This is a genomic window from Bacillus sp. FSL L8-0528, assembly GCF_038593085.1.
In the GTDB taxonomy this organism is placed as follows: domain Bacteria; phylum Bacillota; class Bacilli; order Bacillales; family Bacillaceae; genus Bacillus; species Bacillus paralicheniformis.
This window is the reverse complement of sequence record NZ_CP151961.1, coordinates 3,094,239-3,151,484: the sequence shown is the minus strand read 5'-3', so window position 1 is coordinate 3,151,484 and position 57,246 is coordinate 3,094,239. Positions and strand designations below refer to the sequence as shown.

Below are 57,246 nucleotides of genomic sequence, written 5' to 3'. Positions count from 1 at the left end.
TAACCGTAACATACTTTTCAAAAAAGGCACAAGTCTCAGCACTGCGCTGAAACTCTGCCATTCCACGTTTGTCAAGGGTTTGGAGTAATTTTATTTTTTTCTTCGGCAAAGCGAAAATTCGCCTGCATTCATGCCTGCAAGTCTGCCTGTGACAAGCGCGGATGTGATATTATACCCGCCCGTATAGCCGTGGATATCGAGGATTTCTCCGCAGAAATAAAGTCCTTCCTTTTTTTTAGACGCCATTTTTTTAGGATCGATTTCTTTTACGGAAACCCCTCCGCCGGTCACAAAGGCTTTGTCAAGGGAAAGGGTGCCGTTCACGTTGACGGTAAACTCTTTACAGTCTTTGACGAAAGCTCTGAAACGGTCTTTGGAAAGGGATGAAAAGGTTTCAGAAGGGTCAATCTTGTTGCGCTCGAGAAGAAACAGCAGATACCTTTCCTGCATCCAAGGCTTCAGCATGTTTTTGAGTGATTTTTTCGGAGCGTCCTTTAATTCTTTATGCATGTTTTGAAAAAGCTGTTCTTCATGAATGTCAGGGAACAAGTCGATTTTCAGCCTGACTTTTTCCTGCTTTTTCAACTCTTTGACGACAAATTGGCTGCACCTGAGGACAGCGGGCCCAGAAAGTCCAAAATGGGTAAAAATCATATCCATTTGGTGGGTGATGACCGGTTTCCCTTTTTTGTTCAATACGCTGAGGGCGACGTTTCTCAGTGATAGGCCCTGCAATGTTTTCTGCTTGATAAAAGGCTCGTCAGACGTAACCGGAACTTCTGTCGGGAACAGTTCCGTAATCGTATGGCCGGCTTTTTCCGCCCATTCATAGCCGTCTCCGGTCGATCCTGTATGCGGGACGCTTTTCCCGCCGACGGCGATAACGACAGAGCCCGCTCCAATTTCTTCGCCGCTGCCTGTCACGATCCCGCACGCTTTTTCTTCATTGTATAGGACAGTTTTCACTTTTTCGTTTGTCCGCACGCTTACATGAAGCTGTTCAAGCCTTGATAAAAGTGCGTTCACTACGCTCTGCGCCTTGTCGGAGACAGGAAACATTCTTCCGTGATCTTCCTCTTTCAGCTTGACGCCCAGGCGCTCAAAAAATTTGATGATGTCCTCGTTGTTAAATTCAGAAAAAGCGCTGTACAAAAAGCGTCCGTTTCCGGGAATATGCCGGATGATCTCATCAACCGGCAAGCGGTTCGTCACATTGCACCGTCCGCCTCCCGAAATGGCCAGCTTGCGGCCGAGTTTGTTTCCTTTGTCAATCAAAAGAACGTCTGCCCCCTGTTCACCGGCCGCGATGGCGGCCATCAGCCCGGAGGGGCCTCCGCCGATGACGATGACATCAAAATACTTCATACCCATATCCTCAACTTTCCTGTCTTGTAGAGCCTGCATTCTGTGCAGGCGGGGCGGATTGCATCAGATAACATCCGCGCTCCATCTTCTTATTATAACGAAAGAACGGCAGGATGAAAAAACGTTAAAACATGGGGATGTTAAAATTTAGCCATGTTATTATTACCTGAGTAATGCGCCTGTATGTTAAAATAGAAAAGTTGAATCTATTGAAGAAAAATGGTGATTGGGAACATGTCAAGCAAACTGTTAAGAGGCACCTTTGTATTAACGCTTGGTACCTATATTTCAAGGATCCTCGGAATGATTTATTTGATTCCGTTCGGAGCCATGGTCGGTGCCACCGGCGGTGCCCTGTTCCAGTACGGTTATAATCAATATACGATTTTTTTAAGCATTGCGACCATGGGGTTTCCGGCGGCCGTGTCCAAGTTTGTTTCAAAATATAACTCGATGGGCGATTATGAAACAACGAGAAGGATGTTGCGCGCCGGAATGTCGATGATGCTCGTCACAGGCATCATTGCTTTCTCCATTCTATATTTGTCCGCCCCGTTTTTTGCGGAGATGGCCCTCGGCGGAACAGAAAACAACGGGCTGACGATTGAACATGTCGTGTATGTTATTCGCATGGTCAGTCTCGCTTTACTTGTTGTGCCGATCTTGGCGCTGATCAGAGGCTTTTTCCAAGGTCACCAGATGATGGGGCCGACAGCCGTTTCACAGGTCGTTGAACAAATTGCCAGAATCGTCTTTCTATTAACGGCTACTTATTTGGTGATCAAAGTATTAGACGGCGGGCTTGTCGTCGCTGTCGGCTATGCGACTTTTGCGGCTTTGATCGGCGCATTTGCCGGGCTCTTCACGCTTTATTTTTCCTGGCAGAAAAGAAAAGGGGCGCTTTTGGCGCTGAAGCCGAACCTGGTTCCTTCTGCAAATATTACGTACCGGCAGATGTTTAAGGAGCTGTTCAGCTATGCTGCCCCTTACGTCTTTGTCGGGCTGGCGATACCGCTTTACCAGTACATTGATACAAATACGTTTAATAAAGCGATGATTGCAGCCGGCTATCAAAACATCAGCCAGGATTTGATGGCGATCGTGACGCTGTACGTGCCAAAGCTTGTGATGATACCGGTATCTCTCGCGACGGCATTCGGCCTGACATTGATCCCGGCGGTGACTGAAAACTTTACCAACAAAGATTTCCCTGCTTTAAACAAACAGATTGATCAGGCGATGCAGATCATTCTTTTCATCGTTCTTCCTGCATCAGTCGGTATGGCCCTTTTATCGGGTCCGGTTTACACGTTCTTTTACGGCTCGGAAAGCCTGCTCCCTGAAATGGGACGAGATATTTTGTTCTGGTACGCGCCCGTGGCGCTGTTATTCTCGCTCTTCACCGTCAACGCTGCGATTTTGCAGGGGGTGAACAAGCAGAAATTTGCGGTTGTCAGCCTGATGATCGGGATTGTGATCAAAATCGCGCTTAACGTTCCGCTCATCAAGCTGTTTCAAGGAAGCGGATCGATTTTGGCAACGGCGCTCGGCTATTCGGCGTCACTCCTGTACGGATTTATTATGATTAAACGCCATGCCGGCTATTCGTATCGCAAACTGTTTAAACGGTTTTTGCTGATGCTGATCCTGACGGCGGTCATGGGCATCATGTTGCTGCTTGTCCAGGCGCTTCTCAGTCTGTTTATTTCATATGAAGGCGGGCAGATCAAATCTGCTGTCGTCATTTTCATCACAACCGCGGTCGGCGGATCAGTTTATCTGTACTTGGCTTACCGTGTGAAACTGCTCGAAAAAATCTTCGGTCAGCGGTTGAATCGCTTTTTCAAAAGAAAGGCCTCCTAAAAAGGGCTTTTCTTTTTATGCAAAAAAAGGGCGTGTCTTCATGAGATTGGATAAACTGTTGTCAAACAGCGGCTACGGGTCGAGAAAAGAAGTCAAAAAAATGCTAAAAAACGGCGCGGTGCGCGTGAATGATCAACTGATCAAAGATGCAAAAGAGCATGTAGACCCGGAATCAGACGACATAACGGTTTACGGCGAACCCGTCGTTTATCAGCAATTTATTTACTTGATGATGAACAAGCCGCAGGGAGTGCTGTCAGCGACAGAAGACAGCCGCCAGGAAACGGTTGTCGATTTGCTCGATCCGGAGCTGCTGAGGTTTGAGCCGTTTCCGGTCGGAAGGCTTGACAAGGATACCGAGGGGCTGCTGCTTTTGACGAATGACGGACAGTTGGCACACCAGCTTTTATCGCCGAAAAAACACGTGCCTAAAACGTATGAAGTACATGTCAATAAGCCGATTGATCAGGCGGCTCTCGATCAGCTTGAAAAAGGGGTCGATATCGGTGAAGGATATGTTACAAAACCGGCTGAAGCGTCGCTTTTGGCAAGCGAAAACGGAGTGGAACGTCTGCTTTTGACAATAACGGAAGGAAAATTTCATCAAGTTAAAAGAATGCTGAAGGCGGTCGGCCGTGACGTCATCTATTTAAAGCGGCTGAAAATGGGGGATGTCGATCTCGATGAAGAGCTTTTGCCGGGGGAATACAGAGAGCTCTCTGAGCACGAGCTTGCCGCATTGCAAAACAAAAAGACACTCTGAATCGTCGAGTGCCTGTAGAGCTGGTTTATGGAGCATCGAACTTAATCGGGTTTGATGCTTTTTATGTTTGAGGGCTGTCCTATATGATATTCAGCGCTAAAGTTCAATTTTTCAGAATATTACTATGAGGAGATTTTCACTTTTTTTCTTGTAGTCTCCCATTTGCCTCTGCTCGGGCTGTGTACTAGATCGTTGTATGCCAACACATTCAGATCACGCTGGATTGTTCTCGGTGTAGTGCCAAATTCATCAACCAGTTCCTGGGTTGTAACGAGTCCTTTTTCTTGAATGAACATGTAGACTGATTTGATCCTGGTTAGCATTCGGTTTGTTGAAGGTTTCAAACAACCACTCCCTATCGTATGATCGAATGGACTTGACTACCACAACTTACGACTCCAAAATGCAGCATGGACGGTTAGCGACCATTTCTTGAAAATGATCAATAAATATTATACACGATCTCTTTGCCAAATATCCAGAAAAAAGCCGGAGCCAAATTAATGAAAAAATGAAAATCGTGAGCAGAACATGCAGTGCGATCACGTTTTTTGCTAAAAAAATTTTAAACTTTTTCTAGCTTCATACGTATTAAAAGAGAGGTGGTAAAGATGATCAAATTAAAAGTGCATATCGAAAAATCCGGTTATGAAGAAAAGGAATCGGCGATCGAAAATATATCGTTTGCTGTGGGGGAAGGCGAGCTCGTCGGATTAATCGGACCGAATGGAGCGGGGAAAAGCACGACAATTAAAACGATACTCGGTTTAACAAGGCATATGGCCGGGCAGATTGAATGGCCTGAAACGGCAAACTATGCATACATACCTGAACAGCCCAGTTTTTACGACGAATTGACTTTATGGGAGCATATCACGGCTTTAGGGACGTTTTTGCAGGAGGACGAGTCCTCGTTTTTGCCGAGGGCGAATCGGCTCATCGAGCGATTCTCGCTGGAGCATGCGCTTCATGATTATCCGGGAAGCTTTTCGAAAGGGATGCAGCAAAAGCTGATGCTGATCCATGCTTTTCTCATGCAGCCTGATCTATATATTATCGATGAACCGTTTATCGGGCTTGATCCGATCGCAAGCCGCCTCTTTTTGGATATGCTGAAAGAAGAGCAGAAGCGGGGAGCGGGTATTTTGCTTTGTACGCATGTGCTGGATACCGCCGAGAAAATCTGTGACCGTTTTTTGCTGATTTCAAATGGCCGTCTGATGCTGGAAGGTACGCTCGAAGAGCTGCGGGAGAAAACCGGCCTTTCGGATGGCTCGCTGCTTGACTGCTTTTACTTTGCTGTAAAAGGTGCGCCCGCATGAGCGGCCGGTCGCTGTTTATCAGCAGGCTGAAAGCGGACTGTCTTTATCAGCTCCGGATCATCAAACTGGTCATCGACTGGACGGTTGCGCTGTATATTGTGCTGCCTGCGGCTGGAATCGGCGTTTATCAATATATCAAATGGCTGAATGAAGGGGCGTTTGCTAACGGATGGCAGGCCGAATTGATTGTGCTGGCTCCGGCCGTTTTTACGCTGTTTGGGTCTGTCAGGACTTTTTTAATCGAAGCCGATCAGCTTTATTTGTTGCAAAAAAAGACGCTCGTGCTGGACATGAAAAGGTGCGGCTATTTATATTGTCTGTTTGTCCAGTTTTGCAAATGGCTGTTTGCGGCGGCCGTGTTTACTCCACTGTTCGTCAGACAATTTGGGGTTGAACTGCCCGCTTGTCTCGCCGTATTCTTTTTTTATTTCTGTCTCAATTCCTTGATCACCGTCTTGAAGAGGCGGAACATCGGATGGCAGTACAAGCTGAAACACCGGGTGCTGAACGCCGGACTGATCTTTTTCGTGTGGCTGTCGGCTTGTGCAGTTGTTTTGTTGTTTTCCTGGCCGGTTGTGCTCTTGATCGGCCTGGTGCTGCCTGCGGCCGCGATGAAGACCGTCGCAGGCACTCTCGGCAACATGTATCTATTTTATGAAGAGGTTGAATTTGATAACAGAAGAAAGCTGAGACTCGCAAAATTTTTCCTGTCGCTGAACCTGGATGGAAGCATGCCGAAGCCGGGGAAACGAGGGGCAAAAAGGCCGCGGCTGTTCTTTAATAAATCTCGGAAAATCTTTAAAGCCCGTACAGTGCAAAATGGTCTTAAGGAAATCTTTTTTAAAGTGATGCTGCGCCATCCGGACTATAAAAGACAGCTTATGCAAATGATCGGCATTTTTACGGCGCTGATAATGGTTGGACCGATCTGGATGAAAGCGGGCGCTCTCCTGGTTTTTGCCTTCGCTTATCGAAGTCTGTTGTCCGTCCATTTTGACAAGGTGATGGAACGCGTTTTTTTGCTGGGGGCAGACAAAGAAAGCGACGCTTTTTATGAAGCCAGGCGGAATTCCATTGACTGGCTTTTCTATCCGGGGTTGATCTGGTGCTGCCTCGTCATCGCGCTCAGCCTGATGCTGAAAACCCCGTCTTTTTAAAAAAGACGGGGTTCAGTCGTTTAATGCCCTTCCAAAAAGAAGAGGTGTATGAAAAAGAGAACGGCAAACACGAAGACAAGCGGATGAATCTCGCGCCATTTGCCTTTCGCGGCTTTGACAATCGGATAAGAAATAAACCCGAAGGAAATGCCTGTCGCAATAGATGATGTCAGCGGCATTGTCAAAATGACGAGAAAGGCCGGGAATGCTTCGTCAAGCTCTTTCCAGCGAATGTTGGTGACAGCGCCGATCATCATGCTTCCTACAATGATCAATGCCGGCGACGTAATCGCCGAGATCCCGGAGACCGCGCTCACAAGCGGACTGAAAAACAGCGCCGCTCCGAAAAGCACAGCGACTGTTAAAGACGTAAGCCCTGTTCTTCCGCCTGCAGCCACCCCTGCGGATGATTCGATATAAGCGGTCGTCGGACTTGTCCCGAACATTGCGCCGATCGTCGTCGCTGTCGAATCGGCAAGAAGGGCTTTTCTTGCATTCGGCAGTTTGTTGTTTTTCATGAGTCCGGCTTGTTCGGCGACACCGATCATCGTTCCTGTCGTATCAAAAATCGTGACGAGCAGAAACGAGAAGACAACCGAATAAAGGCCGTAGTGGACGACATCTCCAAAAGCGGCGAAAGGGTTTGTGACGATCAGTTTTTCCGGCAGATGAGGCATTGACAGAATCCCTTTGGTAAACTCAAGCTGACCGGTAAAAAAGGCGATCAGTCCGGTTAAGATCATACCGAAAAATAAAGCGCCGTTCACATTCATGACCATCAAAACGACGGAGAAAGCCAAGCCGATTAGTGCCAGGATCACTCCGGGCGAGTGCAGATTGCCGAGCCCGACCAAATTGGATTCATTGGCGGTAATGATTCCGGCTCCTCTCAGACCGACAAAAGCGATAAACAATCCGATTCCGGCGGTAATCCCGTATTTTAGATTGGCCGGAATGGCTTCGATCAGTTGTTTTCTAAGAGGTGTTAGCGATAAGATAATAAAGAGGATACCGGCCGCGAAAACAGCGCTGAATGCTGTCTGATAAGAAATTTCGCCGTTGGACGAGCCGACGACTGACACTGCAAAATACGCGTTCAGTCCCATCCCGGGTGCAATCGCGATCGGAAAATTGGCGGAAAGCGCCATCCAAAGCGTTCCGACGACTGCGGCGATGATTGTGGCAGTGAACACTTGATCAAACGGGACGCCTGTGCCGGAAAGGATACTCGGGTTGACCACGACGATATAAACCATTGTGAAGAAGGTTGTAATACCGGCGAGGATTTCTTTTTTGACTGTGGTTTGGTTTTCTTTTATGTTAAACATCATTTCCTCCAATAACGAACATTGTAGCAAAACAATATCTATATTATTCGTTATCGGGTGTTTTTGCAAGGGTTTTTGGCTAAACTGAAAAAAGAAGGGGCGAAATTATGAACTGGGAACAGGAAGTGTTAAAAAGACGGAATGAGATCGTAGAGGATATTCAAGGTTTTTTAAAAATCAACAGCGTCCTTGATGGAGGGACGGCGGGTCCGGGCCGGCCGTTTGGAAAAGGAATTCAAGAATGCCTGACAGCGCTTCTCAATAAAGGGGAAGAAAGCGGGTTTACGGTCAAAAATCTTGACGGGTATGCAGGCCATATCGAATGGGGGAAAGGCGAGGAGATCATCGGTGTGCTTTGCCATATTGATGTCGTTCCGCCCGGAGACGGCTGGACGAGCGATCCGTTTGCTGCAGAAATCAGAGACGGCCGGATCTATGCAAGGGGAGCGCTTGATGATAAAGGGCCGACAATGGCCGCGTATCATGCTTTAAAAATTGTCAAAGACTCCGGCCTCCCATTATCAAAGCGAATCAGAATGATTATCGGCACCGATGAAGAAAGCGACTGGCGCTGTGTGGAGCATTATTTTAAACACGAAGAGATGCCTTCGGCCGGTTTTGCGCCTGATGCTGATTTTCCGATTATCTATGCGGAAAAAGGCCTGATTGACGCGGCTTTAAAAATTGAAACTGATCAAGCGGAAACAGGTGCGGACTTAACATTGGAGACTTTCCGGTCCGGCCGGCGTCTGAATATGGTGCCTGATGATGCCGAAGCCGTCCTGGAGGGGTCTGCCCCGTCAGGTTTTGAAGAGTCATTTGTCCGGTTTGTAAAAGAAAAGCGTGCAGAAGGGCGTATTCTTCAAGAAGGCGGCAGACTGACATTAACCGTGTACGGCAAATCAGCTCACGCCATGGAGCCTAATAACGGTGTCAATGCCGGTCTCATTTTGGCCGAGTTTTTACATACACAATCCCTTGACAGAGCCGGGCTCCAGTTTGTTCAAACGGTTAGCGGGGCTTTTGCCGGAGATACGAGAGGGAAAAAAATCGGCATCGGCTGCCGCGATGACATCAGCGGAGAGCTGACGTTGAATGTCGGACGGCTGCAGTATGAACAGGAAAAAGGCGGAGAAGCCCATATTAACATCCGCTATCCTGTGACTGAAGAGAGCGATCGGGTGAAATCCGGGCTTTCGCAAATAAAGGGCGCCCGGCTGGTGAGCTTTAAAGACAGCAAGCCCCATCATGTAGCAAAAGACCATGAGCTGATCAAAACGCTGCAGCGGGTCTATGAGGAGCAGACAGGGGAAACGGCACAATTAATTTCTATCGGCGGGGCGACATATGCACGGTCACTGGAAGCCGGCGTGGCATTTGGCCCGCTGTTTCCAGGCCGGCCTGACGTTGCCCATCAGAAAGACGAGTATATGGAAATTGATGATCTGCTGAAGGCTGTATCGATTTATGCACAGGCCATTTATGAATTGGCGAAGTAGCAAAGCGAGTGATGACATGAGTCATAAGCGAGGCGTAATATTTGAAATCCCGAACGGGTACGGGCGCTTTCTTCTCGATATGCTGAAGCCGGTTGATCCGGCCTGTTTCAATTGGCTGCTTGCCGATGGCGAATGCTATCTCGTGCAAAACGGTGAATTGTCAGATGAAAATCTTTTTCCCCAAGAACCGCAGGTGCTGACAGGAAAAACATTTAAAAAAAGGCTGGAAGACGAAAAATACTATCTCATCTTCGCCGATCTGAAGGCTTTTCCCCCGGATGGTCATCCTGAAGATGTCAGCACATATGAATCATATATGAAAAGCAGCTGCGAGCTGATTGTGCTTACAGCAGATTCGAGTTTTGTCACGATATACTGCAAAGATCAAAAAAAGCTGGAGCTTCTGTATCAAAATGCAAAGGACTGCGGTTTCAAGCGTATTGAATATATAACGGATCACAACGACACCAGGACGGGAATGCATGTGTAGCACAACAAAGACGGCCGCTCTCTAGAGCGGCTTTTTTTTTCTGAAAAACATTGCTGTTTTCAAGGATAACGAATATAGTAAAGGTGCGTACAGGCGTCCGAGAGGAGAGGGGCTTTTTGAAGCAGGAAAAGGAATTGCAGCATGTGAAGAAACGGTTTTATTCATTTTACTTTTTGTTCTTTTTCGGTTACGGGGCATTTTATCCGCTTCTTTCCGTGTATTTAAAAGATGCCGTTCATTTGTCAGGCGGGCAAATCGGCCTGATCTTGTCGATCAGCCCCGTTGTCATGATTTTCATCCAGCCTGTCTGGGGAATCATGAGCGATTTAACGAGAAGACCTACCGTGCTTTTGACGATTGCTTTACTGTCGACGGCTTTATTTGCCTTCTTGTTCTCACTATTCAAATCATATGAATGGCTGCTTCTTGCGATGATTTTTCTTGCTGTATTTCAAAGCGCCATCGTCCCGCTGTCCGACAGCATCGCGGTCAATTTTTCGGAAAAATCAAAAATCCCCTACGGATCGATTCGGCTGTGGGGCGCCCTCGGCTTTGCCGCCGCCGTTTTTGTGATGGGAAGGCTTGCTGAAATTTTTCATCTTTCCGTTATTTTTTATACGTTTACTTTGTTCCTGATCGCTTCAGCTTTATTCGCTCACATGCTTCCGAAAGAAAATAAAGCGATGAAGGTCGATTTGAAGAGCGGGATCAGAGAGTTATTCAAAATCAAAAAGTATTTGATCTTTTTGCTTGCCGCCTTTTTGATGATGGGACCTACACTTGCCCATAACATTTATTTTGGCATCTATATCAATGAAATCGGGGGCATGCTTGCGGGAGTGGGGATCGCGTTTTTGGTCGCTGCCGGCAGTGAAGCGCCTTTTATGAAAGCCGCGAACCGCTTGATTCAGCGGTTTGGAATTGAAAGGGTGCTGCTGTTTGCGGTTTTCATTTCCTCGCTTCGCTGGATTTTTTACTACATCATGCCGTCACTGCCGTTTGTTTATGCGACATGTATTGTACAGGGCTTTTCGATCGGATTGTTTATTCCGGCCGCGCTGCAATACGTAAGAAAGCTGGCACCCGGTCATTTGGGCGCTACAGCGATCAGTCTGTACACAGCCGTCGGAAATGGTTTTGGCAACTTGTTTTGTACATTTGCCGGCGGGTTGATTTATAAACGCTATTCAGCGCTGTCCGTCTATTTGTTCTTCGGCGTTTTATCCTCTCTATCTTTCCTGTTGTTCGTGATGATCAACGCCTTTTCAAAAAAGACGGCAGCCGTACAGACATCAATACCTTCATAAAAAAAGCCTGATTTCACAACAGAAATCAGGCTTTTCTCTCTTAATCAAATTGAAATAAATCGCTTGATAAATAGCGTTCCCCTGTATCGGCTGTCATACAGACGACCACTTTGCCGGGAGGGAGCTTCTTGGCTGTTTCAACAGCGGCGAAGCAAGCGGCCCCAGAAGAAGGACCGACAAGGATTCCTTCTTCCCGCGCCAATCTGCGCGTCATCTCATAAGCTTCTTCGTCTTTGATCTTTAAGATTTCGTCATAGACGTTTTCGTTTAAAATGTTTGGAATAAATCCCGGACTTGTCCCGACAAGCTTGTGCTTTCCCGGTTTGCCCCCGGATAAAACAGGCGACCCTGCAGGTTCTGCCACATGAACGGTTATGCCCGGAAATAATGCTTTCAGCTTTTCGCCTGTTCCGGTAATCGTTCCCCCTGTTCCTGCTGTTGCAACAAATGCGGCGAGCGGTTTGCCGATTTCTTCTATTGCCCGGGCAATTTCCAAAGCGGTTGATCTCCGGTGAGCCTCCGGATTGGCTTCATTATCAAACTGCATCGGAATAAAGCTGCCCGGGATTTCCCGAGCGAGCTCCTGCGCTTTTTTGATGCTGCCCGGCATCCTTTCATCCCCCGGCGTCAGGACGACCTCAGCCCCGTACGCTTTCAGAAGATTGATCCGCTCTTTTGTCATCGTATCAGGCATAACAAGAATGGCTTTGTAGCCCCTTGCCGCCGCGTTCATCGCAAGGCCGATGCCGGTGTTTCCGCTCGTCGGTTCGATGATGGTTGAACCCGGTTTCAGCAGGCCTTTTTCTTCGGCATCCACAATCATTTGGTAGGCCGCGCGGTCTTTCACGCTTCCGCTCGGATTAAAAGATTCAAGCTTTATATAAACTTGGGCTGCGTTTTCGGGCTGAACGCGGTTCAACTTGACAAGGGGCGTTTCCCCGATTAATTCTGCAATATTTTGAACGGCTTTCACGGCTGTGCACCCTTTCTAAAAAACATGATTCTGTCAATATCCTATCATAAGGCCTCGGAAAGTGGAAAATAGAGAGGTTATAAGTCCTTATATTTTTTGTTAAAATATAGAGAAGACGAATGAGGAGGAAGCCATACATATGTCAGTCAAACCGCATTACTTTATTGGAATTCCAATTCCGGCGGAGCTTAGTGAGCCGCTTTATCGAACAGTCAGCAGCCGTCCGGAATTTTCTTTTCATAGATGGGTGCATCCTTTGGACTACCACATCACCCTCGTGTTCCTCGGCTCCGCTGAAGAAGAGCAGCTGGCTATGCTTGCTGACAGCCTCAAGCTGATCTCCGATGAGACGGCTCCGTTTCAGATTGCCTTGAAACGTTTCGGAACGTTCGGCAAGCCGTCGGAGCCGAGAATTCTTCATGCAGAACCGGAATACTCAGCCGCTCTCTTTCACGTGAGGGAACGGGTGAAGCATGCTGCAGATGCGGCGGGATTTGAAATTGAAAAACGGCCTTTTCATCCACATATGACGGTCGCGAGAAAGTGGAATGGATCGGCCTCTTTTAACGGCCGCCTGAAGCCTCTTGAAGACGCGGTGTCTTTTACGGCCCGGCATTTCACCATCTTTCAAACCCATTTAGACAGGCTTCCCAAATATGAGCATCAAGCCGTTTTCCATTTCGGCGAACGGCCGGCTGCAGAAAAGCAAGATTCGGAGATGAACGCAGATGGCACAGATTATTAAAATACAGGACTGTATTTCAAGGTATGAACAGGATCCTTATCATTATATCAACCAGTTTATCCGCTTGAAAAAGCAGCGCTGGCAGTCAATTAAAGAGATGGCTGAGAAAAAGAAAGACAGCCTTCATTACGATGAAGGAGCCGTCGATGATGAAACGATCGGAAAAAGAAAGAAGACATTTACATTAAAGAGAAAAAAAGAAGCATCCGATATTAATAAAGGAAAAGAAGCCGATGAATGGTTTAACGGACTGGACGGAGAAACGGATGAAAGCTTGATCGCAAGAATTCCTGCGGCAGGGGAGGAGCTCGTGTCGTTTTTCAAAGAATACGTGTACGAGTTTCAGCTGAAATGGGCAAGCTCGACAATCTCTGACATATCCAGGCTTTCCCGGGAAATAAAAAGCGATAAAATCCTGCACATTTTGGCACAGCAGCTGCCGGATTCATATTTCATCATGTATCGGCCGGTGCTGCAGGTGAATCAGGCTGCGGTAGAGCTCAGCGTCTTGATTCTCACGCCTCTTGAGATCTACTGTATATCATTTCTCGAAGGCGAGAAGGACAGCGCATTTATCGGTTCCAAAGATCGTTTTTGGAAAGAAAAAACGGTAAGGGGAAGGGAGCGGTCACTGTTAAATCCGGCTGTCGAGCTTCTCAGGACAGGCACGGTTCTTTCCGGCTTGTTAAAGGGATCGGGGATTGAACTGCCTGTGCGCAAAGTCATTGTCAGCCGGACATCGTACATCGATTATCCGGAACCTCCTTACGGAATCGGCATTTGCGACAAAAGACACTGGAAAGAGTGGCTGGAGAAGCAGCAAAAGAACTTCGCACCGATTAAAAGCCAGCAGCTGAAAACGGCGAAAATTCTGTTGTCGCACGGCGTCTCCGACTCGATGCGGAGACAGGAATGGCTGAGCTGACCGCCAGAACGTTATCCCGGCTTTTTCATACTATAAAATGGAGAATGGAATCATGAGCGATTGGTATATCATCATAAATCCAAAGGCGGGAAATGCGACGGCCTTCAGAGTATGGAAATCATTGCAGAAAGACCTTCAAAAGGCAAATATATCGTACCGCTCATTTATGACCCAGCATCCCGGGCATGCTGAAGTGTTGGCAAGGCAAATATCAACGATGCAGGATGACAGGTTGAAGCGTCTGCTGGTGATCGGCGGGGACGGAACCGTCCATGAAGTGCTCAACGGCTTAGTCAGCTTGCGGGACATTCAGCTGAGCGTCATCCCGTCGGGCTTAAATAATGATTTTAAACGCGGCTTTGCCGTGAAAAAATCGAATGTCATCAAGGAAATGAAGCGAAAAGGGGAATCACTGACCCGGACCTATGCCCTCGGAAGCTTTCATACGAAAGACAGTGAAAACGAACTTTATTTTGCCAATCATCTCAGCCTAGGATTTGATGCCTGCGCCGTCAAAAAGATGACTGCTTTGCCGAAATGGACGGCTGCTCTCAGGCTGAATCATTTGATTCAGCCGCTGATTTTCTTTGTTACGGCGTTTACGTTTAAACCGTTTGTTCTTTCGTATGAGAACGGGGATGACAAGCGTACGTTTAAAAAAATCTGGTTTGCGTCGGTTTCAAATCACCCCTACTATGGCGGAGGCATGAAGGTTGCACCGAACGCGAATCCGCGGGATGAGTTTTTAGACGTGATCATTATTGAAGACCACTCCGTATTGAAAAAAGCTGGCCTCTTGTTTGCGATGATATTCGGCAAACACATCGGCAAAAACGGTGTTACGGCATTTAAGACGAAAGAAATTTATTTTCATACGAATGAGCGGGTGCTCTTTCAAGCGGATGGAGAAGTGATCGGCTGGGCGCCCGTTTTCATCAAAACAGGGACCGAATCTCTTCGGTTAAGAGCATAAATCTTTCGAATGAAGGAGAGACTGAGATGCCGGGTATCAGCCGCCCTTTTGAAGCTTATCTCGATGAAATGAGAACGATCACTGTTTTAGTTCCGAAGAGCCGCGCGTTAAACTGCAGCCCCCCTTTTCTGCTTGAAGATGATCAAGGAGAGAGGATAGATCTTTCGGTAAAAGCGACGGAGGAGCTTGAGGAGAAATTCAAGTATGTTCTCCAAAGCAGCCGCCCCGTTCCATTCGGAAGAGTTCACAAAGTATGCTGTGAAGAAAGCGTCTGGACAGACCTGCAAATCGGTTCTGTTACGCGAAGTGCGGCGTTTGATAAGGCTTTTTTTTATGGCGGCCGTCTCGGCGCTTTTTATTCAAAAGAGCGTACTTTATTTAAGGTATGGGCGCCGACCGCGAGTACGGCAGCGATCAAGCTGGAGAGCCCTGATTCGCTTCAAACAAATACTTTTCAAATGACGCGCAGAGAAAAGGGTGTTTTTGAGGTAACGGTCGAAGGCGATCTGAACGGCTGGTCCTATTTATATGAGCTTTATGTAAACGGGACGCCGTTATTGACAGTCGATCCTTATGCGAAAGCTGTTACGGTAAACGGGGAAAAGGGTGTTGTAATAGATCCTGAGGAAGTCAAAATGGAAAAATACCGTGCGCCAAGCCTTCACAGTCCGTGTGATGCGGTTATATATGAGGTTCACATCCGCGATTTTTCGATTCATGAAGACAGCGGTATGCGCCATAAAGGCAAATATCTTGCTTTTACAGAGGACGGAACTGAAACGTCCGGCGGCTTCTCAACGGGAATTGCCTATTTGAAACAGCTCGGCGTCACCCACATCGAGGTTCTGCCCTTTCACGATTTTGCCGGAGTTGACGAGCTGTCTCCTGACCAATCCTATAATTGGGGCTATAATCCCCTTCATTTTAATGCACCTGAAGGAAGCTATTCGCTCGATCCGCAGAATCCCAAAAGCAGAATCACCGAGCTGAAAACGATGATTCAGACGCTGCACAAACACGGCTTCTCCGTAATCATGGATGCCGTATATAATCATGTGTACAAGAGGGAAACGTCCCCTTTTGAAAAAACGGTTCCCGGGTATTTTTTCAGACATAATGAATACGGTTTTCCAGCAGACGGAACAGGCGTCGGAAATGACATTGCTTCTGAGCGGCTGATGGTGCGAAAATATATTCTCGATTCTGTCCGCTATTGGCTGGAAGAATATGATGTCGACGGAATTCGTTTTGATTTAATGGGCATTCTTGATATTGAAACCGTCCGCCAAATCAGTGAGCTTGCCGAGAATGTGAAGCCGGGCGCGCTCCTGTTCGGAGAAGGCTGGGATTTAAATACCCCGCTTGAAAGCGGGCAAAAAGCAACATTGCAAAATGCCGGAAAAGTTCCGGCGGTCGGCTTTTTTAATGATCGGTTCAGGAACGCAGTCAAAGGGAGTACATTTGAGCTCGGTGACCGCGGATATGCTTTGGGGGACACTGGAAAAAAAGCAGAGCTTCAACATGGAATTGCCGGCTCACCGGGATTCTTGCCGCCGCCACAGTCAATCAATTATGCGGAGTGCCATGACAATCATACGTTTTGGGATAAGATGGCCTTCTGTTCGGAAGAAGATGCCTGCACAAAACGGCTCAGGCAAAGGCTCGCGCTGTCGATCGTCCTGCTTTCGCAAGGCGTCCCGTTTCTTCATGCCGGGCAGGAATTTTGCCGAACAAAGAATGGGGACAGCAACAGCTACAGGTCGGGAGATGGCATCAACAGTCTCGATTGGGAAAAGCGGGCGGAGCTTTGCGAGGATGTCGAATATGTGCGCCGGCTGATCAGGCTGCGGAGAAGCCATCCCGCTTTTCGTCTGCAAAAAGAGGAGGAAGTCAAGGAACATCTTTCTTTTATGAGCGGTACAGGAGAGGTGACGGCCTACAAACTCAAGAACATTGCAGCATTTGATTCTTGGAACGAAATCATAGTGGTGCATTGTCCGTCTGCAAAAAAGGAAACGCTTGAGCTGCCCGCTCAGAAACAGTACTTGCTGCACTGCGATCCTTTTACGTTCTTCAATGGGAAGGTTCAAGCGGAAAAAAGGCTTCGGCTGAACGGCATCGGAACCTACGTTCTATACGAACCAAAAGGGATTTTTTAGTTTTGCTTGACGAAGTTTGGCGTCTAGCGCTAAAATTTAAAAGACGGCTATTGTTTAGCACAAATGACTCTCAATAGCCGTCTTTTTATTTGAATATAAAGAGACGACAATACAAGCGGTTTGCTGCCCGCTCTAGGGAGCAGATGCTTTTTAAAATCTTTTAATGAAATGATGGGTTGAAAATCGATATGAACTGGTTGGGACAATTACTAGGTAGCGAATGGGAGATTTCCCCCGCAGGAGGAGCTACAGGAGACGCATATTATGCAGAACATAATGGACAGCAGCTTTTTTTAAAGCGCAACAGCTCTCCTTTTTTGGCTGTCCTGTCCGCGGAAGGAATTGTTCCTAAGCTCGTTTGGACAAAACGAATGGAAAACGGGGATGTGATTACAGCACAGCACTGGCTTAAGGGAAGAGAGCTGAAGCCGAAGGATATGAACAGCCAGGCGGTGGCTGAGATGCTTCGGAAAATTCACAGCTCCAAAGAGCTTTTAGACATGCTGAAGAGACTCGGCAAGCAGCCTTTTCAGCCAAGCTCTGTAATCACTCAATTGAAGCAGTTTATCCAGGCCCGGCAATATCCGATACCGCAGCTTGACCAAGCCCTTTTGTATCTGGAGCACCATCTCGAAGATGTACAGTCCGGAGAAAAGGTCGTCTGTCACTGTGATGTTAATCATAACAATTGGCTTCTTACAGATCAGAACCAGCTTTATTTAATCGATTGGGATGGAGCGATGATTGCAGATCCCGCGATCGATCTGGGGCCGCTTCTTTATCATTACGTTGAAGAGCGGGAATGGGGAAGCTGGCTCGAACGCTACGGCTCTTCGTTAACGGACAATCTTAGGCTGAGAATGGCCTGGTACGTATTGGCGGAAAAAGCAATGACAACGCTCTGGCAAAAAGCGAAAGGCAATCAGGAAGGCTTTCACCAAGGGCTGGAACAGCTTCACGCATTAATGAAGCGTCTCGCCGGGACTTCATGAAAATGAGTCGATATCTTCCACCCATTGTGTGAGATGATCCTGGTGTTCCTGAATGTGGCTGTTGATCGAAGCGGACGATTTTCCTCTCTGGCTATACAAATAAATGTCTTCGAGAACGCCTTTCAGGCCGGCGTCAAGATTCGTATTTGCCATTAAAGACTTGATAATCCGCTCCACCTGTTCGCATTCAGCGACGGTTCCGGTGCAGTCTGCCTGATGGTCTGAGAGAATGTCTTTTAATAGATGAATCTGATTTTGCTGATTTAAGCCCATAATATTGGCACTTCCCTTCATTCTCGGAGTATATGGATTAAAATGTTCAGAAAGCTGTAATTTATACGCGAAAGACCCGGAGGCCGATCTTCGGTCTTTTTTGCTTTGGAAGAGGCCTTGCGGGATTCCGGTATTTCATGGTATGTTGTAAGACGATATAACAGATAGAGGTGTAAGTACATGCGAATGCGTCACAAGCCTTGGGCGGATGAGTACCTGGCTGAAAACTCTCATATTGTGATCAGCGAGCCGTCTCAATTTAAAGGGAAATGGCATTCCGTTTTTGGAAATGACAACCCGATCCACATCGAAGTAGGAACCGGAAAAGGGCAATTTATTTCAGGAATGGCCCTGCAAAATCCGGATGTAAACTATATCGGAATCGAATTATTTAAAAGCGTCATCGTAACCGCTGTTGATAAAGTAAAACAGACAGAGGCGCCGAATGTAAAGCTTTTGAACATTAATGCCAATATGCTTTCAGACGTTTTTGCAGATGGGGAGGTCAGCCGGGTCTATTTGAATTTTTCCGACCCGTGGCCGAAAAAGCGCCATGCAAAGCGCCGTCTGACCAATCAAGCGTTCTTGAAAAAGTATGAGCAGGTGCTCGGAGGCAAGGGAGCGATTCATTTCAAAACCGATAACCGCGGGTTATTTGAGTACTCCCTTACCAGTTTTTCCGAATACGGACTCGTTTTGACGTTCGTGAGCCTTGATCTGCATCAAAGCGATTTTGAAGGAAACGTGATGACCGAATACGAAGAAAAGTTCGCCGCTAAAGGCCAGCCGATCTACAGAGTCGAAGCTGAATGGCGAACATAAAAAACAGACTGCTTCCGGCGGTCTGTTTTTTTGCTTTCAAATGAAGCTTCGGGTTGCGTTTTTTGCTACGATAGGAGGAGGAGGGATGATCATGGAAACTTTAACAATCGGACGAATCAAGCTGACATGGCTGAACGGAGGCGTCACGCACATGGACGGAGGCGCCATGTTCGGCGTTGTGCCCAAGCCGCTTTGGTCAAAAAAGTATGACGCCAATGAGAAAAATCAGATCGAACTGAGAACAGACCCTATACTTGTTCAGAAAGACGGCACAAATCTGCTGATCGATTCCGGTATCGGGTGCGGCAAACTGACGGATAAGCAGAAACGAAATTACGGGGTCACCGAAGAATCGTCAATTGCTGAATCGTTAAAAGCACTCGGGCTCTCAACGGAAGATATCAACGCCGTTCTGATGACACATCTCCACTTTGACCATGCATGCGGATTGACGCGCTATGAGGGAGAAAGCCTTGTTTCCGTGTTTCCGAATGCAGCGATTTACACGTCTGCGATCGAATGGGAAGAGATGAGAAATCCGAATATCCGCTCCAAAAATACATATTGGAAAGAAAACTGGGAAGCGGTTCAGCATCAAGTGAGGACCTTCGATGAGAAGCTTGAAGTTTTGCCCGGAATTACGATGCATCATACAGGCGGCCACAGCGACGGCCATTCCGTGATCGTTCTCGAGGATGCCGGCGAAACGGCCCTTCATATGGCTGACATTATGCCGACGCACGCCCATCAGAATCCTCTCTGGGTGCTGGCGTACGACGATTATCCGATGACATCGATTGCGGCGAAGCAAGAATGGCAGGCGAAAGCCGCCGAGAAAAACGCCTGGTACATTTTTTACCATGACGCCATTTACAGGGCATTAAAATGGGATGAAAACGGCGAGATTGCAGAGTCAGTAAAAAGAGAAAGGCGCTAAGCTATTTTGGTGAATGGTTTGCTTTGTTGTTATCCATCCTAAGGATAACTAACTTGTGAAAGGAAGACGACGGGTGAGCCACAATAAACTGAATGAACAAGTGATCGAGACGCAATTAAGAGGATTTGAAGTCCTTGCGACGCCCCTGCTGAACAAAGGGGTTGCCTTCCCTCCGGAGGAAAGGGAAGCTCTCGGCTTGACAGGATTGCTTCCTCCCAAGGTGCTGACGCTTGAAGAACAGGCAAAACGGGCGTATAAACAGTTCCAATCACAGCCTGATGACTTGAGCAAAAACGTCTATTTAACGGCGCTTCATGATCGAAATGAAGTGCTGTTCTACAGGCTTCTGAACGACCATATGACAGAAATGCTGCCGATTGTATATACCCCGACTGTCGGAACGGCAATCCAGCAATACAGCCATGAATACAGAAAGCCGCGGGGGCTGTTTTTGTCGGTTCATGACCCTGAAGGCATGAAAACGGCATTTGAAAATCTGGCCGCTAAAAAAAGCCGGATCGATTTGATCGTGGCCACTGATGCTGAAGGAATTCTCGGAATCGGGGATTGGGGAGTCGGAGGCATCGCCATTTCGGTCGGAAAGCTTGCCGTTTATACTGCGGCTGCGGGCATCGATCCTAGCAGGGTCCTTCCCGTTGTCATTGATGCGGGGACGAACCAGGAAAGGCTTCTCAATGATCCGCTTTATGTCGGGAATCAGCATTCAAGGATCAGAGGCGAGCGTTATGAATCGTTTATTGATCAATACGTTCAAATCGCAACCGAGACGTTTCCGGGCGTTTTGCTGCATTGGGAAGATTTCGGAACGCAAAATGCCCGTCAGATTTTGAAAAAATACAAAGACAAAATTTGCACCTTTAACGACGACATTCAAGGCACAGGAGCAGTAACCCTCGCAGCGGTGCTTGCGGCCGTCAAAATATCGAAAATGCCCCTGAAGGATCATAAAGTGGTCATATTCGGAGCGGGGACGGCCGGAATCGGCAACGCAGAGCAAATTCGCGCCGCTCTCGTTCAAGAGGGGGTGTCGGAAGAGGAATCATACCGCCGTTTTTGGTGTGTTGACCGGAACGGTTTGCTGACAGATGATATGAACGACTTGCAGGACATTCAAAAGCCGTATGCACGGCCTGCCGACGAGATCAAAGACTTCAGCCGGAACGGCCCGGGGGATACAATCGATCTGCTTGAGGTGGTAAAACAAGTGCAGCCTACCATTTTGATTGGAACCTCTACTGTATCGGGCGCATTTACAGAAGAAATCGTAAAAGAAATGGCAAAGCATGTGAAACGGCCGGCTATATTCCCGATGTCCAATCCGACGCCGTTATCTGAAGCAAAGCCTGAAGATTTGATCAAATGGACGGAAGGGCGGGCGCTCGTCGCCACAGGAAGCCCGTTTGAGCCTGTCGATTACAACGGCACCCGTTATGCGATCGGCCAGGCGAACAATGCCTTTGTATTCCCCGGTCTCGGGCTCGGAACGCTCGTATCTAAAGCAAGGCTGATTACGGACAACATGTTTTACGCCAGCGCAGCTGCGATCGCGGGCATGGTTGATACCGGCCGGCCCGGCGCCGCGCTCCTTCCGGAGGTTGAGGATTTGCGCACGGTTTCCGCAACAGTGGCAACGGCTGTCATCAAAGCAGCCATAAAAGACAGAGTGGCAGAAAATGAGCCGGACGATGTGATTCAAGCGGTGCAGGATGCGATGTGGCATCCGGTCTATCGGCCGATTCGCGCCATATAAAAAAATGCGGCCTGAAATGGCCGCATTTTTTTGATGCTATGCTGCGGTATCAATCACATCTACGATCATGCCTGTTTTCGCATCAACCATGACTTCGTACTGTTCAAGCTCTCCGAAAGCGGAACGTGTAATGCCTGTTTTGTACACCATGACGGTTTCGCCGTTTACGGTATAGGCTTCCGGAACGGTATATATCCATGAACCGTCGATCGGGCCTCTCTGTTTAAAAGCGGACTTGACGATGCGCAGCGCTTTTTCAGAAGAAATGTAAGGCTGCATGACATATTGTTTGACAACAACGGCCGCGGCAATGCCGATGCCGGCCCCAAGAAGAAAATGGCGCAGTTTCATCTTTTCAGCACCTCCAAAGCTTGTTTTTTTCATTATACAGAACATGTCCGTCCGTGTTAAGGATGGGCTCTCTTCTGGAAACACATCGCACACTTATGTAAAATGTAGAGAGATACATAAGAAAAGAGGGAAACAGATGAATCAGGAAACGAGAACGCTTTTTCAAACGCTGACGGAGCTCCCCGGCGCCCCGGGAAATGAACATCTAGTCCGTCGTTTCATGAAAAAAGAGCTTGAAAAATATGCTGATGAGATCCTCCAGGACAGACTGGGAAGCGTGTTCGGCGTTAAACATGGACCTGAAGGCAGTCCGAAAATTATGGTGGCCGGCCATATGGATGAAGTGGGATTTATGGTTACATCAATCACAGACAACGGACTGCTTCGGTTTCAAACACTGGGCGGCTGGTGGAGCCAGGTTTTATTGGCTCAGCGGGTGGAAATCCATACGGACAACGGGCCGATCCCCGGCGTCATTGCGAGCACGCCTCCTCATCTTTTAACAGATGAGCAGAGGAGACGTCCGATGGATATCAAAAACATGATGATTGATATTGGTGCGGATGACAGGGAAGATGCAGAACGCATCGGTGTCAAACCAGGCCAGCAAATCGTGCCGATCTGTCCGTTTACCCCGATGGCAAATGAAAAGAAGATCATGGCTAAAGCATGGGATAACCGCTACGGCTGCGGCCTCAGCATTGAGTTGCTGAAAGAACTGCAGGGAGCAGAACTTCCGAACACGCTTTACTCAGGTGCGACCGTCCAGGAAGAGCTCGGCACAAGAGGTGCGCAAACTGCGGCCAATATGATACAGCCTGACTTGTTTTTCGCGCTTGATGCAAGTCCGGCAAACGATGCGAGCGGCGACAAAAATCAATTTGGCCAGCTAGGCAAAGGAGTGCTGTTAAGGATTTTCGACCGGACGATGGTGACGCACAGCGAAATGAGAAATTTTGTGCTGGATACGGCAGAGACTCATGACATCCCGTATCAATATTTTGTTTCCCCTGGAGGAACCGATGCCGGCCGTGTTCACATCTCAAATGAAGGCGTTCCTTCGGCCGTGATCGGCATTTGTTCAAGATATATCCATACATCTGCTTCCATTATCCACGTTGATGACTACCTTGCTGCAAAAGAATTGCTGATCAAGCTTGTCAAAGCTTGCGACAGCTCTGCCGTACAGTCGATTTTGCGAAATGATTAAACAAAGAGACCCTGTGCCGCTTTACGCACAGGGTCTCTTTTTGATGATACAGCTACCGGCTTTCAAATACGTATGACAACGATTTTATCGCCTGATTGACAGTTTCTACAGTAATGTTCGCTTTGTTTGACAGTTCTTTTAACGGATGATGGAGTGACTCAGGACGGATGATGATCAGCGGCTTGCCTTTGGCAATCGCGTATGAAGCATCCATCGCCGTGTTCCATTGCTTGTATTTTTCCCCGAAAAGAGCGATGACCACATCCGCCTTGTTCATTAAAACGGAAGTTCTAAAATTGTTCAAATCCGAGGCTGCATCATCTTTCGCGATCGAATCAGCCTGCTTGCCCATAATTTCTTCACCGATGTTGTCGGAGCGGTCGTGATTTTCCATCGGTCCGACAAACGTGATCGGCAGCTTGAGCGATTTTGCTTTTTCCTTCACTTCTTCACGCCAATTGCTATGTATTTCTCCGGCAAGATAAACGATAAATTCCATACATGCTCCTCCTGACTGTCATGGGATCACGGCGCAAGGCGCCTTAACGGATATTTTTACCCTATTACTTACCATGTTAAACGAGAATAGCTTGATAAAGCAAAAAAATTATGCTTATGATATGAAAGAGGATCGGATCGTTAAGATTTTCCCTTTTTAAAACGGGTAAGATACATAAAGAATCGTCCATCTTTTAAAAAAGCCGGTGGATAGCAAAAGGCTGGCGATAGAGCCGGTTGTCTGGTATGATCCGAATGGATGATAAGAACATATATTGGAGGCGTTGAGCGATGAAAACAATCGAGACGAATGAAGAACTGCAAAAAGTTGTGAAAGACGATTTATCCTTGTTGATGTTTTCGGCTGACTGGTGTCCGGACTGCCGTTTTGTAGAACCGTTTTTGCCTGAGCTTGAAGCGAACTATCCGGAATTTACATTCTATTATGTTGACCGCGACAAATTTATTGATACGTGCGCGGAGTGGGACATTTTCGGAATCCCGAGCTTCCTCGTATTTAAAGAAGGAAACGAAATCAGCCGTTTTGTCAGCAAAGACCGAAAAACGAAAGAGGAAATCGAGCAATTTTTGACAGATTCACTGAATAAGTAGCCGAAAGGAGAGTTCCTCTATGAAAATGACGTCAAGGAAACTTTCCGATATATTAAAAAAACGTTTGCAAAATGACAACTGGTCCTTTCATTTCGACAGGGAAAAAGACACCTTGAGAATCGAGGATCAAAACACAGGAAAAGGCATTACACTCGAACTCCCGGGGATCATCGCCAAATGGGAGCAGAAAAAAGATGATGCGATTGACGAAGTCGTCTATTATACTGAGGAAGCGCTCAATGCCATGAAAGGCCAGTCGCAGGAAATGGAAGGGCGGGAAAGTCTCATCTATCCCGTCATCCGCTCGACTTCCTTTCCCGAGAAGTCCAGCGCAGGCGTTCCCTTGGTTTTTGACGGCCACACGGCTGAAACACGAATTTACTACGCGCTCGACCTTGGCAACACATACCGGCTGATCGACGAACAAATGCTTGAAAAAGAGGGCTGGACAAAGGAAAGGATTCGGGAAACGGCTTCCTTTAACCTTCGCTCGCTCCAAACCGTTGTCAAAGAAGACGCAGTCGCCGGCAATCACTTCTACTTTTTCAGAGCAAATGACGGCTATGACGCCAGCAGGGTGTTGAACGAATCGATTCTCGCAGAGTATGAGAAAAGCGCGGAAGGGACTCTGGCGGTGTCAATCCCGCACCAGGATGTGCTGATTATTGCCGACATCCGCAACAATGCCGGATACGATATTCTCGGGCAAATGTCGATGAGCTTTTTTGCAAACGGAACAGTGCCGATCACTGCGCTTTCTTTCCTTTATGAGGATGGAAAGCTTGAACCAATCTTTATTCTGGCTAAAAACCGCCCTAAAAAGAAATGATAGAAAGGAATTTTTCTCATGAACGCATTTTATAATCCAGAAGGCGTAGGCGATACGCTGCTCATCTCATTGAACGATATTCCGCGCGAAGAGATTGCTTTTGAGCGCTGCGGAGACGTTGTGAAAATTTTTCATAAAGACACAAAGGAAACAGCAGGCTATAACGTTTTTAATCTCTCCTCATATTTGAGCATTGAGGAAAGCGGAGCTGTTGCGCTTTCCGAATCCTTTGTCCAAGATGTGAATGAAATTCTGGTCCGCAACGGTTTGAAAGATGAGCTGACCGTCGATCTTTCTCCGAAGTTTGTGGTCGGATATGTCGAAGAAAAAGAAAAGCATCCGAATGCCGATAAATTGAGTGTCTGCAAAGTGAATGTAGGGAGCGAGACGCTGCAAATCGTCTGCGGAGCTCCTAATGTTGAAGCCGGCCAAAAAGTTGTCGTAGCCAAAGTCGGAGCCGTGATGCCGAGCGGTATGATTATTAAAGATGCGGAACTTCGCGGAGTGGCGTCAAGCGGAATGATTTGTTCTGCCAAGGAGCTGAACCTCCCAGACGCGCCGAAGGAAAAAGGCATTCTTGTCCTTGATGACAGCCGTAAAGCAGGAGAAGCTTTTACATTTTAACGGCATAAAATGAACAAAACTTTCGAATAGATGTAAAAAAGAAGCCGCTGGGTAGATAAACTTGGCGGCTTTTTTATTCGGAGGGCGGACACATGAGAAGGACTTGTCCTTTTCTGGGTGGGGAAGCAGTGGTATACTTAAAACCGTCCCCGAAAAATTTAAGGGAGTTAGAGAGTGATGATTCATGAGCTGGTTTAATAAAATGTTCAGCCTGTTTTTAGGCGATGATGAAGATAATGAAAAACAAAAAAAACACATAGAAGAGTTTGAGGCGGATTCATTTATAGAGAAAGACGAAGAAATGCCGCAAATATCCGACGCAAAAGTCGTATATGAATATCCAAAAGGGAAGTTCCGTTTCCCGGTTATACCTGATCAAAACTCGCGGCCGCGGGAAAAGGATGACAGCCGCGAACAAAGGACCCGTCGCCCGGCAAGCCGGCACACAGCTTCTCAGCCGAAACCCGGCAATTCCTATCATCATGAAGAGAAAGCGGCGAAAAAACCCTTTAGGCCGTCTGTCATCCCGTCACCGGTTTACGGCTTTCATGAACAGAAAAGAGCCAAACCGGAAAATTATACATATCGTGCAAACAATCAAATGGAAGCGCGTGTTACGCTGTTTAACGAAGAAATTGAAAAAGAGCAGAAGGTTGCCGGAAATAAGCAGCCGGTACGAGAAGAACCTTCCTTGCAAACTGAAAAGAACGGCCGTCCGCTGACTAAAAGCGAGAGCCGCAATCCGGAGTGGCGGGCCGAATTTGAAGATGTCCCGCATATGTCGGAGGAAACGGAAATCCGCCGAGAGCGAATCACAGAAGTCGGCGAAGTCGCTGAAGAAAAAGTGCTGCGGCATGAATCCGAACGAACGGAAACCCCTGTCTCAACGCATATTCCGGAAGAAACGAAAATCCGCCGAGAGCGAATGACAGAAGGCGGCGGGCTCGCTGAAGAAAAAGTGCTGCGGCATGAATCCGAACGAACGGAAACCCTTGTCTCAACACATATTCCGGAAGAAACGGAAATCCGCCGTGAGCGAATGACAGAAGATTCCGGGCTCGCCGAAGAGAAAGCGCTGCGGTATGAAGCTGAAGAAGAGACAGCCACCGCATCATGGAACATAACGGAAGAAGAAGCAATCCCCGCTCAACAAACGCCGGAACAAATCGAAAAGCTTTTGGATAAGATTGGGGAAACCGGAGAAGAGAAGGAAACTGCAGAGGATGCAGAAGCCGTTACGGAAGAACAAGTGGAGACTAACGGCTCGGACGAAATGCGTCCTGACCCGGAAGCTTCAATTCCGGAAGAGCCGTACACTCATGGCCGCAGCTCTGAAATATCCGCCCAGAGCGATGGTCCTTCCGATATCAAAAACCGGACAGATTCCCATGCGCCGGCTGACGTTATTGAAGAAAGCGGAAGCAGCCAGGCTGGCTGGAAACAAGAGCAGGCATCATTTTCACCGGAATCGGAAGAGACAGTGTCAAGCGCGGGTGAACCCGAAAACAGCGAACTGGACCGGGAGAGTACAAGGACAAATGAGGGGCGGCCTGAAGTTCCGCGGAAGCGGGAAACAGGAGCTGCTCCGGGATCGAAGAAAGGCTCTGTTCCGTTTAATGTCATGATGCTTGCATCAGATAAACAAAAAGAAAAAGCGCCTCAAGGATATCAGTTCCCGAATATGTCTTTGCTTGATGTGCCGCCGGCGCAAAAGCAGGATGATCAGGCCTGGATACACGAGCAGCGCGAGCTGTTGGACGTCACGCTTGAGAACTTCAATGTCAAAGCAAATGTCGTTCATGTCACCCAGGGGCCTTCTGTGACAAGATTTGAGGTGCATCCTGAACCCGGAGTGAAAGTCAACAAAATTACAAACCTGTCAGATGATATTAAACTTAGCCTGTCAGCGAAAGATATTCGGATCGAAGCGCCGATTCCGGGAAAAAATACGATCGGAATTGAAGTGCCGAATCTGCATAGTAAAATGGTTTATTTGCGCGAAATGATCAGAAGTTCGGAATTCAGAACGAATCCGTCTCCTCTGACCGCAGCCCTCGGACTCGACATTTCCGGAAAGCCCGTTGTGGCAGATCTGAAAAAAATGCCCCACGGTTTGATTGCCGGGGCTACGGGATCAGGGAAAAGCGTATGCATCAACACGATCTTAGTCAGTCTGCTGTTCAAAGCGGCGCCGAGGGATGTAAAGCTTCTGCTTATCGATCCTAAGATGGTGGAGCTTGCTCCGTATAATAAAATTCCTCATCTCGTCAGTCCTGTCATCACAGATGCCAAAGCGGCAACTGCTGCATTAAAATGGGTTGTCGAAGAAATGGAGCGGCGCTATGAATTATTTGCCCATTCCGGTGTTCGGGAAATTGAACGATTTAATGAAAAAGTCCGGGAACAGAACATGGGTGAAAAACTTCCTTATCTTGTTGTCGTGATTGATGAACTTGCCGACTTAATGATGGTCGCTCCGAATGAAGTGGAAGAAAGCATCTGCCGAATCGCACAAAAAGCAAGAGCGTGCGGCATCCATCTTCTGATCGCGACGCAGCGGCCTTCAGTTGATGTCATTACCGGCTTGATTAAAGCCAATATACCAACAAGAATAGCATTTTCTGTATCAAGTGCCGTCGATTCAAGAACGATTATCGATATGGCGGGAGCTGAAAAGCTGCTTGGAAAAGGAGATATGCTGTTCTTGGAGAACGGTTCAGGCAAACCGGTCCGCCTGCAGGGCAACTTTGTGTCCGACCGGGAGATTGACCGTGTCGTTTCACATGTCAGACGGCAGCAGGAGCCGAACTATTTATTTGAACAGGAACAATTGGTCAGACAAAATCCGGCCGGATTTGATCAGGATGAACTGTTTCTTGAAGCGTGCGAATTTGCCGTGGAACAAAACAGCGCCAGCACTTCAAGCCTGCAGCGGCGCTTCCGCATCGGCTATAACAGAGCTGCCAGATTAATCGATATGATGGAAAGGGAAGGCATGATTTCTGAGGCGAAAGGAAGTAAGCCGAGAGAAGTCCTGATTACAAAGGCCGACCTGGAACAGTTAATAGAAAGTAGTTCACTTTTCGGCTAAACATGGTATGATAGCAGATGGGCGTGTTTTTTTAGAGCGCCGCATATTAAAGCGCCGGCAGCGGCGTTTTAATCCGTTTTTAAGAGCACTTCCGTGAAAGGGTTCAAAAAAATCCTTTACGCAGGAGGTTTATTCACTCTTGAAAATGTCTGATACTGAATATAATGATGACTTTGAAGAAAACGATGCGGCCGGGTTTAGGTTGCAAATTGAAATAAGCGTCATATACTGGGAAGCAGATAGACGTTTGTTGGAGGTACAATTATGACTGTTTATCATTTTGTCGGAATAAAAGGGACAGGTATGAGTCCGCTTGCCCAAATTCTCCATGATAATGGATATAATGTCCAAGGATCGGATATCGAAAAGTACATTTTTACACAAACCGCTTTAGAGGAGAGAAATATCCCGATATATCCGTTTGATCCGGAAAATATCAAGCCGGGAATGACTGTCATTGCCGGAAATGCTTTTCCCGACACCCATCCTGAAATTGAAAAAGCGCAAGCCGAAGGCCTGCCAGTCGTGCGGTACCATAAATTTCTCGGCGACTATCTGAAGAAATTTACGAGCATTGCCGTTACAGGGGCACATGGCAAAACGTCAACGACGGGTCTTTTATCCCATGTCATCCAGAAAGCAAAACCGACATCTTATCTGATTGGAGACGGGACTGGAAAAGGCTGCGAAAACAGCGAGTACTTTGTGCTTGAAGCCTGTGAATACAGAAGGCATTTTCTGAGCTATCAGCCTGATTATGCGATCATGACAAATATTGATTTTGATCATCCCGATTATTTCGCGAATATCGATGATGTATTCGACGCATTTCAAACGATGGCATTACAGGTGAACAAGGGAATTATCGCATGCGGAGACGACGAGTATTTGATGAAAATCCATGCGAACGTTCCAGTCGTATACTACGGCTTTGCCGAGGAAAACGATTTTCAGGCGAGAAATGTCATCAAAAATACCGAGGGCACAACGTTCGATGTTTTCGTCAGGAACACATTCTACGATACCTTCTATATACCGGCATACGGCAGCCATAACGTTCTGAACGCTTTGGCCGTCATCGCACTCTGCCATTATGAAGAGGTCGATGTCGATATCATTAAAGAAGGATTGCAAACCTTTGGCGGCGTTAAACGCAGATTTAACGAAAAACATGCCGGCAGCCAAGTGCTGATTGACGATTATGCCCATCATCCGACTGAAATCACGGTGACGATTGAAGCAGCCAGACAGAAGTATCCGGAACGGGACGTTGTCGCAGTATTTCAACCGCATACATTTACGCGCACGCAGTCGTTCCTGAATGAGTTTGCCGAAAGCCTCAAGAAAGCCGATTATGTATATCTTTGCGATATATTCGGATCTGCCCGGGAAAATGCAGGAAAGCTGACGATCGGCGATTTGCAGGAGAAAATCCCGCAGGCGAAGCTGATCGATGAAAATGACACATCGATTTTGAAGGAGCATGAACATGCAGTGTTAATTTTCATGGGCGCAGGTGACATTCAAAAGTATTTAAAAGCATATGAAAATGTATTAGCATAATTAGAAAAAGGCAGTGTGAGTCAATCCGCTGCTTTTTTGTACATATGGAGCCGGGAGTTTCTGTTAAAGGAATTCTCCCGTGCGTGTAGAAAAAGTAAATATAGAGGTTTACGATTTAAACAATTGGGTATACATCAATTGTAAGACCTTAGCTCGAGGAGGATAAGATGATTATTATTCTATATTTAAGCGCCGCACTCATCGCCGTCAGCTTTCTTATTCTGGTTATCTATTTATCAAAAACATTAAAATCGCTTCAAGTCACACTCAATCATGTTGCCTCAACGCTGGAAGGTGTTGAAGGACAAATGAAAGGCATCACCGCTGAAACAACGGAGCTCCTGAATAAGACAAACCGGCTCGCTGATGATATTCAGGAAAAATCTTTGAAGCTGAATACGGTCGTGGATGCCGTTCAGGAAGTCGGCACATCGGTCAGGCAGTTTAACAGCTCTATTCAGCAGGTTTCAGAGTCCGTCACATCAGCCGCAGAGCAAAACCGTGAAAAAATTTCTCAAGTTGTCAGCTGGAGCAATGCAGCTTTGGAAATTTGGAATAGATGGAAACAAAAGAAGATGAAGGAGGAATAATTTATGAGTAAAGATGGAATGAATACTAAGGATTTTTTAATCGGCACGTTTGTAGGCGGAATCATCGGGGCAGCCGCAGCTTTATTTTTAGCGCCGAAGTCAGGGAAAGAGCTTCGCGATGACCTCGGAAATCAGGCTGTCGTTTTAAAAGATAAGACTGGAAAGCTCACAAGCGAAGCGAGGGAGAGAGGTTCTGAGTACGTCAGCATCGCCAAAGAGAAGACATCTTCGATTTCACAGCTTGTTGCCGACCAGTCTTCACAGATCATGGATAAAGTCAAAGACTTGCGAAACAAAGGTGCCGAAAAAGCTGATGAACTAAAGGAAGAAGCATCGTCTAAAATCGAAGAACAGGCTGAAGAAGCCAAAAATGAAATAGAAGATGAAGCAAGGGAAACAGCAGATACCGTCCAGAAATAATGGAGGAAAGGGAGATCACCGTGTCGAAACAGCTCATTCAAACAGAGGATGAATTTAAAAAGCTTGCAGAAAACAACGATACATTTATCTTTTTGAAACACAGTGTGACATGCCCGATCAGCAGGCGCGCGTTTGAAGAATTTGAATCATTCGCCAATCAGCATGAAGACATACCGGCTTATTATTTAAAAGTGCAGGAAAGCCGACCGCTGTCAAACTATATCGCTGAGCAGTACGGAATTAAACACGAAAGTCCTCAAGCCTTCATTTTTACAAACGGGAACGTGAAATGGCACGCCTCCCATTCGCAAATTACAGCTCAAGCACTTGCGGAAAACAGCAGATAATCCGCAGGTGAAAACGGCCAAGACGTATAGCGTTTTGGCCGTTTTCTATGTTGTTATAATGCTTTTGCCTCATGGAAATGCCTTTTTAGGAAAATGTATCGTTTGATCCATGGTTGTACGTTATAATTAAAAAAACGGGAGGTGATAAGTTGAACACTGAATTAAAGGACATGCTTCAATCCGTTCTAAAAGAAGAATTGAGTCCGATCAATCAGCGTCTTGATGGAATCGACAAGCGCTTAGACAAAATCGACGCACGCTTCGTTGAGATCGACAAGCGCTTCGATGAAGTGGATGCACGCTTCGTTGAGATCGACGCACGCTTCGATGAAGTGGATGCACGCTTCGTTGGGATCGACAAGCGCTTCGATGAAGTGGACGCACGCTTCGTTAAGATAGACAAGCGCTTCGATGAAGTGGACGCGCGCTTCGTTGAGATCGACAAGCGCTTCGATGAAGTGGACGCGCGCTTCGTTGAGATCGACAAGCGCTTCGATGAAGTAGACGCGCGCTTCGTTGAGATCGACAAGCGCTTTAACGCAATCGACAAGCGCTTCAAAGAAATAGACGGGCGCTTAAACAAAGTAGAAAACCGTTTAAACGCAATGGACAAGCGGCTGAATCGGCTTGAAACAGATATAGATGAACTGAAAAGAGGGCAGGAGAGGCTCCCGAAAACGATCATCGAGAACATCGGACAATTTACGGAGAACATTGTCGAACATGCCGATGATAAGGCGGCTGCCTTAAATGACAGAGTTTTTAGCGTCGAAACCGCAATACAGAGAATATACAGGTTATCAAGTTAAAGAATCAAACATGATTCTTTTTTTTTATTCTTCCGACAAACACCCGCACAGCAAGGGATAAACTGCATATAATGCTTTATCGCTTAAAAGCGTTTTGGTAATAAAGAATTTTTTCGTGACATTTTAAGAAACATTGTTTATAATAAACCCTAATCAATTGAATCATTCTTATTCTCATAGAGGGTGAAGTTAAAAGAAAGGATGGATAACATGAGCAACACTGAACTTGATTTGCTGAGGCAGCAGGCGAATGAATTAAACTTGCAAATATTAAAGCTGATTAATGAGCGAGGAAGAATCGTTCAGGAGATTGGAAAAGCGAAGGAAGCGCAAGGCATCAACCGCTACGATCCAGTCAGAGAAAGAGCGATGCTGAACGAAATTATTGAAAATAATGACGGACCGTTTGAAAACTCGACGATCCAGCATATTTTCAAAGAGATTTTCAAAGCCGGACTCGAACTTCAGGAAGACGATCACAGCAAAGCGCTGCTCGTTTCCCGCAAGAAAAAGCCTGAAAATACGATCGTTGATTTGAAAGGCGAAAAGATCGGCGACGGAGAACAAAGATTTATCGTCGGTCCGTGTGCGGTTGAAAGCTATGAGCAAGTAGCCGAAGTCGCAGCCGCAGCTAAAAAGCAAGGCTTGAAACTGCTTCGCGGCGGAGCCTTCAAACCCCGTACAAGCCCGTACGACTTCCAAGGCCTCGGTGTTGAAGGCCTGCAAATCTTAAAGCGTGTTGCTGATGAGTATGATCTGGCCGTCATCAGTGAGATCGTGAATCCGCAGCATATTGAAGAAGCCATTGATTACATTGATGTTATCCAAATCGGCGCCCGCAACATGCAAAACTTCGAGCTCTTAAAAGCGGCCGGTTCAGTGAAGAAGCCGGTTCTGCTGAAGCGCGGACTTGCCGCAACGCTGAAGGAATTCATCAATGCAGCGGAGTACATCATGTCGCAGGGCAATGATCAAATCATCCTTTGCGAACGCGGAATCAGAACGTATGAGACAGCGACTAGAAATACGCTTGATATCTCAGCTGTGCCGATCCTGAAGCAGGAAACTCACCTTCCTGTATTCGTGGATGTCACTCATTCTACCGGACGCCGCGACTTGCTTCTTCCGACAGCAAAAGCAGCGCTTGCGATCGGAGCTGACGGCGTCATGGCCGAAGTCCATCCTGATCCTTCTGTCGCGCTTTCCGACTCTGCTCAGCAAATGGATATCCCGACATTTGAAAAATGGTTAAATGAACTGAAGCCGCTCGTTCAAGTAAAAGCATAAGATTCGATTATGGACCGCTTTCGAGCGGTCCTTTTTTTAGTTGTCATCAAAAATTGTCGAAAAAATGTCTTATTTTTAATTAAAAAGCTGTTTATTCTTATTTAAATTAATTATAAAAATAAAGGGAACGTTTTCATATTAGGTAAAACCGTGTATAATTTCAGAGAGCCCCTTTTGTTTTGGCAGGTTATGAAAAATAATGTAAACTTGAGTTCTGTTTATTTTACATAAAGTTTTACATTTTGACATTTCTCTACATGAAAATGTTTATGCTATAGGAAAAGAAAAGTGTACCCAGTTGAAGGAGTGGTAAAAATGAGTAATGTGACAATATATGATGTAGCACGCGAAGCAAATGTAAGTATGGCAACCGTTTCCAGGGTTGTGAACGGGAATCCGAATGTCAAGCCGACGACGAGAAAGAAGGTGCTTGAAGCCATCGAGCGTCTTGGCTATCGTCCAAACGCCGTGGCAAGGGGCCTTGCAAGCAAAAAGACGACGACTGTCGGTGTGATCATTCCCGATATTTCCAGCATCTTTTATTCAGAGCTGGCGAGGGGAATCGAAGATATCGCAACGATGTACAAGTACAATATTATTTTGAGCAACTCCGACCAGAATATGGACAAAGAACTCCATCTTTTGAATACGATGCTAGGAAAGCAAGTTGACGGTATCGTCTTTATGAGCGGAAATGTCACTGAGGACCATGTGGAGGAGTTTAAGCGGTCACCGGTTCCGATCGTGCTTGCGGCATCTGTTGAAGAAAAAGGGGAAACGCCGTCGGTTGCGATCGATTATGAACAGGCGATTTATGATGCGGCTACCATGCTGATTGAAAAAGGCCATAAGCGCCTTGCGTTTGTATCAGGACCTATGACTGAGCCGGTCAATCAAGCGAAAAAACTTCAAGGCTTTAAAAGAGCGCTTGAGGATAAGGGGCTGAAATTTAAAGAAGAGTATGTCGCAGAAGGCGATTATACGTACGATTCAGGAATGGAAGCGCTGGAGGCGCTAATGAAGCTTGATGAAAAACCGACGGCCGTTCTGTCAGCGACAGACGAGATGGCGCTCGGCGTTATTCACGCAGCACAGGATAAAGGACTGGCTATTCCGGATGACCTTGAAGTGATCGGCTTTGACAATACAAGGCTTTCATTAATGGTTCGGCCGCAGCTGTCGACTGTTGTCCAGCCGACGTATGATATCGGTGCCGTAGCGATGAGACTTCTGACAAAGCTGATGAACAAAGAGGAAGTCGAAGAGCATATTGTCCAGCTGCCGCATCGCATTGAACTCAGACAATCAACAAAATGATCATGATTAAATAAACGAGAAAGAAAGCAAGTGTTCACAGCTTTTTTCGTGAATTGCTTGCTTTCTTTTCCTTGAGCTGGAGAGATTATGAAAAAATGAAACGATTTGATTATCTGACACCGGTCGGTTTGATTTTGGGTATTTTCATTTTAGTAATCGGCGTTGTTTCTGGAGCGGGGCTTTCCGGTTTTTATTCGTTTATCGATTTGACGTCTTTCTTTATCGTGACGGGCGGATTGTGTGCAGCTGTTTTTATCAGCTTTTCCCCGAAAGATTTAAAAAGAGCGCCGGCTGTGCTGAAGCAGGTCTTTATTTCGGAAGAAGACGATGTGCGCGACTTGGTCAAAACCTTTGTCAGCCTGTCTGAACAGGCGCGCAAACAAGGAATTTTATCATTGGACGCCAATGTCAATGAAATGAAAGACCCGTTTTTGAAAAAAGGTCTGCTTCTTGCCATCGACGGATGGGATGAGGAGACGATCCGCAATGTGATGAACTCGGAAATCGCCGCGATGGAAGAAAGGCACAGAAAGGGAAGAAGGATCTTTGAAAAAGCGGGGGAATTTGCCCCTGCATGGGGAATGATCGGAACCCTTGTCGGGCTCGTCATGATGCTCAAAAACCTGAACAAGCCGGAAACGCTCGGTCCGAATATGGCGATCGCCCTTTTGACGACGCTTTACGGATCCCTTTTAGCCAACATGCTGTTTATACCGATCGCCGCAAAGCTTGAAGAAAAGACGGAGAATGAAATCTTTAAGAAGCAGGTCATGATCGAAGGCATCATCGGCATCCAATCGGGAAGAAATCCTCGAAATCTGGAAAGTCAGCTTGTCGTTTTCAGTTCGAAAGAAGAATGGGCAAAAAAGCGGGCGGATCATGTAAGACAAAAGGACAGGGCTCATGAAGCTTAGACATGAACGAAGGAAGCGCGAGCAGGGTCGCAAATCGTCAAACTGGATCATCACGTTTTCGGATTTGATCACGCTCATCCTCGTGTTCTTTATTTTACTGTTTTCGATGTCGCAAATCGATTTAAACAAATTTAAAGCAGCAGTCGGTTCATTTCAAGACAGGGCCGACGGCAAATCCGCCGCAGAGCTGAAAAAAGAAAACGCGGACGATCAGAAGGCTGAAAAAACGGCTAAAAGCCAAGATGATTTATTAAAGAAAATCAACGACTATATTGAAAAAAATGAACTGTCAAGTTTGATTGCGGCCAAGCGTGACGAACGGGGCGTCATCCTCGTCCTTCAGGAAGCGGTTTTGTTTGATTCAGGAAAAGCGGATCTGAAAGACCAGGCTCACCCGCTTTTGCATAAAATCGCCGTCCTTCTCAAATCAGTGTCCAACCCGATCCGTGTGGAGGGGCATACGGACAGCCGCCCGATTTCGACTTACCGTTTTCCATCCAATTGGGAGCTTTCTGCGGCAAGGGCGAGCACTGTGATCGGCTACTTTACGTCGAAAGAGAAGCTCGATTCTTCGCGTTTTCTTGCCATCGGTTATGCCGATACAAAACCGGTCAAGGACAACCGCACAGAGAGCCATATGAAGGAAAACAGGCGCGTCGAAATTGTCATCGCAAAAAAATAGGTGAGAAGAAAGCAAGGTCTTGCGTAAAAGCAAGGCCTTTTTCTGTGCGCCGGGATTTTTCACATTAAGTGGCGCGCTGAGCAGAGCGAATCGGATAAAGAGCTTTGGCAACGGTTTGGGCGTTTTTTTCCGTTATTTCGGCTTTTCTTGGAATCGGAGGATACAAATCTCCCGGGTCGGACCAGTTGGCAGGAAGCCGGAGAGATGCCTGTTTGCCCCACTTTTTCAGCCATTTTTCAGGCATCTTATCCTCAGGTTTCATCCCTTTCATTTCAAGCCAGATTCTTGCCCATGCCCTCGGTACGACGCGCCAAATGTCATACCCGCCTCCGCCGACAGCGATCCATCTTCCGTTGCAATACGTGTGTGCAAGTTCGTGAGCGAGCTTTGGAATCTCTTCGTAAATCTTCATCGTCGTGCACAAGTGTGTCAGCGGATCGTAGTAATGCGCGTCAGCTCCGTTTTGCGACAAAATAACGTCCGGTTTGAAAAACTCGGCTATTTCAGAAACAGCCGTCCGGTAGGAATCAAGAAAAGACTCATCTTCTGTGAAGGCATCGAGCGGGATATTAAAAGCATAGCCGTAGCCTTTGCCATGACCTCTTTCCTGAACCTGCCCAGTTCCCGGGAAAAGGTAGCGGCCGGTTTCATGAATCGAGACGGTGCACACGGAAGGATCATCATAAAACGTAAACTGCACCCCGTCGCCGTGGTGGGCGTCCGTATCAATATATAAAACCTTCGCATGATATTTTTTCTGCAAATATCGTATCACAACAGAACTGTCGTTATAGACGCAAAATCCTGAAGCTCTACCTCTGAACCCATGGTGAAGCCCGCCTCCGAGATTGAGGGCGTGTCTTGCTTTGCCTGTCATGACATAGTCTGCAGCTGTCAGTGTTCCGCCCACCAAAAGGGAGGCGGCTTCGTGCATCCCGGCAAAGACAGGGGTATCTTCTGTTCCAAGCCCGTAGTTTTCACTTTCGGCTGCCGGAAGTTTTCCCGCCCCTGCAAGCTGGACGGCCCTGATATAATCGCCTGTGTGAACAAGCCCGAGCTCGGCTTCTGTCGCTATACGCGGAGCAATCGTTTCTCCCGGTTCAAATGCGCCGACCGTATTCAAAAGATCGTATGTTACATAGACGCGCAGCTGATTAAACGGGTGATCTTGATGAAATTGATAAGTTTGATAAGAGGGAGAAAAAATAAATACGCTGTCCTTCATGGCAAATCCCTTTGAACAGCCGGCCAAAGAACCTGATACCCTTTGGACTTCACGTCTTTGATGATAGAGGCGGGATTCATCGTTTGAACGCGAAACACGAGTATTTTCGAATCATTTTCATCACCGGGATATACGAGCACGCTCAATATGGCGATTTGGCGCCTGCTGAAAATGGCGCTGATATCAGCGAGGCTTCGGGCGATATGATCGGTTTTGATTTCGATTTGGGAGCCTGGAAAATGGGCTCCTGTCAGCTGGACGAACGTATGCAGCAAATCGGATTTTGTCACAATGCCGACAAGCTTCCCGTTTTTTACGATCGGAAGGCAGCCGATTTCGTGTTCGAAAAAAACGGCTGATATTTCTTCGGCAAAATCAAGTGGGTGACCGGTGATCACTTCTTTTGACATAATCAGTTCCACCGGCTTTTTTAAATCTTCGTGAGATCTGTTTTGGGCAAAAATACTCGGACTTGCTGTTTTGACGTCCCTGTCCGTGACAATGCCTATGACCGTTCCCCGTTCATTGATGACGGGAAGGTGTTTAATGTGAAATGTACGCATGCGTTTGATCGCTTCTTCAATCGTATCCGTTCTGGAAAGTGTCACAACATCCCGTTTCATGATTTTTTCAACAATCATATTCAGGTCCCCTTTGCTCCCTTAATACATAAAACGATTGTGGAATCTGAGTCTGTCAAAACGCTCGATCGACTCCTGACTGACCTCTTTTCCGATGCGGGCCATTAAACAGTTGGCGGGATGGGAGCTGATTTCCGGATCGTCTGTCGCAAACCAGACAAGCCCTCCGGCATTCATCATTTTCTCCATCATCTTTCTGTATTCCCAAACATCTTTATTAGTCCCCTTTAGATCCCAATGCCAGTAATATTCAGTCGTGATAATGATATATTTTTCCATCTGCGGATCCATCATGCTCACCTCAAGCAGCGTCTTCCCGACAGAGTGACCCCTGAATGCCGGAATGACTTCGATGGCTCCAAGCTCAATTAAATTTTCCATGTTTCCTTCAGACCATCTTTCAAGCGGGTCTGGATAAACATATGTCACATAGCCGACAATGGTTTGCCGGAAACGGGCGATGATGATCCGTCCTTCGGGAAGCCCGGCGATTTCGATTAATGCTTCATGTTGTTTTTGAGATGGGCGAAAGGCTGTAAGCTCGTCGTGAAATTCATATTGTGCGAGTTTTTCGGGACTGATAGGGCCCTCTATCAGCACTGAGCCTTTCTCGGTCTGCAATTCTTTGGCATGATAAGTTTTGTGATGCTCCACGTATCCACCGCCTTATATCTTAGTTGAAGTCTTTTATACATAACATACCAAAATATTAAGCGTTTTCATAGGATGGAAGAGTATTTTTTAAAAATTGAGAAAATAAAAAATCTATACTATAATATATTTTGATGAGCGAACAAAGGGGGATGGGCATGGAATTGAAAGCGTTGCCAGCAGAAAAGGGAAACTACAACTTGAAAGACTATGATGAAGCATACCGGACATTTGACTGGAAGGATGCCGAAAAACATTTTTCATGGCACAAAACGGGAAAAATCAATGCAGCTTATGAAGCGATCGACCGCCACGCTGAGTCAAATTTGAAAAATAAAGTGGCATTTTACTACAAAGATCCGGTCCGCGAAGAAAAGTACACCTTCAGAGAGATGAAAAATGAAACGAATAAAGCCGGGAATGTCTTAAAGCAGCATGCCAATGTGGGAAAGGGAGACCGTGTGTTTGTTTTTATGCCGAGATCACCCGAGCTTTATTTTATTCTTCTTGGCGCTGTCAAATTAGGAGCGATCGTCGGGCCGTTGTTTGAAGCATTTATGGAAGGCGCTGTCAAAGACAGGCTTGCAAACAGCGGAGCGAAGGTCATCGTGACAACACCGGAATTGCTTGAACGGATGCCGGCCGGCGAACTTCCGGATCTTGAATCAATCATTGTCGTTGGAGAAGGCGTAAAGGAAGAAGGATCTGTCATCGATTATTACGCGAAAGCGGCTGAAGCAGACACTGATCTTGAGATTGAATGGATGGATCAGGAAGACGGGATGCTGCTTCACTATACTTCCGGTTCGACCGGCGCGCCAAAAGGGGTTCTCCACGTCCACAAAGCAATGATTCAGCATTATCAGACAGCCAAATGGGTTCTTGATCTGCACGACGATGACATTTATTGGTGTACGGCTGATCCAGGCTGGGTTACCGGAACGGTTTACGGGATCTTCGGTCCGTGGCTGAATGGAGCAACGAATGTCGTCGTAGGCGGCAGGTTCAGTCCAGAAGCATGGTACGAAACGATTGAAAAAATGGAAGTGACGGTATGGTACAGCGCGCCAACGGCTTTTCGGATGCTGATGGGTGCTGGCGACGATCTCGTGAACAAATATAATCTGAGCTCATTACGGCATATTTTAAGCGTAGGGGAGCCGTTAAATCCTGAAGTCATCAGATGGGGGCATAAAGTCTTCGGCAACCGGATTCATGATACATGGTGGATGACCGAAACAGGGGCGCAGCTCATCTGCAATTACCCGTGCATGGAAATTAAACCGGGATCGATGGGCAAACCGATTCCAGGCGTAGAGGCTGCAATCGTCGATCACCAGGGAAATGAACTGCCTCCTTACAGAATGGGGAATCTCGCCATTAAAAAAGGCTGGCCGTCAATGATGCATTCGATCTGGAACAATCCTGAAAAATACAGCTCCTATTTTATGCCGGGGGATTGGTATGTATCAGGGGATTCCGCCTACATGGATGAAGACGGATACTTCTGGTTCCAGGGAAGGATCGACGATGTCATCATGACATCGGGCGAGCGCGTCGGCCCGTTTGAAGTCGAAAGCAAGCTTGTTGAGCATCAAGCTGTCGCTGAAGCAGGCGTCATCGGCAAACCGGATCCTGTCCGCGGTGAAATTATTAAAGCGTTCATCGCCTTGAGGGAAGGTTATGAACCTTCAGATTCGTTAAAAGAAGAAATCAGGCAGTTCGTGAAACAAGGCTTGGCCGCACACGCCGCGCCAAGGGAAATCGAATTTAAGGATAAACTGCCGAAAACAAGAAGCGGAAAGATCATGCGACGTGTCCTGAAAGCTTGGGAGCTGAACCTTCCGGCAGGCGATCTCTCATCGATGGAAGACTGATGTCTCATTGACAATGCAAAAATATTATGTTAAAAAAGATTTAGTCGAATATTCAAAAGGTGAAGACTGAGATCAGTAAAACGCATCCTTCCCTGTCTTAGAGAGCTGATGGCCGGTGAAAATCAGCACATATGGATGGTTTGAATTACACTCATGAACCGCTTTTGCGAAAAAAGCCTCCCGGGCTTTGTGTAGCAGAAGAACGGAAGCTTTTCCGTTATCAATGAGAGTGAAAAGAGCGCGGCCATGCGTTCTTTTAAGCAGGGTGGTACCGCGATTTTTATCGTCCCTTCGTTTTTGCGAAGGGGCGTTTTATTTTTGGAAAAAAGGAGCTAAATGATGATGACACACTTACTTGATGATTTGTCCTTCAGGGGACTGATTCAGCAGCAAACCGATGAAGCAGGCTTGAGAGACCTGCTGGATAAAGAGAAAATCAGCTTATACTCCGGATTTGATCCGACAGCTGACAGTCTGCATATCGGACACCTGCTGCCGATTTTAATGCTTCGCCGCTTTCAGCTGGCCGGACATCGTCCGATTGCACTTGTAGGCGGGGCGACGGGCCTGATCGGCGATCCGAGCGGAAAGAAAGCGGAGCGCACGCTGAACACTGAAGAAATCGTCCGCGAATGGTCACAGAAAATCAAAAACCAGCTTTCGCGTTTCCTTGATTTTGAAGCTGATGAGAATCCGGCGATCATGGCGAACAACTATGACTGGATCGGCAAAATGAACGTCATTGATTTCCTGCGCGATGTCGGCAAAAACTTCGGAATCAATTACATGCTTGCCAAAGATACGGTAAGCTCCAGAATCGAGACGGGCATATCTTATACTGAGTTCAGCTACATGATCCTGCAGTCTCTCGATTTCTTGAATTTATACAGAAACCAGGAATGCAAGCTGCAGATCGGCGGAAGCGATCAGTGGGGCAATATCACGTCAGGACTTGAGCTTATCCGCAAATCTGAAGAGAATGCAAAAGCTTTCGGATTGACGATTCCGCTTGTGACAAAAGCAGACGGCACAAAGTTCGGAAAAACGGAAGGCGGCGCGATCTGGCTTGATAAAGAGAAGACGTCGGCATATGAGTTTTATCAGTTCTGGATCAATACCGACGACAGGGATGTCGTGAAATACTTAAAATACTTCACTTTCTTGTCCAAAGAAGAAATCGAAGATCTCGCTGAAAAAACAGAGACGGCACCTGAAAAACGCGAAGCGCAAAAACGCCTCGCCGAAGAAGTGACCGTACTTGTACACGGCCGTGAAGCGTTTGAGCAGGCCGTCAACATCTCAAAAGCGCTCTTCAGCGGAGATATTAAACAACTGACTGCTGAAGAAGTGAAGGTCGGCTTTAAAGGGGTTCCTTCCATGGAGCTCGGGGAAACCGATGAGCTGCCGCTCGTCGATGTTCTCGTCCAATCGAAGCTTTCCCCATCCAAACGCCAGGCGCGCGAAGACATCACAAACGGAGCCGTCTACATCAACGGCGAACGACGTACTGACGTAAACAGCGTCCTCAGCCCTGAAGACCGCATCGAAGGCCAATTCACCGTCATTCGCCGCGGTAAAAAGAAATACTTCCTGCTCACATATAAGTAATCAAAAAAACTCTTGCCAAACGGCAAGGGTTTTTTTGTGTCCGTATGTTTCATGTATGTTCATTCAGGAAATGTCAAAAATATAGATGTAATAGGTAAAGCGTTTCCATCGTTGAAGAGGGAGGAATGTAGCATGAACCTGTTCATTGCAGCTAAAGAAAAATTTATGGAAGATTACCACAAGCAGCTGGAAACTGAACGAAAACAAGAGGTGCAGCAGTCGGCTGACGGATACAATCAATTGAATCAGACGGAAAATGCGGCAAAGCGGCTGAAGTAGAGGGTCTTTAGGGGCTCTCTTTTTTATAAAAAAAGCGGACGGCAGGTTCTTTATACGCCCGTTTTATTAATAACGATCGACAGTTTATAATTTGCATGATGATTTAAGTCTGTTAAAAATTGATCCAACAGTTGATTTGACGGAAACTTGCATTCGAGAAGATAACAGCCGTCCCCGCTGATTTTATAGTTTTGAATGATGTATTTCTGCTGTGCTTTGATAAACGAAAGATAAGGCTTATGATAAGTGCTTTTTGTATAGATATTGATAAAAGCGTGAATAAAACACCCGAGTTTCACTTGATTCACTTTTATGGTGTAACCTTCAATCACTCCTTGATCCTCTAATTTAGCAACCCTTGCTGAGGCCGCCTGCCCTGTCAAATGAACTTTCTCTCCTAATTCCTTCATGGTCATCCGGCTGTTTTTTGATAATTCCTCTATGATTTGCTTGTCTGTATGATCCAGCATTTCATCATATCCTTTCAAATGAACGTTTTTCAAAAATCAAGTCAAACGCTAAAAAGACTTGATTTTATCAATGTAAATGTTGATCGGCCATAGTATAAACTAATCGTAAATGAAAGGAAAGGCATGATAACGATGAATATTCAACAAATTCGAAATGCAACATTAGCCGTCAAATATGCGGGCAAAACATTTTTAATAGATCCGATGCTGGCTGAGAAAGGCGCTTATCCTCCTTTCCCGAACTCAGCAAGACAAGAGCAAAACAACCCTTTGGTCAGCCTGCCTGTGCCAACCCGCGAGCTCGTCAAGAATACAGACGCAGTCATCATCACTCATCTGCACTTAGATCACTTTGACGATGCTGCCAAAGATCTGTTGCCGAAAGAAATCAAACTGTTTGTCCAAAATGAAGCAGATGCTGAGGAAGTGAGAAAAGCCGGTTTTCAAAATATAGAGGTTTTAACAAAAAATACGGTGTTTGAGGGGATTCAATTAATCAAGACAAAAGGCGAGCATGGACGAGGAGAGATACTAAAGCTTGCCGGAGAAGTGTGCGGTGTTGTCTTCAAGCACTCAAAGGAGAAAACGCTGTATGTGGCAGGGGATACAGTTTGGTATGAAGGTGTCCGGGAAGAAATCGCTGCGCATCAGCCGGACATCATAGTCGTTAACGGAGGAGACAATCAGTTCTTTGAAGGAGGGTCTCTTGTGATGGGGAAAGAGGATATTGCCAAAGTCTATCAAGCTGCACCTCAGGCCACAATCATTTCCAGTCATATGGAAGCTGTCAACCATTGGACTTTATCACGGGAAGAATTGAAGAGCTTCATTCGTGAAAAAGGAATGTCCTCTCGCGTACTCGTGCCGGATGACGGCGAATCTTACACATTTTAATATATGACAGATTAAAGCCGTCTAAAAACAGACAGTGAATTTCTGTCTGTTTTTTGACTTCTTCTTCGAGAACAAAGATCAATGCCTCCGGCGGGATTCGAACCCGCACTCCTCTCGTAAGCATAGGCTGGGGGAGAACACGCTTCCCTACGGACTTTCACCGACAGGAATTCCACCTGTCTCAGCTATTTGCTTTTCGGTGCTTCTGAAACCCTTGCCTTGCGACCCGTTCCTACAATGTTTTACGGCGCTCTTCCCTTCTAAAGCTACAGAGGCGAAATGGATGATTCATATTATACAGAAGCAATGGTGAAATGAGAAGTGAATGTTGAAAAGGAACAAGCTCAAATTCCAATTAGAAAAAATGTTCCTCTAAGATGACTTGGGAGCATCCTTCAATTAAATGGTTGAAAATGATATTTTATGGTATAATTCTTATGTTTTTCGCAAATTTATAGATTTGACAATGGAGGAACTTGTATGAAGTGGTATTGGAAAGGCTTGAGGAATTATGCGAATTTTGAAGGGAGAGCAAGACGAAAGGAATATTGGTTGTTTCATTTATTTAACGGCATCATATGTTTTATTTTATTTATCTTAACCGTAATGATCGTAAGTTTATTTATTTCAGGAATCATGACAGCGGAAGGATATGACGGATATCAAGTAGGATATATCATCGGGTACGGCGGTGGATTCCTCGGGTACGTCCTGATCTTAATTTATCAGTTGGCTGTTTTGCTGCCCTCTTTGGCTGTCAATGTCCGCAGGCTGCATGATACCGGAAGAAGCGGCTGGTGGATTTTAATTGGCTTGTTGCCGATAATCGGTGCTGTCATTCTGCTGATTTTTTACTGTCAGGCTGGCGAAACAAAAGAAAATCAATATGGGCCAAATCCAAAAGTAAATGTATCGTAAATTGCACCCCAATTGTTAGACAATCATCTGGCGATTGGGGTTTTTTTATAGTCTGAAGGAAGACTGTTAACTTGATTTTTAATGAGAGAAGCCCGTATTTCCGAAGATTGTTTGGCGTATCAATTTCAGTGATGATTCAGGATGGTTTTGAGATACCGGAGACAGTCAAATGGGCGAGACTAAAACAAAAGCAGTCACTAAGATGCGGTATCGCGAGACGGATCTCGGCTCTCATCGAAGCCTTCCGGGAGTTTTTTATAAATAAATCGCACACCATCCCGCTAACACCCCCATAACAAAGCAGTCGTTGCTGTCCATTTTCTTACCGTGTTTAACAAAGACATTCAAAGCCCAATTCAGTTTAGTGCCATCTTTAGTCTTTGCAACCCATTTTTTGCTGATATTGTAGTACATGACTTTGAAAATGGCGAATGCAGCTAAACAGAACAAGTAGAACAAGACAAACTTACCAAAAAACATAAGCATTTGTTGGTCACTCCCCCGTTTTCATTCTTTAACCAACGATTTGATTTTACCGAAAATCTGTATTAGAGAAAAGGAGACGTTTGTCATATCTTGCTCGTGAGGAGGTACCTTGCAAGAAAAATCATCTATCAAAAACCCGACGCTTATGGGCTGGGTCCGTTTTATTCCCGGCTTATCAACAGCCCGCAATCTCCCCGAATCAACGGAGGACAACAAAAAACCCTAGAATCGCTAATATATCAGCGATTCCAGGGTTTTTGCCAATGCTCTTTAAAGAGCATTTTCTATTAACGAGAGTAGAACTCAACGATCAATGCTTCGTTGATCTCAGCAGGAAGCTCAGAACGCTCTGGAAGGCGAGTTAGTGAACCTTCAAGCTTTTCAGCGTCAAAAGTCAGGTATTCAGGAACGAAGTTGTTCACTTCAACCGCTTCTTTAACGACAGAAAGGTTTTGAGATTTTTCACGAAGTGAAATCGTTTGGCCAGGTTTAACTTGGTAAGACGGAATGTCAACGCGGCTTCCGTCAACAAGAATGTGACCGTGGTTTACCAATTGGCGTGCTTGGCGGCGAGTGCGCGCTAGGCCAAGACGGTAAACGATGTTGTCAAGACGTGCTTCAAGAAGAATCATGAAGTTTTCACCGTGTTTACCAGCCATTTTCGCAGCTTTGTCAAAAAGGTTGCGGAATTGGCGTTCGTTCACACCGTACATATGGCGAAGCTTTTGCTTTTCTTGCAATTGCAAACCATATTCTGATAGTTTTTTACGCTGTCCCGGACCGTGAGGACCTGGTGCGTAAGGCCGTTTTTCTAATTCTTTACCCGTACCGCTCAAAGAGATGCCTAAACGGCGGGATATTTTCCAGCTTGGACCTGTATAGCGAGCCATAATGTGACTCCTCCTTTGGTTTTATTTTTGTGAAAATAAAACCCATCTGTTCAATTCAGCCATGTCCATTTTGTTTTCATGTATCCTCGCTCCAGCAGCAAAGAGTTACACGATACACCTTAATAGATAAGGAACAAAATGAAACACAGAAGCAGAACAAAAAGGCTGCATTATTTCACACAAAGAAGATTATATAATGTCCGCTGTGCAAAGTCAACCATTCATGGACTGTCCCAAAGAGCACGAATCGTTAATAAGTATAAAGTCCTGTTTTTTATGATATAATCAGGAAAATAAAATACACAAAACGGATTTTTTTAAGGTGATGACCATGAATAAACAAACTGAAGACCTATATCTGTCTTTTCATCAGAAGCTGTTCCAATTTCTTTTAAAAAGGCCGGCAGTCTCGTACGATGACTCTGTTGCCTGGCTAAAAGCGGCAGCAGAGTCATTTTTTTCGTTTATATCTCTTTCATTGCGTCCTTCTTCAAGACCGCAGGGAGCGAACGACCAAATCAGTCGAGTTAATGATTATTATATCATTATAACAATAGAAGAAAACAGCAAATATATAGAACTTTCATGTCAAAAGAATCATAAATTACCAGAACGTCTCGCGGAATCCATTCATCTGTTTTTGGTGCATTGTCTGGAGCTTGACGCATTATTTCGTGATGAGCTTAAGAAAACAAAGATTTATGAAAAGACGGAGCTGCTGCATGAGCTGATGGATCAGGAGCAGGTGCTCAAGACAATGCTCGAAAGCTTAAGGAGTGTGTTTCCTTTTTTAACGTATTGTCTTTTCTTGTCATACGATGAGGATCAATACATCAACCTCCCTGCGATAGAGTTGGATGTGCAAAGCGAATCGACCGATTCTTTCGCCTTGGAGGCATACTTATCAGGACAGGTGAAGAGCAAAAATGAAGCGGAAGTATACATTCCGATTAAAGGCCGGCAGGGAACGTACGGCGTTTTGAAAGCCTTTGGACCAGGCGCTGCCGATACGGCAGCGGATATATGCATTATTTCGAATGCGGCAGGGAAAGCATTTGAAAATTCACGGCTTTACGAACAGTCGCAGAATATGATTTCAAATTTGGAGCTGATTAATGAAACATCGCATCAGCTGAACCGGACGAAACGCCTCCCGGATATGATGAAGAGTTTGTCCGAAAGGCTGATCAGTTCATTTGGTGCCGAAGAAGTGGGCTTTTTTTATAAAAATCACTTGGGCGAGGAAAACCTGCTGCCGAAAAGCACTAGTTTTTTTCAGACTGATGATGCCCTTCCATACATCCGCTATGTTAAAGAAAAGATTTCAGAGGAAAACGGGGTGTTTGTCGGAAACGGTTCTTCGCTTTTTGGGAATGAAGGATATGCTTCATTAATGGGCGTTCCGATGCTGGAAAATAATGAAAACAAAGGATTTGTCATCGTGTTGAAAAAAAACGTCTGCTCCTTTTCGTTTGAGATGTTTAAGCTGTTTCAGACGCTGATCAGGCATTCCACGCTCGCCGTATCGAATTTGATGCTGCGCGACCGGCTGAAGTATCTTGTTCAAACAGACCGTTTGACAGAGCTTTACTCGAGAAGCTATTTCGATGAAAAAATCGGATACAGTATGAAAGCGGATGAGAGCGGCGTGCTCGTATTGATTGATATCGATGATTTTAAACAGATTAACGATACGTACGGCCATCAGAAAGGCGATGATATTCTCATTCAAGTCGCCCGGGTGATCCAGCGAAACATCCGCGACCAGGATGTCGCAGCAAGGTGGGGAGGAGAAGAGCTTGCGGTATACTTGCCGAAAGCAAGGCTGAACGCCGGTGAAATGCTTGCTGAAAGGCTCATAATGCTTGTCAGGGAATATACGGATCCGACGGTGACGATTTCGTGCGGGGTATCCCATTGGTCTCAGGATCGTCCGAAATCTTTATCCGACCTTTTTAAAGAGGCGGATGTCGCGCTGTACAATGCAAAGCGGAACGGGAAAAACAGGTTCATGACACATTAAAAAAGAGCCGGATTTACCGGCTCTTTTCGCTTAAACGCTCTCCAAGCTTCTCTGTGAACTTTTTCAAATAATATTCATCCGTTTCGTCGAAGCGGTTTTTAATCGGGCTGTCGATATCGAGCACTCCGATGATGTTCCCGTCAACTTCAAGCGGAACTACGATTTCGGATTGGGATGCCGCATCACACGCAATGTGTCCGGGGAACGCGTTCACATCTTCAACGCGCTCAACCCGGCCGTTTGTATAAGTGGTGCCGCAGACGCCTTTCCCGAACGGGATTCTTACGCATGCAGGAAGTCCCTGGAACGGCCCGAGCACAAGCTCGCCGTCTTTGGCAAAATAAAAACCCGCCCAGTTGATGTCTTCCAATGATTGATACAAAAGAGCGGAGGCGTTTGCTGTATTGGCGATCATATCAGGTTCGCCTTCTGTCAGCGCATCGATCTGTTTGAGGAGAAGCTCGTATTTTTTTTCTTTGCTGCCTTCTGTTTTTTCGACATGAAACATGATAATTTCCCTCGCTTTTTCTTTGAAATGGCAAAAACACGCTTGCCGTGATGCTATTTGTCGAGCACTTTTTACAGGAACAATTCCGTTTGAAGTGGAATTGTTTTAAGTAAGAAGGGGTGAAACAAGATGGGATCAAACGCTATTTCAACCACGAAGGACAGGATCATCGAATCTGCCGTGGAGCTGTTCAACCAAAAAGGTTTTTCAGGAACATCCGTCCGCGAAATTGCCCGAGCAGCCAATGTTAATGTCGCCCACATCTCCTATTATTTTAATGGAAAAGGCGGTTTAATGGAGCATTTGATATCCCGTTTTTATGAAGGCTATTTAAGAGTCCTTGAAAAGGGTTATGAACGCCTTCAGGATGCAGGTGCAACGGATTGCCTTCTTCAATTGGTTTTTGATATTCTATCGTATCAGCATGAGCATCGTCAATTAACTCGGTTTGTTTATCGCGAAGTCACGATCGATTCCACACTGAATCGTGAAGTGTTGTCGACATATTTAACAAAAGAAAAGTACATTCTCCATCTGATCATTGAAAAGGGAAATGAGGACAACGAATTTTCCCGTTTTCCCCTTTCCCATTTTATGATTCAGCTGAAGTCGCTTTTAATGATGCCTTATCTGCAGCCTCAATATATTTCAGAAGTGCTTTATGTACAGCCGCACGAGCCGTACTTTTATCAGGCGTATTACAAGGAAGTCAAAACATGGCTTCTCAGTCTGTTGTACAGAGAAGGTCGGCAAGCCGCCGTTATTTAGCAAAGCGGCTCTCAAACTGTTCGTAACCAAATCCGGCATCCTCTGCTTGGTGGGCGTCAGACCCAAAGACAAGCGGGATGTTTTTTTGTTCCGCTTCTTTTATCATCCATTCTTCCATATAGACGTCGCCTGCATAAGGCTTGCGGAGGCCGGACGTATTAAAGTCAAGTTCGAATCCGCGTTTTGCAGCTTCATCCAGACAGGAGGAGACTGATTTTCTGACGCTTTCTGACATCGTATACGGAAACAGCTTCACAAATTTTTTCGCAAGCGTGATGTGGCCGATTCGTTTTGGCTTAAATGCTCCCAGCGGTGATACAATGGAAGAATAGATTTCGTCATAATAGGCGAGATAGACCTGTTCTGTGCTGCCGTAGCAGCCGATCAGCTGCTGAAACGCTTTTTCATCGTAGTCAAGGCAGATGTACGAAGATCCGGCCGGCAAAAAATGAACGGAAAGAATGCTGTCGTCAAGATGCGTGCCGTATTGATCGAGAAAAGCTTTCGTTTCGTGTTCAAAGGCGCGGATATAATCGACTTCAAGACCGATCAAAACGTCGAGCTGTCCTTTGTATTCTGTCTTCAGTTCGGTCAGCCGTTCAATATAGCGGTCCAGCTCGGAGATCGGCATGGCGCTGTCTTTCTCCGGAGTCGGATCCATGAATGAAGGCGGAAGCGGCGCATGCTCGGTGAAGGATACGGATCGGAAGCCTTTTTTGCATAATTCTTCTATATAATATCTGAATTCGTCTTTTGATCCGTGCGGACAAAAAGGAGAATGAACATGACCGTCTCGTTTCAGCATGATGTCACCCCGTAAAAAAATAGTCAGATGTTGTCACTTTGATGTAAAAAAATTAAAAATTCTGCTCAAAAAATGTTGGTTACATGGTATCATAAGAACAATGAAAACGATAGTTTAACTTCATTTTTACATAACAATTTCAAATATCATACCCTGACAGAACAGATAAACAGCAAGGGGGCTCATTATGGAGTTTGTCATTGGCTTACTGGCGTTATTTTTAATCTTATTCGCTACGGGCTACTTATTCAGAAAAAATATATATAAAGAGATCGACCGTTTAGAAGCTTGGAAAATTGAAATCATGAACCGATCGATCGTGGAAGAGATGTCAAAAATCAAGCATCTGAAAATGACGGGGCAGACTGAGGAATTCTTTGAAAGGTGGCGCCGGGAATGGGATGAAATCGTCACCTCGCATATGCCCAAAGTCGAAGAGCTTCTGTTTGAAGCCGAGGATTGCGCCGACAAATACCGTTTTCAAAAATCGAAACAGGTGCTTGCGCATATTGAGAATCTTTTATCAGCGGCTGAATCCAACATTGAAGACATCTTAAAGGAAATCGCCGATCTTGTCTCGAGCGAAGAGCAGAACCGCAAAGAAATCGAAGAGGTAAAAGAACGGTATACAAAAGTGCGGAAAAACCTTTTGGCATACAGCCACCTGTACGGAGACCTCTATGAGAAAATTGAAGCCGACCTCGACACCGTGTGGGAAGGCATTAAACAGTTTGAAGAGGAAACAGAAGGCGGAAATTATATAGAAGCCAGAAAGGTGCTGCTTGCCCAAGACCGTTTGCTTGAAGAGCTTCAATCATACATAGACGATGTGCCGAAACTGCTTGCAAGCTGCAAGCAGACCGTTCCGCAGGAACTTGCCAAATTGAAAGCCGGCTATCAGGAAATGATCGATAAAGGGTACAAGCTCGATCATATTCAAGTGGAGAAGGAGCTCGAAAACCTTTTGAAAGAATTGAAGCGCGCTGAAGGTGCGCTTTTGGACGAACTTGATTTAGAAGAAGCCGCCGCAATCGTGCAGATGATTGATGAAACGATCCAGACGCTGTATAACCAGCTGGAGCATGAAGTCGAAGCAGGGCAGGAAATTTTGGGGAAAGTGCCTGAGCTTGCCGCTGCATTGGAAAAGCTTGAAGCCTCCAAAAAGGATACCGAAGCTGAAACCGAGCTCGTTAAGAAAGGCTACAGACTGACAACCGGAGAACTGGAGAAACAGCAGTCATACGAAAAGCGCCTTGAAATGATCGAAAAGCAGTTCGAACAAGTGAGAGAAAGGCTTGATCAGAAACATGTCGCCTACTCGCTGTTAAAAGAAGAGCTTGCGGATATCGAAAAGCAGATGGAAGCCGCTCAACGGGAGCATGACGAATACAGGGACATGCTGCAAATGCTGAGAAAAGAAGAGCTTCAGGCAAGAGAGCTTCTCAAGCAATTGAAGCGGACGATCAAAGATACGGCGCGAAGCCTGGAGAAAAGCAATGTTCCAGGCATTCCGGAGGCCATAACCGAAAAGATCCGGCAGTCGCAGACGACTGTGCAGAAAGTGACAGAACAGCTGAATGAGCTGCCGCTGAACATGGATGCGGTGAACGAACGCCTTCAAGAGGCGGAACAGCTTGTCACAGAAGTGAAAACAAAGACGGATGAACTGGTTGAAATGGTTTTGCTGATCGAACGCATCATCCAATATGGCAACCGATTCAGAAGCCAGGACCGGATTCTTTCCGAACAGCTGAAAGAAGCAGAGAACAGTTTTTACGCATATCAGTATGAAGAGGCTTACGACATTGCCGCCAGAGCGGTGGAAAAAGCGTCGCCGGGAGCAGTGGCCCGGCTTGCAGCGGACGCGAAGCAGCCTGAATAGAGCAAAAACCCGGCACGTGAAGAGGCGTGTCGGGTTTTTTTATCTAAAGCTGCAATGAAAGATAAAAAAACCGGCCCTGTTTAAAAACAGAGCCGGTTTTTCAAAGATCAGCTGACTTTCTTTAATTTGTCTTTCGGCGAAGCGATAAAAAATGTCACAATGTAACCGATCACCGCGCCGATAACAGCCGGAATGACCCAGCCGACACCCATGCTGAACAGCGGGATGTTCGCTTTTAAGATATCGTTAACCGGCCCCAGCGGAATTTTCGCCGCGTTTAATCCGTCGATGATGCTTAAAATTCCAGTCGGGATAAGGGCACCGATATAGACTTCGCGCCGTTCAGCAAACAGCTTGTCAATGAATGAGAGCAAAACGACAACGATCGCAAGCGGATAAATCGCCGACAGAATCGGTACTGAAAACGAGATGATTTCTGTCAGTCCGAAATTGGCAATCACAAGGCTGAAAAGCGTCACGATGATGACAACAGCTTTGTAAGAGAGCTTCGGAATCAGCTTTGAAAAATACTCTCCGCAAGAGGAAACGAGTCCGACGCTCGTCGTCAGGCAGGCGAACAAGATCGCGATACCGAGCACGGCATTTCCAAGCGAGCCGAACAAATACGCGGAAGCTTTGGACAATATTTCGCCGCCGTTGTCGAGCGAACCGACGGTTTCAACACTTGTCGCCCCTAAATAAGCGAGAGAAACATAAACGAGTCCGAGACCGACTGCAGCGACTATCCCCGCTTTGATGCATGAAGCGGCGATTGACTTTGGATTTGTAACGCCGCGGTCTTTAATCGCGGTAATAACGACAATTCCAAATACGATTGAAGCGATCGCATCCATCGTTTTATACCCTTCTAAAAATCCGACAAACAGAGGTGCGGATTGATAGGCCTCTGTCACAGATCCGATGCTGCCCATTGGGGTGATAAACGCTTTGATGACTAATATCGCGATTACAGTCAATAATATCGGTGTTAAAATTTTACCGATGCGGTCAACAAGCTTGCTTGGGTTTAAAGACAGGAAATAAGTGATTCCGAAAAATATCAGGGTAAAGATAAACAGATAAAGACTTGATGAATGTTTCCCTAAAAACGGCTCTACCGCTATTACGTATGAAACATTTCCTGTCCTTGGAATAGCAAACAAAGGTCCGATCGTCAAATAAATGCTGACGATTAATATCGTGCCGAAGACCGGATGGGCTTTGTCAGCTAGGCCTTTTGCACTCCCTTTTAGAGCAACCGCGATGACGCCGAGCAGCGGAAGACCAACGCCTGTCAGCAAGAATCCGATGATAGCCGGCCAAACATTCTCTCCGGCAGCTTGACCTAGCTGGGGAGGAAAAATCATATTTCCCGCTCCGAAAAAGAGGGCGAACAGCATAAGTCCAATCGCCGTCGTTTCCTTAGCGGATAGTGAAGTTTTCATTAAAAAGAACCTCCTGGTTGTTGTTTAAATTTTCTGTCAATTTATTTTCGTGATATAATATGACAAAAGTCCAAAGACTATTATATTTTAAAAATCAGAGAAGTCAAACATTTATTTTTAATTTTCAATTACAAGTTGATATGATAACATATACAGTCATGAAAAAGAACGTTCATTTTTAAAGGAGTAGATCATGATTTATCTTGATAATAGTTCAACAACAAAACCATATCCTGAATTATTACAAATTTATGAACAAGTAAATCAGCGCTTCTTCGGCAACCCGTCATCGCTGCACCGCCACGGCATTGAAGCGGATCAATTGCTTTCAGAAGCGCGGAAACAGATCAAAACGGCGCTTTCGCTAAAAAGTCATGATATCGTGTTTACGTCCGGCGCTTCAGAAGCCAATAACATGGCGCTGAAAGGCATTGCTTTGGCACATATGCAAAAAGGAAAACATATCATTGCTTCCTCCATTGAACACCCGTCTGTGACGGAATCTTTGGAGCAGCTGAAGACGGCCTTCGGCTTTGAGGTTACATATCTTCCTGTCGACGGCCGCGGATTTGTTTCGCTTGAAGATCTGAAACAAGCGCTCCGCAAAGACACGATTCTGGTGAGCATCATGCACGTCAACAATGAAACAGGCGTCATCCAGCCTGTGGAAGACATTGGCAAAATCGTAAAAGAAAACACAAGGGCATACTTTCACGTTGATCACGTTCAAGGCATTAACAAGGTTCCGCTGGACATCTCCGGGGCAGACTTTGACCTTTGTACGATATCGGGCCACAAATTTCACGGCTTAAAAGGAACAGGAGCGCTCATTCTGAACGAACGGATTTCGCTTTTTCCTTTGATTTCCGGAGGAGAACAGCAGAACAACAGGCGTGCCGGAACTGAAAATACCGCCGGCGCTGTTACGCTTGCAAAAGCGATCAATATGTCAAAACAGGATTATAACCATTATATAGAAGAAATAAAGGCGGCAAAATCGGCTTTTATCAAGGAGCTAAAAGATCTAAAAGGTGTTATATTAAATACGCCGGAAGAAAACAGCGCGCCGCATATCATTAATTTTTCCGTGCCGGGATTGAAGGCCGAGGTCCTTTTGCATATGCTAGAAGAGCGGGGTATTTTCGTATCGACGACATCAGCATGCTCTTCAAAACAGCATAAGCCGAGCAAGGTGCTTTTAGCAATGGGAAAAGGTGAAGATGCAGCGGCAAGCAGCATCAGAATCAGCATGACATACCGGGACAATCAGGAGATTGTCGGCCCGTTTATGACGGCCTTAAAAGAAAGTTTACACAAACTAAAAGGAATTATGAGGTAGAGACACAATGAATGAAGACTATATTTTAATCAGATTTGGCGAAATTTCAACAAAAGGAAAGAACAGAAAGCTTTTTGTCGATCGCCTGAAAAGAAATATCAAAATGGTCTTGCGCGATTTCCGCAACGTCCGTTATGAGTCAACACGTGACAGGATGACTCTCGTATTAAACGGAGAAGACGCGGAAGCCGTAATGGCCCGTCTGAAAAACGTTTTCGGCATCCAATCGTTCAGTCTTGCCGTGAAGTGCCGGACAGATCTGGAAAGCATTAAAGAGACGGCGCTCGCGTCTGTTCAAGAACAATACAAGCCCGGAGATACCTTTAAAGTATCGACGAAAAGGGCTTATAAGCAGTTTGAATTAAATACAAATGAGATGAATGCCGAAATCGGCGGACACATTTTGCGCAACACCGATGATCTTACCGTTGACGTTCATTCCCCGGACATCCATTTGCGGATCGAAATTCGGGAAGATGCTACGTATTTGACATTCCGGGATGAAAAAGGTGCGGGCGGACTGCCGGTCGGAAGCGGAGGAAAAGCGATGCTTATGATATCCGGCGGAATTGACAGCCCTGTTGCCGGGTTCTATGCTATGAAGCGCGGGCTTGAGATCGAAGCCGTTCACTTTTTCAGCCCGCCATATACAAGCGAGCGGGCCAAGCAAAAAGTGATCGATCTCACTAAACGCCTTACGGCTTTCGGCGGAGACATCAAGCTTCATATCGTTCCGTTTACGAAAACCCAAGAGCTCATTCAAAAGCAGATTCCCGAAAACTATTCCATGACGGCGACCAGAAGGCTGATGCTGCAGATCGCCGACAAACTGCGCGAACGTCATAACGCGCTTGCCGTCTTTACAGGAGAAAGCCTCGGCCAGGTGGCAAGCCAGACGCTCGAAAGCATGTATGCCATCAACGCGGTCACAAGCACGCCGGTTTTGCGCCCTTTAATCGGCATGGATAAGACGGAAATCATCGAAAAAGCGAAGGAAATCGATACGTACGATATCAGCATACGTCCGTACGAAGACTGCTGCACGATCTTCACGCCTTCTGCGCCGAAAACGCGTCCGAAAAAAGAAAAAATCGAACACTTTGAAAGCTACACAGATTTCGAACCGCTCATCAACGAAGCTGTGGAGAACACGGAAACGATTGTTTTGAGCAGCAAAGCGGAAACGAAAGATCAATTTGCGGACTTTTTCTAAAGGATTATTCGATCAAACGCCTTTGTCTGTTTTTGCATACAATTACCAAACATTCTTTGTATGAAGTCATGTGTTTTTACACAATCTATACTCACAAGGAGGTGAGAACACATGGCTCAAAACAACAGACAAAGCAGTTCTAACCAACTATTGGTTCCTGGTGCTGCTCAAGCTATCGACCAAATGAAATTCGAAATCGCTTCTGAATTTGGCGTTAACCTTGGAGCAGAAACTACTTCTCGTGCAAACGGTTCAGTTGGAGGAGAAATCACTAAGCGTTTAGTTTCTTTCGCTCAACAGCAAATGGGTGGAACACAACAATAATGAAAATTAAAAAGCAATGGATAATGGGTGGGGTTTAATCCCCACTCTTTTTTATGTTCTGCAAAATAGGCATTTCGGAATACAATTGTAAGAAAGGATTATGTATAATAAAAAGATGGCACAAGACAAGGAGATGGAAGGGTTGAGAAGAGAAGATTTGATTGCGCCGGAGAAGTATAATGCGGTTGATGA

Annotated in this window: 57 protein-coding genes and 1 other annotated feature (1 of these 58 cut by a window edge); of the genes, 41 read left to right on the top strand and 16 right to left on the bottom strand. The window is 46.3% G+C overall.

Annotated features, from left to right (window positions below; all coding sequences use genetic code 11):
- Positions 1-90: 90 nt before the first annotated feature.
- Complete coding sequence (locus tag MHI30_RS16020) at positions 91-1,365, bottom strand: NAD(P)/FAD-dependent oxidoreductase (RefSeq protein WP_075752479.1); 1,275 nt, start codon at positions 1,363-1,365, stop codon at positions 91-93.
- 234 nt (positions 1,366-1,599) lie between these two features.
- Between MHI30_RS16020 and MHI30_RS16015 the strand changes: the two genes are divergently transcribed.
- Together MHI30_RS16015 and MHI30_RS16010 are read left to right on the top strand one after the other, a co-directional pair.
- Positions 1,600-3,228, top strand: coding sequence for a polysaccharide biosynthesis protein (locus tag MHI30_RS16015; RefSeq protein WP_075751899.1), 1,629 nt, complete (start codon positions 1,600-1,602; stop codon positions 3,226-3,228).
- A 40-nt stretch (positions 3,229-3,268) separates the two neighbouring features.
- A complete protein-coding gene (locus MHI30_RS16010) occupies positions 3,269-3,991 on the top strand; it encodes a pseudouridine synthase (RefSeq protein WP_075751900.1) in 723 nt (240 codons plus the stop codon).
- Between the two features lie 122 nt (positions 3,992-4,113).
- Here MHI30_RS16010 and MHI30_RS16005 read toward each other — a convergent pair whose 3' ends face one another.
- Positions 4,114-4,335 (bottom strand): DeoR family transcriptional regulator, encoded by a 222-nt coding sequence (locus tag MHI30_RS16005; protein ID WP_003184500.1) that lies wholly within the window; start codon positions 4,333-4,335, stop codon positions 4,114-4,116.
- 267 nt (positions 4,336-4,602) lie between these two features.
- Between MHI30_RS16005 and MHI30_RS16000 the strand changes: the two genes are divergently transcribed.
- Positions 4,603-5,313, top strand: a complete 711-nt coding sequence (locus tag MHI30_RS16000) for an ABC transporter ATP-binding protein (protein ID WP_075751901.1) — start codon at positions 4,603-4,605, stop codon at positions 5,311-5,313.
- Positions 5,310-6,470: an ABC transporter permease gene (locus MHI30_RS15995; RefSeq protein WP_075751902.1), complete on the top strand. Its 1,161-nt coding sequence runs from the start codon at positions 5,310-5,312 to the stop codon at positions 6,468-6,470. The genes MHI30_RS16000 and MHI30_RS15995 overlap by 4 nt, the downstream gene beginning before the upstream one ends.
- Positions 6,471-6,490: 20 nt before the next feature.
- Here the strand turns inward: MHI30_RS15995 and MHI30_RS15990 are convergent, their stop codons facing one another.
- Complete coding sequence (locus MHI30_RS15990; RefSeq protein WP_075751903.1) at positions 6,491-7,798, bottom strand: NCS2 family permease; 1,308 nt, start codon at positions 7,796-7,798, stop codon at positions 6,491-6,493.
- Between the two features lie 107 nt (positions 7,799-7,905).
- Here MHI30_RS15990 and pepV point away from each other — a divergent pair, with 107 nt between their 5' ends.
- The 3 genes from pepV (at position 7,906) to MHI30_RS15975 (ending at position 11,094) form a co-directional block, all read left to right on the top strand.
- Positions 7,906-9,297 (top strand): dipeptidase PepV, encoded by a 1,392-nt coding sequence (gene pepV / locus MHI30_RS15985; protein ID WP_075751904.1) that lies wholly within the window; start codon positions 7,906-7,908, stop codon positions 9,295-9,297.
- A 16-nt stretch (positions 9,298-9,313) separates the two neighbouring features.
- Positions 9,314-9,787: a DUF2691 family protein gene (locus MHI30_RS15980; RefSeq protein ID WP_075751905.1), complete on the top strand. Its 474-nt coding sequence runs from the start codon at positions 9,314-9,316 to the stop codon at positions 9,785-9,787.
- Positions 9,788-9,903: 116 nt separating this feature from the next.
- Positions 9,904-11,094 (top strand): MFS transporter, encoded by a 1,191-nt coding sequence (locus tag MHI30_RS15975; RefSeq protein ID WP_075751906.1) that lies wholly within the window; start codon positions 9,904-9,906, stop codon positions 11,092-11,094.
- 40 nt (positions 11,095-11,134) lie between these two features.
- Here the strand turns inward: MHI30_RS15975 and cysK are convergent, their stop codons facing one another.
- Positions 11,135-12,067, bottom strand: coding sequence for a cysteine synthase A (gene cysK, locus MHI30_RS15970; RefSeq protein WP_075751907.1), 933 nt, complete (start codon positions 12,065-12,067; stop codon positions 11,135-11,137).
- 139 nt (positions 12,068-12,206) lie between these two features.
- On the opposite strand from cysK, the gene thpR reads away from it, so the two are divergent.
- From thpR to MHI30_RS15945, 5 genes are all read left to right on the top strand, one after another.
- Entirely contained in the window at positions 12,207-12,812 is a 606-nt protein-coding gene (thpR, locus tag MHI30_RS15965; protein WP_075751908.1) for an RNA 2',3'-cyclic phosphodiesterase, read from the top strand.
- Positions 12,796-13,737 carry a hypothetical protein gene (locus MHI30_RS15960; RefSeq protein WP_075751909.1) on the top strand — a complete coding sequence of 314 codons (942 nt, stop codon included), beginning with the start codon at positions 12,796-12,798 and terminating at the stop codon, positions 13,735-13,737. Before thpR ends, MHI30_RS15960 begins: the two co-directional genes overlap by 17 nt.
- A 52-nt stretch (positions 13,738-13,789) precedes the next feature.
- On the top strand, positions 13,790-14,710 hold the full coding sequence (locus MHI30_RS15955; protein ID WP_075751910.1) for a YegS/Rv2252/BmrU family lipid kinase: 921 nt from the start codon (positions 13,790-13,792) through the stop codon (positions 14,708-14,710).
- 26 nt (positions 14,711-14,736) lie between these two features.
- A complete protein-coding gene (gene pulA, locus MHI30_RS15950) occupies positions 14,737-16,869 on the top strand; it encodes a type I pullulanase (RefSeq protein ID WP_154495298.1) in 2,133 nt (710 codons plus the stop codon).
- Between the two features lie 188 nt (positions 16,870-17,057).
- Positions 17,058-17,861 (top strand): phosphotransferase family protein, encoded by an 804-nt coding sequence (locus tag MHI30_RS15945; RefSeq protein ID WP_075752481.1) that lies wholly within the window; start codon positions 17,058-17,060, stop codon positions 17,859-17,861.
- Here the strand turns inward: MHI30_RS15945 and MHI30_RS15940 are convergent.
- Positions 17,856-18,134 (bottom strand): YtzH-like family protein, encoded by a 279-nt coding sequence (locus tag MHI30_RS15940; protein ID WP_075751912.1) that lies wholly within the window; start codon positions 18,132-18,134, stop codon positions 17,856-17,858. The genes MHI30_RS15945 and MHI30_RS15940 overlap by 6 nt on opposite strands.
- Positions 18,135-18,314: 180 nt before the next feature.
- Between MHI30_RS15940 and trmB the strand changes: the two genes are divergently transcribed.
- From trmB to MHI30_RS15925, 3 genes are all read left to right on the top strand, one after another.
- Positions 18,315-18,956 carry a tRNA (guanosine(46)-N7)-methyltransferase TrmB gene (trmB, locus tag MHI30_RS15935; protein ID WP_075751913.1) on the top strand — a complete coding sequence of 214 codons (642 nt, stop codon included), beginning with the start codon at positions 18,315-18,317 and terminating at the stop codon, positions 18,954-18,956.
- Positions 18,957-19,047: 91 nt separating this feature from the next.
- Positions 19,048-19,893 carry an MBL fold metallo-hydrolase gene (locus MHI30_RS15930; protein ID WP_075752483.1) on the top strand — a complete coding sequence of 282 codons (846 nt, stop codon included), beginning with the start codon at positions 19,048-19,050 and terminating at the stop codon, positions 19,891-19,893.
- Positions 19,894-19,966: 73 nt separating this feature from the next.
- On the top strand, positions 19,967-21,664 hold the full coding sequence (locus tag MHI30_RS15925) for an NAD-dependent malic enzyme (protein ID WP_167564574.1): 1,698 nt from the start codon (positions 19,967-19,969) through the stop codon (positions 21,662-21,664).
- Between the two features lie 36 nt (positions 21,665-21,700).
- Here the strand turns inward: MHI30_RS15925 and MHI30_RS15920 are convergent, their stop codons facing one another.
- The gene (locus MHI30_RS15920) at positions 21,701-22,015 is read right to left on the bottom strand and encodes a PepSY domain-containing protein (protein WP_020452616.1); all 315 of its coding nucleotides are present in this window, start codon (positions 22,013-22,015) and stop codon (positions 21,701-21,703) included.
- Positions 22,016-22,151: 136 nt separating this feature from the next.
- Between MHI30_RS15920 and MHI30_RS15915 the strand changes: the two genes are divergently transcribed.
- A complete protein-coding gene (locus tag MHI30_RS15915) occupies positions 22,152-23,225 on the top strand; it encodes a M42 family metallopeptidase (RefSeq protein ID WP_075751915.1) in 1,074 nt (357 codons plus the stop codon).
- Positions 23,226-23,277: 52 nt separating this feature from the next.
- Here MHI30_RS15915 and MHI30_RS15910 read toward each other — a convergent pair whose 3' ends face one another.
- A complete protein-coding gene (locus MHI30_RS15910; RefSeq protein ID WP_020452614.1) occupies positions 23,278-23,724 on the bottom strand; it encodes a YtoQ family protein in 447 nt (148 codons plus the stop codon).
- A 290-nt stretch (positions 23,725-24,014) separates the two neighbouring features.
- Between MHI30_RS15910 and MHI30_RS15905 the strand changes: the two genes are divergently transcribed.
- The 13 genes from MHI30_RS15905 (at position 24,015) to motS (ending at position 36,808) form a co-directional block, all read left to right on the top strand.
- On the top strand, positions 24,015-24,335 hold the full coding sequence (locus MHI30_RS15905; protein WP_003184462.1) for a thioredoxin family protein: 321 nt from the start codon (positions 24,015-24,017) through the stop codon (positions 24,333-24,335).
- A gap of 19 nt (positions 24,336-24,354) precedes the next feature.
- Positions 24,355-25,164, top strand: coding sequence for a DUF1444 domain-containing protein (locus MHI30_RS15900; RefSeq protein WP_075751916.1), 810 nt, complete (start codon positions 24,355-24,357; stop codon positions 25,162-25,164).
- A gap of 18 nt (positions 25,165-25,182) precedes the next feature.
- Positions 25,183-25,788, top strand: coding sequence for a YtpR family tRNA-binding protein (gene ytpR / locus MHI30_RS15895; RefSeq protein ID WP_075751917.1), 606 nt, complete (start codon positions 25,183-25,185; stop codon positions 25,786-25,788).
- Between the two features lie 184 nt (positions 25,789-25,972).
- Entirely contained in the window at positions 25,973-28,879 is a 2,907-nt protein-coding gene (locus MHI30_RS15890) for a DNA translocase FtsK (protein WP_075751918.1), read from the top strand.
- Positions 28,880-29,143: 264 nt separating this feature from the next.
- Positions 29,144-30,442, top strand: coding sequence for a UDP-N-acetylmuramate--L-alanine ligase (gene murC / locus MHI30_RS15885; RefSeq protein WP_075751919.1), 1,299 nt, complete (start codon positions 29,144-29,146; stop codon positions 30,440-30,442).
- A 167-nt stretch (positions 30,443-30,609) separates the two neighbouring features.
- The gene (locus MHI30_RS15880; protein WP_059231756.1) at positions 30,610-31,032 is read left to right on the top strand and encodes a DUF948 domain-containing protein; all 423 of its coding nucleotides are present in this window, start codon (positions 30,610-30,612) and stop codon (positions 31,030-31,032) included.
- 3 nt (positions 31,033-31,035) lie between these two features.
- Entirely contained in the window at positions 31,036-31,452 is a 417-nt protein-coding gene (locus tag MHI30_RS15875; RefSeq protein ID WP_075751920.1) for a YtxH domain-containing protein, read from the top strand.
- Between the two features lie 20 nt (positions 31,453-31,472).
- On the top strand, positions 31,473-31,799 hold the full coding sequence (ytxJ, locus tag MHI30_RS15870) for a bacillithiol system redox-active protein YtxJ (protein WP_020452607.1): 327 nt from the start codon (positions 31,473-31,475) through the stop codon (positions 31,797-31,799).
- 149 nt (positions 31,800-31,948) lie between these two features.
- The gene (locus tag MHI30_RS15865) at positions 31,949-32,608 is read left to right on the top strand and encodes a hypothetical protein (protein ID WP_075751921.1); all 660 of its coding nucleotides are present in this window, start codon (positions 31,949-31,951) and stop codon (positions 32,606-32,608) included.
- Positions 32,609-32,818: 210 nt separating this feature from the next.
- The gene (locus MHI30_RS15860; RefSeq protein WP_003184447.1) at positions 32,819-33,895 is read left to right on the top strand and encodes a bifunctional 3-deoxy-7-phosphoheptulonate synthase/chorismate mutase; all 1,077 of its coding nucleotides are present in this window, start codon (positions 32,819-32,821) and stop codon (positions 33,893-33,895) included.
- Positions 33,896-34,210: 315 nt separating this feature from the next.
- Complete coding sequence (gene ccpA / locus MHI30_RS15855) at positions 34,211-35,212, top strand: catabolite control protein A (RefSeq protein ID WP_075751922.1); 1,002 nt, start codon at positions 34,211-34,213, stop codon at positions 35,210-35,212.
- A gap of 95 nt (positions 35,213-35,307) precedes the next feature.
- Positions 35,308-36,126: a flagellar motor protein MotP gene (motP, locus tag MHI30_RS15850; RefSeq protein WP_075751923.1), complete on the top strand. Its 819-nt coding sequence runs from the start codon at positions 35,308-35,310 to the stop codon at positions 36,124-36,126.
- Positions 36,116-36,808, top strand: a complete 693-nt coding sequence (motS, locus tag MHI30_RS15845; protein WP_075751924.1) for a flagellar motor protein MotS — start codon at positions 36,116-36,118, stop codon at positions 36,806-36,808. The genes motP and motS overlap by 11 nt, the downstream gene beginning before the upstream one ends.
- A gap of 64 nt (positions 36,809-36,872) precedes the next feature.
- On the opposite strand, the gene MHI30_RS15840 is transcribed toward motS, so the two are convergent.
- From MHI30_RS15840 to MHI30_RS15830, 3 genes are read right to left on the bottom strand one after another with little or no spacing between them, the layout of a single operon-like run.
- Positions 36,873-38,033 (bottom strand): acetoin utilization protein AcuC, encoded by a 1,161-nt coding sequence (locus MHI30_RS15840; protein WP_075751925.1) that lies wholly within the window; start codon positions 38,031-38,033, stop codon positions 36,873-36,875.
- Positions 38,030-38,674, bottom strand: a complete 645-nt coding sequence (locus tag MHI30_RS15835) for an acetoin utilization AcuB family protein (protein WP_075751926.1) — start codon at positions 38,672-38,674, stop codon at positions 38,030-38,032. The genes MHI30_RS15840 and MHI30_RS15835 overlap by 4 nt, the downstream gene beginning before the upstream one ends.
- A gap of 21 nt (positions 38,675-38,695) precedes the next feature.
- Positions 38,696-39,328: a GNAT family N-acetyltransferase gene (locus MHI30_RS15830; protein ID WP_075751927.1), complete on the bottom strand. Its 633-nt coding sequence runs from the start codon at positions 39,326-39,328 to the stop codon at positions 38,696-38,698.
- 155 nt (positions 39,329-39,483) lie between these two features.
- Here MHI30_RS15830 and acsA point away from each other — a divergent pair, with 155 nt between their 5' ends.
- The 3 genes from acsA (at position 39,484) to MHI30_RS15815 (ending at position 43,089) form a co-directional block, all read left to right on the top strand.
- Positions 39,484-41,202 carry an acetate--CoA ligase gene (gene acsA / locus MHI30_RS15825; RefSeq protein ID WP_075751928.1) on the top strand — a complete coding sequence of 573 codons (1,719 nt, stop codon included), beginning with the start codon at positions 39,484-39,486 and terminating at the stop codon, positions 41,200-41,202.
- Positions 41,203-41,255: 53 nt separating this feature from the next.
- Positions 41,256-41,496 (top strand) — a binding site (T-box leader).
- Between the two features lie 48 nt (positions 41,497-41,544).
- Positions 41,545-42,810, top strand: a complete 1,266-nt coding sequence (tyrS, locus tag MHI30_RS15820; protein ID WP_075752485.1) for a tyrosine--tRNA ligase — start codon at positions 41,545-41,547, stop codon at positions 42,808-42,810.
- A 132-nt stretch (positions 42,811-42,942) separates the two neighbouring features.
- Complete coding sequence (locus MHI30_RS15815; protein WP_003184427.1) at positions 42,943-43,089, top strand: hypothetical protein; 147 nt, start codon at positions 42,943-42,945, stop codon at positions 43,087-43,089.
- Between the two features lie 50 nt (positions 43,090-43,139).
- Here the strand turns inward: MHI30_RS15815 and MHI30_RS15810 are convergent, their stop codons facing one another.
- On the bottom strand, positions 43,140-43,559 hold the full coding sequence (locus MHI30_RS15810; RefSeq protein ID WP_075751929.1) for an Lrp/AsnC family transcriptional regulator: 420 nt from the start codon (positions 43,557-43,559) through the stop codon (positions 43,140-43,142).
- A 132-nt stretch (positions 43,560-43,691) separates the two neighbouring features.
- Here MHI30_RS15810 and MHI30_RS15805 point away from each other — a divergent pair, with 132 nt between their 5' ends.
- Both MHI30_RS15805 and MHI30_RS15800 read left to right on the top strand, forming a co-directional pair.
- A complete protein-coding gene (locus MHI30_RS15805) occupies positions 43,692-44,453 on the top strand; it encodes an MBL fold metallo-hydrolase (protein WP_075751930.1) in 762 nt (253 codons plus the stop codon).
- 480 nt (positions 44,454-44,933) lie between these two features.
- Positions 44,934-45,371, top strand: coding sequence for a DUF805 domain-containing protein (locus MHI30_RS15800; RefSeq protein WP_145699675.1), 438 nt, complete (start codon positions 44,934-44,936; stop codon positions 45,369-45,371).
- A gap of 255 nt (positions 45,372-45,626) precedes the next feature.
- Here the strand turns inward: MHI30_RS15800 and MHI30_RS15795 are convergent, their stop codons facing one another.
- Both MHI30_RS15795 and rpsD read right to left on the bottom strand, forming a co-directional pair.
- On the bottom strand, positions 45,627-45,857 hold the full coding sequence (locus MHI30_RS15795; protein WP_075751932.1) for a hypothetical protein: 231 nt from the start codon (positions 45,855-45,857) through the stop codon (positions 45,627-45,629).
- Between the two features lie 287 nt (positions 45,858-46,144).
- Positions 46,145-46,747, bottom strand: coding sequence for a 30S ribosomal protein S4 (gene rpsD, locus MHI30_RS15790; RefSeq protein ID WP_075751933.1), 603 nt, complete (start codon positions 46,745-46,747; stop codon positions 46,145-46,147).
- Between the two features lie 331 nt (positions 46,748-47,078).
- On the opposite strand from rpsD, the gene MHI30_RS15785 reads away from it, so the two are divergent.
- Complete coding sequence (locus MHI30_RS15785; RefSeq protein ID WP_075751934.1) at positions 47,079-48,770, top strand: GGDEF domain-containing protein; 1,692 nt, start codon at positions 47,079-47,081, stop codon at positions 48,768-48,770.
- Positions 48,771-48,783: 13 nt separating this feature from the next.
- Here MHI30_RS15785 and MHI30_RS15780 read toward each other — a convergent pair whose 3' ends face one another.
- A complete protein-coding gene (locus MHI30_RS15780; RefSeq protein WP_075751935.1) occupies positions 48,784-49,278 on the bottom strand; it encodes a GAF domain-containing protein in 495 nt (164 codons plus the stop codon).
- A 129-nt stretch (positions 49,279-49,407) separates the two neighbouring features.
- Here MHI30_RS15780 and refZ point away from each other — a divergent pair, with 129 nt between their 5' ends.
- The gene (refZ, locus tag MHI30_RS15775) at positions 49,408-50,046 is read left to right on the top strand and encodes a forespore capture DNA-binding protein RefZ (RefSeq protein ID WP_075751936.1); all 639 of its coding nucleotides are present in this window, start codon (positions 49,408-49,410) and stop codon (positions 50,044-50,046) included.
- Here the strand turns inward: refZ and hisJ are convergent.
- Positions 50,039-50,851, bottom strand: coding sequence for a histidinol-phosphatase HisJ (gene hisJ / locus MHI30_RS15770; protein WP_075751937.1), 813 nt, complete (start codon positions 50,849-50,851; stop codon positions 50,039-50,041). The two genes, refZ and hisJ, sit on opposite strands and share 8 nt — an antisense overlap.
- Positions 50,852-51,038: 187 nt before the next feature.
- Between hisJ and ezrA the strand changes: the two genes are divergently transcribed.
- Positions 51,039-52,733, top strand: coding sequence for a septation ring formation regulator EzrA (gene ezrA, locus MHI30_RS15765; protein WP_075751938.1), 1,695 nt, complete (start codon positions 51,039-51,041; stop codon positions 52,731-52,733).
- 107 nt (positions 52,734-52,840) lie between these two features.
- Here ezrA and brnQ read toward each other — a convergent pair whose 3' ends face one another.
- Complete coding sequence (brnQ, locus tag MHI30_RS15760) at positions 52,841-54,178, bottom strand: branched-chain amino acid transport system II carrier protein (RefSeq protein WP_075751939.1); 1,338 nt, start codon at positions 54,176-54,178, stop codon at positions 52,841-52,843.
- Between the two features lie 193 nt (positions 54,179-54,371).
- On the opposite strand from brnQ, the gene MHI30_RS15755 reads away from it, so the two are divergent.
- From MHI30_RS15755 to MHI30_RS15740, 4 genes are all read left to right on the top strand, one after another.
- Entirely contained in the window at positions 54,372-55,517 is a 1,146-nt protein-coding gene (locus MHI30_RS15755; RefSeq protein WP_075751940.1) for a cysteine desulfurase family protein, read from the top strand.
- A 7-nt stretch (positions 55,518-55,524) separates the two neighbouring features.
- Positions 55,525-56,730, top strand: a complete 1,206-nt coding sequence (gene thiI, locus MHI30_RS15750) for a tRNA uracil 4-sulfurtransferase ThiI (protein ID WP_023855502.1) — start codon at positions 55,525-55,527, stop codon at positions 56,728-56,730.
- 111 nt (positions 56,731-56,841) lie between these two features.
- On the top strand, positions 56,842-57,054 hold the full coding sequence (locus MHI30_RS15745) for an alpha/beta-type small acid-soluble spore protein (protein WP_003184396.1): 213 nt from the start codon (positions 56,842-56,844) through the stop codon (positions 57,052-57,054).
- A gap of 133 nt (positions 57,055-57,187) precedes the next feature.
- On the top strand, positions 57,188-57,246 hold the 5' end (the start) of the coding sequence (locus MHI30_RS15740; protein ID WP_075752487.1) for an acyl--CoA ligase. 1,540 nt of this gene lie beyond the right edge of the window; the window shows 59 of its 1,599 coding nt (coding positions 1-59); the start codon lies at positions 57,188-57,190; its stop codon lies beyond the right edge, outside the window.

Bases quoted from the DNA above. Each gene is read 5' to 3' on its own strand.
- MHI30_RS15920 (WP_020452616.1), bottom strand. From the start codon at position 22,015: ATGAAACTGCGCCATTTTCTTCTTGGGGCCGGCATCGGCATTGCCGCG.
- murC (WP_075751919.1), top strand. From the start codon at position 29,144: ATGACTGTTTATCATTTTGTCGGAATAAAAGGGACAGGTATGAGTCCG.
- MHI30_RS15835 (WP_075751926.1), bottom strand. From the start codon at position 38,674: ATGATTGTTGAAAAAATCATGAAACGGGATGTTGTGACACTTTCCAGA.
- MHI30_RS15995 (WP_075751902.1), top strand. From the start codon at position 5,310: ATGAGCGGCCGGTCGCTGTTTATCAGCAGGCTGAAAGCGGACTGTCTT.
- MHI30_RS15960 (WP_075751909.1), top strand. From the start codon at position 12,796: ATGGCACAGATTATTAAAATACAGGACTGTATTTCAAGGTATGAACAG.
- MHI30_RS15890 (WP_075751918.1), top strand. From the start codon at position 25,973: ATGAGCTGGTTTAATAAAATGTTCAGCCTGTTTTTAGGCGATGATGAA.
- rpsD (WP_075751933.1), bottom strand. From the start codon at position 46,747: ATGGCTCGCTATACAGGTCCAAGCTGGAAAATATCCCGCCGTTTAGGC.
- MHI30_RS15900 (WP_075751916.1), top strand. From the start codon at position 24,355: ATGAAAATGACGTCAAGGAAACTTTCCGATATATTAAAAAAACGTTTG.
- ytpR (WP_075751917.1), top strand. From the start codon at position 25,183: ATGAACGCATTTTATAATCCAGAAGGCGTAGGCGATACGCTGCTCATC.
- MHI30_RS15810 (WP_075751929.1), bottom strand. From the start codon at position 43,559: ATGCTGGATCATACAGACAAGCAAATCATAGAGGAATTATCAAAAAAC.
- brnQ (WP_075751939.1), bottom strand. From the start codon at position 54,178: ATGAAAACTTCACTATCCGCTAAGGAAACGACGGCGATTGGACTTATG.
- trmB (WP_075751913.1), top strand. From the start codon at position 18,315: ATGCGAATGCGTCACAAGCCTTGGGCGGATGAGTACCTGGCTGAAAAC.
- motP (WP_075751923.1), top strand. From the start codon at position 35,308: ATGAAACGATTTGATTATCTGACACCGGTCGGTTTGATTTTGGGTATT.
- thpR (WP_075751908.1), top strand. From the start codon at position 12,207: ATGTCAGTCAAACCGCATTACTTTATTGGAATTCCAATTCCGGCGGAG.
- MHI30_RS16020 (WP_075752479.1), bottom strand. From the start codon at position 1,365: ATGAAGTATTTTGATGTCATCGTCATCGGCGGAGGCCCCTCCGGGCTG.
- MHI30_RS15940 (WP_075751912.1), bottom strand. From the start codon at position 18,134: ATGGGCTTAAATCAGCAAAATCAGATTCATCTATTAAAAGACATTCTC.
- MHI30_RS15860 (WP_003184447.1), top strand. From the start codon at position 32,819: ATGAGCAACACTGAACTTGATTTGCTGAGGCAGCAGGCGAATGAATTA.
- MHI30_RS16000 (WP_075751901.1), top strand. From the start codon at position 4,603: ATGATCAAATTAAAAGTGCATATCGAAAAATCCGGTTATGAAGAAAAG.
- MHI30_RS15755 (WP_075751940.1), top strand. From the start codon at position 54,372: ATGATTTATCTTGATAATAGTTCAACAACAAAACCATATCCTGAATTA.
- motS (WP_075751924.1), top strand. From the start codon at position 36,116: ATGAAGCTTAGACATGAACGAAGGAAGCGCGAGCAGGGTCGCAAATCG.
- pulA (WP_154495298.1), top strand. From the start codon at position 14,737: ATGCCGGGTATCAGCCGCCCTTTTGAAGCTTATCTCGATGAAATGAGA.
- MHI30_RS15945 (WP_075752481.1), top strand. From the start codon at position 17,058: ATGAACTGGTTGGGACAATTACTAGGTAGCGAATGGGAGATTTCCCCC.
- MHI30_RS15930 (WP_075752483.1), top strand. From the start codon at position 19,048: ATGGAAACTTTAACAATCGGACGAATCAAGCTGACATGGCTGAACGGA.
- ccpA (WP_075751922.1), top strand. From the start codon at position 34,211: ATGAGTAATGTGACAATATATGATGTAGCACGCGAAGCAAATGTAAGT.
- MHI30_RS15880 (WP_059231756.1), top strand. From the start codon at position 30,610: ATGATTATTATTCTATATTTAAGCGCCGCACTCATCGCCGTCAGCTTT.
- MHI30_RS16015 (WP_075751899.1), top strand. From the start codon at position 1,600: ATGTCAAGCAAACTGTTAAGAGGCACCTTTGTATTAACGCTTGGTACC.
- MHI30_RS15905 (WP_003184462.1), top strand. From the start codon at position 24,015: ATGAAAACAATCGAGACGAATGAAGAACTGCAAAAAGTTGTGAAAGAC.
- tyrS (WP_075752485.1), top strand. From the start codon at position 41,545: ATGACACACTTACTTGATGATTTGTCCTTCAGGGGACTGATTCAGCAG.
- MHI30_RS15990 (WP_075751903.1), bottom strand. From the start codon at position 7,798: ATGTTTAACATAAAAGAAAACCAAACCACAGTCAAAAAAGAAATCCTC.
- MHI30_RS15815 (WP_003184427.1), top strand. From the start codon at position 42,943: ATGAACCTGTTCATTGCAGCTAAAGAAAAATTTATGGAAGATTACCAC.
- MHI30_RS15840 (WP_075751925.1), bottom strand. From the start codon at position 38,033: ATGAAGGACAGCGTATTTATTTTTTCTCCCTCTTATCAAACTTATCAA.
- MHI30_RS15805 (WP_075751930.1), top strand. From the start codon at position 43,692: ATGAATATTCAACAAATTCGAAATGCAACATTAGCCGTCAAATATGCG.
- hisJ (WP_075751937.1), bottom strand. From the start codon at position 50,851: ATGCTGAAACGAGACGGTCATGTTCATTCTCCTTTTTGTCCGCACGGA.
- refZ (WP_075751936.1), top strand. From the start codon at position 49,408: ATGGGATCAAACGCTATTTCAACCACGAAGGACAGGATCATCGAATCT.
- ezrA (WP_075751938.1), top strand. From the start codon at position 51,039: ATGGAGTTTGTCATTGGCTTACTGGCGTTATTTTTAATCTTATTCGCT.
- MHI30_RS15915 (WP_075751915.1), top strand. From the start codon at position 22,152: ATGAATCAGGAAACGAGAACGCTTTTTCAAACGCTGACGGAGCTCCCC.
- MHI30_RS15980 (WP_075751905.1), top strand. From the start codon at position 9,314: ATGAGTCATAAGCGAGGCGTAATATTTGAAATCCCGAACGGGTACGGG.
- MHI30_RS15910 (WP_020452614.1), bottom strand. From the start codon at position 23,724: ATGGAATTTATCGTTTATCTTGCCGGAGAAATACATAGCAATTGGCGT.
- MHI30_RS15875 (WP_075751920.1), top strand. From the start codon at position 31,036: ATGAGTAAAGATGGAATGAATACTAAGGATTTTTTAATCGGCACGTTT.
- MHI30_RS15745 (WP_003184396.1), top strand. From the start codon at position 56,842: ATGGCTCAAAACAACAGACAAAGCAGTTCTAACCAACTATTGGTTCCT.
- MHI30_RS15780 (WP_075751935.1), bottom strand. From the start codon at position 49,278: ATGTTTCATGTCGAAAAAACAGAAGGCAGCAAAGAAAAAAAATACGAG.
- MHI30_RS15955 (WP_075751910.1), top strand. From the start codon at position 13,790: ATGAGCGATTGGTATATCATCATAAATCCAAAGGCGGGAAATGCGACG.
- MHI30_RS16010 (WP_075751900.1), top strand. From the start codon at position 3,269: ATGAGATTGGATAAACTGTTGTCAAACAGCGGCTACGGGTCGAGAAAA.
- MHI30_RS15785 (WP_075751934.1), top strand. From the start codon at position 47,079: ATGAATAAACAAACTGAAGACCTATATCTGTCTTTTCATCAGAAGCTG.
- acsA (WP_075751928.1), top strand. From the start codon at position 39,484: ATGGAATTGAAAGCGTTGCCAGCAGAAAAGGGAAACTACAACTTGAAA.
- MHI30_RS15795 (WP_075751932.1), bottom strand. From the start codon at position 45,857: ATGCTTATGTTTTTTGGTAAGTTTGTCTTGTTCTACTTGTTCTGTTTA.
- thiI (WP_023855502.1), top strand. From the start codon at position 55,525: ATGAATGAAGACTATATTTTAATCAGATTTGGCGAAATTTCAACAAAA.
- pepV (WP_075751904.1), top strand. From the start codon at position 7,906: ATGAACTGGGAACAGGAAGTGTTAAAAAGACGGAATGAGATCGTAGAG.
- MHI30_RS15800 (WP_145699675.1), top strand. From the start codon at position 44,934: ATGAAGTGGTATTGGAAAGGCTTGAGGAATTATGCGAATTTTGAAGGG.